General features: G+C 46.8%; 56 protein-coding genes and 1 other annotated feature (2 of these 57 running past the window's edge). Of the genes, 45 read left to right on the forward strand and 11 right to left on the reverse strand.

Annotated features, from left to right (window positions below; all coding sequences use genetic code 11):
• The 3 genes from icd to N7U64_RS00570 form a co-directional block, all read left to right on the forward strand.
• Window positions 1-346 carry the final stretch of an NADP-dependent isocitrate dehydrogenase gene (gene icd, locus N7U64_RS00560; protein WP_012371077.1) on the forward strand. Its footprint begins 929 nt before the window's first position, so the window shows 346 of its 1,275 coding nt (coding positions 930-1,275); its start codon lies beyond the left edge, outside the window; its stop codon occupies window positions 344-346.
• Between the two features lie 22 nt (window positions 347-368).
• A complete protein-coding gene (gene mdh / locus N7U64_RS00565) occupies window positions 369-1,301 on the forward strand; it encodes a malate dehydrogenase (protein ID WP_318927867.1) in 933 nt (310 codons plus the stop codon).
• Window positions 1,302-1,462: 161 nt separating this feature from the next.
• A complete protein-coding gene (locus N7U64_RS00570) occupies window positions 1,463-2,602 on the forward strand; it encodes a zinc-dependent alcohol dehydrogenase (protein ID WP_290827348.1) in 1,140 nt (379 codons plus the stop codon).
• Between the two features lie 88 nt (window positions 2,603-2,690).
• On the opposite strand, the gene N7U64_RS00575 is transcribed toward N7U64_RS00570, so the two are convergent.
• Window positions 2,691-3,122, reverse strand: a complete 432-nt coding sequence (locus tag N7U64_RS00575) for a divergent PAP2 family protein (protein ID WP_413230419.1) — start codon at window positions 3,120-3,122, stop codon at window positions 2,691-2,693.
• 215 nt (window positions 3,123-3,337) lie between these two features.
• Between N7U64_RS00575 and N7U64_RS00580 the strand changes: the two genes are divergently transcribed.
• From N7U64_RS00580 to N7U64_RS00640, 13 genes are all read left to right on the forward strand, one after another.
• The gene (locus N7U64_RS00580; RefSeq protein ID WP_012371073.1) at window positions 3,338-4,045 is read left to right on the forward strand and encodes a response regulator transcription factor; all 708 of its coding nucleotides are present in this window, start codon (window positions 3,338-3,340) and stop codon (window positions 4,043-4,045) included.
• On the forward strand, window positions 4,042-5,775 hold the full coding sequence (pnpS, locus tag N7U64_RS00585) for a two-component system histidine kinase PnpS (RefSeq protein WP_318927870.1): 1,734 nt from the start codon (window positions 4,042-4,044) through the stop codon (window positions 5,773-5,775). The genes N7U64_RS00580 and pnpS overlap by 4 nt, the downstream gene beginning before the upstream one ends.
• A gap of 202 nt (window positions 5,776-5,977) precedes the next feature.
• On the forward strand, window positions 5,978-8,575 hold the full coding sequence (gene polA, locus N7U64_RS00590; RefSeq protein ID WP_318927871.1) for a DNA polymerase I: 2,598 nt from the start codon (window positions 5,978-5,980) through the stop codon (window positions 8,573-8,575).
• A gap of 24 nt (window positions 8,576-8,599) precedes the next feature.
• Window positions 8,600-9,430, forward strand: coding sequence for a DNA-formamidopyrimidine glycosylase (gene mutM / locus N7U64_RS00595; RefSeq protein WP_290827340.1), 831 nt, complete (start codon window positions 8,600-8,602; stop codon window positions 9,428-9,430).
• Window positions 9,427-10,014 carry a dephospho-CoA kinase gene (gene coaE, locus N7U64_RS00600; protein ID WP_290827339.1) on the forward strand — a complete coding sequence of 196 codons (588 nt, stop codon included), beginning with the start codon at window positions 9,427-9,429 and terminating at the stop codon, window positions 10,012-10,014. Before mutM ends, coaE begins: the two co-directional genes overlap by 4 nt.
• Before the next feature lie 175 nt (window positions 10,015-10,189).
• Complete coding sequence (locus N7U64_RS00605) at window positions 10,190-11,233, forward strand: glyceraldehyde-3-phosphate dehydrogenase (protein WP_012371068.1); 1,044 nt, start codon at window positions 10,190-10,192, stop codon at window positions 11,231-11,233.
• Between the two features lie 258 nt (window positions 11,234-11,491).
• On the forward strand, window positions 11,492-11,878 hold the full coding sequence (speD, locus tag N7U64_RS00610) for an adenosylmethionine decarboxylase (RefSeq protein ID WP_012371067.1): 387 nt from the start codon (window positions 11,492-11,494) through the stop codon (window positions 11,876-11,878).
• A 106-nt stretch (window positions 11,879-11,984) separates the two neighbouring features.
• Window positions 11,985-12,353 carry a hypothetical protein gene (locus N7U64_RS00615; RefSeq protein WP_290827334.1) on the forward strand — a complete coding sequence of 123 codons (369 nt, stop codon included), beginning with the start codon at window positions 11,985-11,987 and terminating at the stop codon, window positions 12,351-12,353.
• Window positions 12,354-12,366: 13 nt separating this feature from the next.
• The gene (nrdR, locus tag N7U64_RS00620; protein ID WP_114595266.1) at window positions 12,367-12,849 is read left to right on the forward strand and encodes a transcriptional regulator NrdR; all 483 of its coding nucleotides are present in this window, start codon (window positions 12,367-12,369) and stop codon (window positions 12,847-12,849) included.
• Window positions 12,850-12,916: 67 nt separating this feature from the next.
• Window positions 12,917-14,272 (forward strand): replication initiation and membrane attachment family protein, encoded by a 1,356-nt coding sequence (locus N7U64_RS00625; RefSeq protein WP_012371064.1) that lies wholly within the window; start codon window positions 12,917-12,919, stop codon window positions 14,270-14,272.
• 12 nt (window positions 14,273-14,284) lie between these two features.
• The gene (gene dnaI, locus N7U64_RS00630; RefSeq protein WP_318927877.1) at window positions 14,285-15,202 is read left to right on the forward strand and encodes a primosomal protein DnaI; all 918 of its coding nucleotides are present in this window, start codon (window positions 14,285-14,287) and stop codon (window positions 15,200-15,202) included.
• A 320-nt stretch (window positions 15,203-15,522) separates the two neighbouring features.
• Complete coding sequence (gene thrS / locus N7U64_RS00635) at window positions 15,523-17,463, forward strand: threonine--tRNA ligase (RefSeq protein WP_318927879.1); 1,941 nt, start codon at window positions 15,523-15,525, stop codon at window positions 17,461-17,463.
• A gap of 110 nt (window positions 17,464-17,573) precedes the next feature.
• Window positions 17,574-18,770: a hypothetical protein gene (locus N7U64_RS00640; RefSeq protein ID WP_012371061.1), complete on the forward strand. Its 1,197-nt coding sequence runs from the start codon at window positions 17,574-17,576 to the stop codon at window positions 18,768-18,770.
• A gap of 45 nt (window positions 18,771-18,815) precedes the next feature.
• Here N7U64_RS00640 and N7U64_RS00645 read toward each other — a convergent pair whose 3' ends face one another.
• Complete coding sequence (locus N7U64_RS00645; protein WP_318927882.1) at window positions 18,816-20,285, reverse strand: catalase; 1,470 nt, start codon at window positions 20,283-20,285, stop codon at window positions 18,816-18,818.
• A gap of 254 nt (window positions 20,286-20,539) precedes the next feature.
• Window positions 20,540-20,685, forward strand: a sequence feature (ribosomal protein L20 leader region).
• A 33-nt stretch (window positions 20,686-20,718) separates the two neighbouring features.
• Here N7U64_RS00645 and infC point away from each other — a divergent pair.
• The 10 genes from infC to N7U64_RS00695 all read left to right on the forward strand — a co-directional run bounded on the left by infC (window position 20,719) and on the right by N7U64_RS00695 (window position 30,370).
• Window positions 20,719-21,249 carry a translation initiation factor IF-3 gene (gene infC, locus N7U64_RS00650; protein ID WP_012371059.1) on the forward strand — a complete coding sequence of 177 codons (531 nt, stop codon included), beginning with the start codon at window positions 20,719-20,721 and terminating at the stop codon, window positions 21,247-21,249.
• Window positions 21,250-21,276: 27 nt separating this feature from the next.
• Window positions 21,277-21,471: a 50S ribosomal protein L35 gene (rpmI, locus tag N7U64_RS00655; protein WP_012371058.1), complete on the forward strand. Its 195-nt coding sequence runs from the start codon at window positions 21,277-21,279 to the stop codon at window positions 21,469-21,471.
• 37 nt (window positions 21,472-21,508) lie between these two features.
• Window positions 21,509-21,868, forward strand: coding sequence for a 50S ribosomal protein L20 (rplT, locus tag N7U64_RS00660; protein ID WP_012371057.1), 360 nt, complete (start codon window positions 21,509-21,511; stop codon window positions 21,866-21,868).
• Between the two features lie 117 nt (window positions 21,869-21,985).
• On the forward strand, window positions 21,986-22,468 hold the full coding sequence (locus tag N7U64_RS00665) for a dUTP diphosphatase (RefSeq protein ID WP_012371056.1): 483 nt from the start codon (window positions 21,986-21,988) through the stop codon (window positions 22,466-22,468).
• Between the two features lie 12 nt (window positions 22,469-22,480).
• Window positions 22,481-23,563, forward strand: coding sequence for a M42 family metallopeptidase (locus tag N7U64_RS00670; protein WP_214850161.1), 1,083 nt, complete (start codon window positions 22,481-22,483; stop codon window positions 23,561-23,563).
• 3 nt (window positions 23,564-23,566) lie between these two features.
• Entirely contained in the window at window positions 23,567-24,322 is a 756-nt protein-coding gene (locus N7U64_RS00675) for a TrmH family RNA methyltransferase (protein WP_290827322.1), read from the forward strand.
• Between the two features lie 308 nt (window positions 24,323-24,630).
• The gene (pheS, locus tag N7U64_RS00680) at window positions 24,631-25,653 is read left to right on the forward strand and encodes a phenylalanine--tRNA ligase subunit alpha (RefSeq protein WP_012371053.1); all 1,023 of its coding nucleotides are present in this window, start codon (window positions 24,631-24,633) and stop codon (window positions 25,651-25,653) included.
• A gap of 12 nt (window positions 25,654-25,665) precedes the next feature.
• A complete protein-coding gene (gene pheT / locus N7U64_RS00685; protein WP_318927893.1) occupies window positions 25,666-28,062 on the forward strand; it encodes a phenylalanine--tRNA ligase subunit beta in 2,397 nt (798 codons plus the stop codon).
• A gap of 183 nt (window positions 28,063-28,245) precedes the next feature.
• The gene (locus N7U64_RS00690) at window positions 28,246-29,673 is read left to right on the forward strand and encodes an ABC transporter permease (RefSeq protein WP_318927894.1); all 1,428 of its coding nucleotides are present in this window, start codon (window positions 28,246-28,248) and stop codon (window positions 29,671-29,673) included.
• Between the two features lie 4 nt (window positions 29,674-29,677).
• The gene (locus N7U64_RS00695) at window positions 29,678-30,370 is read left to right on the forward strand and encodes an ABC transporter ATP-binding protein (protein ID WP_318927895.1); all 693 of its coding nucleotides are present in this window, start codon (window positions 29,678-29,680) and stop codon (window positions 30,368-30,370) included.
• A gap of 171 nt (window positions 30,371-30,541) precedes the next feature.
• On the opposite strand, the gene N7U64_RS00700 is transcribed toward N7U64_RS00695, so the two are convergent.
• The 4 genes from N7U64_RS00700 to N7U64_RS00715 form a co-directional block, all read right to left on the reverse strand.
• Window positions 30,542-31,726: an MFS transporter gene (locus N7U64_RS00700; RefSeq protein WP_214763386.1), complete on the reverse strand. Its 1,185-nt coding sequence runs from the start codon at window positions 31,724-31,726 to the stop codon at window positions 30,542-30,544.
• Window positions 31,723-32,160, reverse strand: coding sequence for a MarR family winged helix-turn-helix transcriptional regulator (locus N7U64_RS00705; RefSeq protein ID WP_012371048.1), 438 nt, complete (start codon window positions 32,158-32,160; stop codon window positions 31,723-31,725). The genes N7U64_RS00700 and N7U64_RS00705 overlap by 4 nt, the downstream gene beginning before the upstream one ends.
• Before the next feature lie 68 nt (window positions 32,161-32,228).
• The gene (locus N7U64_RS00710) at window positions 32,229-33,632 is read right to left on the reverse strand and encodes a HAMP domain-containing sensor histidine kinase (protein ID WP_318927896.1); all 1,404 of its coding nucleotides are present in this window, start codon (window positions 33,630-33,632) and stop codon (window positions 32,229-32,231) included.
• The gene (locus tag N7U64_RS00715) at window positions 33,616-34,278 is read right to left on the reverse strand and encodes a response regulator transcription factor (protein WP_012371046.1); all 663 of its coding nucleotides are present in this window, start codon (window positions 34,276-34,278) and stop codon (window positions 33,616-33,618) included. Before N7U64_RS00715 ends, N7U64_RS00710 begins: the two co-directional genes overlap by 17 nt.
• Before the next feature lie 276 nt (window positions 34,279-34,554).
• On the opposite strand from N7U64_RS00715, the gene N7U64_RS00720 reads away from it, so the two are divergent.
• The gene (locus N7U64_RS00720; protein WP_318927897.1) at window positions 34,555-36,024 is read left to right on the forward strand and encodes a UDP-N-acetylmuramoyl-L-alanyl-D-glutamate--2,6-diaminopimelate ligase; all 1,470 of its coding nucleotides are present in this window, start codon (window positions 34,555-34,557) and stop codon (window positions 36,022-36,024) included.
• 18 nt (window positions 36,025-36,042) lie between these two features.
• Here N7U64_RS00720 and rnhC read toward each other — a convergent pair whose 3' ends face one another.
• Window positions 36,043-36,963, reverse strand: a complete 921-nt coding sequence (gene rnhC, locus N7U64_RS00725) for a ribonuclease HIII (protein WP_012371044.1) — start codon at window positions 36,961-36,963, stop codon at window positions 36,043-36,045.
• A 119-nt stretch (window positions 36,964-37,082) separates the two neighbouring features.
• On the opposite strand from rnhC, the gene zapA reads away from it, so the two are divergent.
• The 11 genes from zapA to trxA all read left to right on the forward strand — a co-directional run bounded on the left by zapA (window position 37,083) and on the right by trxA (window position 48,299).
• A complete protein-coding gene (zapA, locus tag N7U64_RS00730; protein WP_012371043.1) occupies window positions 37,083-37,319 on the forward strand; it encodes a cell division protein ZapA in 237 nt (78 codons plus the stop codon).
• Window positions 37,320-37,321: 2 nt separating this feature from the next.
• Entirely contained in the window at window positions 37,322-37,870 is a 549-nt protein-coding gene (locus N7U64_RS00735; RefSeq protein ID WP_214763391.1) for a CvpA family protein, read from the forward strand.
• Window positions 37,871-37,915: 45 nt separating this feature from the next.
• A complete protein-coding gene (gene polX, locus N7U64_RS00740) occupies window positions 37,916-39,631 on the forward strand; it encodes a DNA polymerase/3'-5' exonuclease PolX (protein WP_318927902.1) in 1,716 nt (571 codons plus the stop codon).
• A complete protein-coding gene (locus N7U64_RS00745) occupies window positions 39,632-41,998 on the forward strand; it encodes an endonuclease MutS2 (RefSeq protein ID WP_214763397.1) in 2,367 nt (788 codons plus the stop codon).
• A gap of 11 nt (window positions 41,999-42,009) precedes the next feature.
• A complete protein-coding gene (locus N7U64_RS00750) occupies window positions 42,010-42,417 on the forward strand; it encodes a DUF350 domain-containing protein (protein WP_012371039.1) in 408 nt (135 codons plus the stop codon).
• Between the two features lie 184 nt (window positions 42,418-42,601).
• Window positions 42,602-43,495 (forward strand): YitT family protein, encoded by an 894-nt coding sequence (locus N7U64_RS00755; RefSeq protein ID WP_147510646.1) that lies wholly within the window; start codon window positions 42,602-42,604, stop codon window positions 43,493-43,495.
• A gap of 169 nt (window positions 43,496-43,664) precedes the next feature.
• Window positions 43,665-45,338, forward strand: a complete 1,674-nt coding sequence (locus tag N7U64_RS00760) for an AMP-binding protein (protein WP_318927910.1) — start codon at window positions 43,665-43,667, stop codon at window positions 45,336-45,338.
• A 71-nt stretch (window positions 45,339-45,409) separates the two neighbouring features.
• Window positions 45,410-45,988, forward strand: coding sequence for a TetR/AcrR family transcriptional regulator (locus tag N7U64_RS00765; protein WP_214763401.1), 579 nt, complete (start codon window positions 45,410-45,412; stop codon window positions 45,986-45,988).
• Between the two features lie 81 nt (window positions 45,989-46,069).
• Entirely contained in the window at window positions 46,070-46,843 is a 774-nt protein-coding gene (locus N7U64_RS00770; protein WP_012371035.1) for an electron transfer flavoprotein subunit beta/FixA family protein, read from the forward strand.
• 15 nt (window positions 46,844-46,858) lie between these two features.
• Window positions 46,859-47,821 carry an electron transfer flavoprotein subunit alpha/FixB family protein gene (locus N7U64_RS00775; protein ID WP_012371034.1) on the forward strand — a complete coding sequence of 321 codons (963 nt, stop codon included), beginning with the start codon at window positions 46,859-46,861 and terminating at the stop codon, window positions 47,819-47,821.
• 166 nt (window positions 47,822-47,987) lie between these two features.
• Window positions 47,988-48,299, forward strand: a complete 312-nt coding sequence (gene trxA, locus N7U64_RS00780; RefSeq protein ID WP_012371033.1) for a thioredoxin — start codon at window positions 47,988-47,990, stop codon at window positions 48,297-48,299.
• A 59-nt stretch (window positions 48,300-48,358) separates the two neighbouring features.
• On the opposite strand, the gene N7U64_RS00785 is transcribed toward trxA, so the two are convergent.
• The gene (locus N7U64_RS00785; protein ID WP_318927912.1) at window positions 48,359-48,736 is read right to left on the reverse strand and encodes a VOC family protein; all 378 of its coding nucleotides are present in this window, start codon (window positions 48,734-48,736) and stop codon (window positions 48,359-48,361) included.
• Between the two features lie 22 nt (window positions 48,737-48,758).
• The gene (locus N7U64_RS00790; protein ID WP_318927914.1) at window positions 48,759-50,081 is read right to left on the reverse strand and encodes a dihydrolipoyl dehydrogenase family protein; all 1,323 of its coding nucleotides are present in this window, start codon (window positions 50,079-50,081) and stop codon (window positions 48,759-48,761) included.
• A gap of 82 nt (window positions 50,082-50,163) precedes the next feature.
• Here N7U64_RS00790 and uvrC point away from each other — a divergent pair, with 82 nt between their 5' ends.
• Complete coding sequence (gene uvrC, locus N7U64_RS00795) at window positions 50,164-51,948, forward strand: excinuclease ABC subunit UvrC (RefSeq protein WP_318927916.1); 1,785 nt, start codon at window positions 50,164-50,166, stop codon at window positions 51,946-51,948.
• A 92-nt stretch (window positions 51,949-52,040) separates the two neighbouring features.
• Here the strand turns inward: uvrC and N7U64_RS00800 are convergent, their stop codons facing one another.
• Window positions 52,041-52,655 (reverse strand): PH domain-containing protein, encoded by a 615-nt coding sequence (locus N7U64_RS00800; protein ID WP_012371029.1) that lies wholly within the window; start codon window positions 52,653-52,655, stop codon window positions 52,041-52,043.
• 107 nt (window positions 52,656-52,762) lie between these two features.
• A complete protein-coding gene (locus N7U64_RS00805) occupies window positions 52,763-53,182 on the reverse strand; it encodes a YslB family protein (protein WP_318927919.1) in 420 nt (139 codons plus the stop codon).
• A 224-nt stretch (window positions 53,183-53,406) separates the two neighbouring features.
• Here N7U64_RS00805 and N7U64_RS00810 point away from each other — a divergent pair, with 224 nt between their 5' ends.
• From N7U64_RS00810 to racE, 6 genes are all read left to right on the forward strand, one after another.
• Window positions 53,407-54,024 (forward strand): succinate dehydrogenase cytochrome b558 subunit, encoded by a 618-nt coding sequence (locus N7U64_RS00810; protein WP_012371027.1) that lies wholly within the window; start codon window positions 53,407-53,409, stop codon window positions 54,022-54,024.
• Window positions 54,025-54,043: 19 nt separating this feature from the next.
• Window positions 54,044-55,807 (forward strand): succinate dehydrogenase flavoprotein subunit, encoded by a 1,764-nt coding sequence (sdhA, locus tag N7U64_RS00815; protein WP_012371026.1) that lies wholly within the window; start codon window positions 54,044-54,046, stop codon window positions 55,805-55,807.
• Window positions 55,807-56,613, forward strand: a complete 807-nt coding sequence (gene sdhB, locus N7U64_RS00820) for a succinate dehydrogenase iron-sulfur subunit (protein ID WP_012371025.1) — start codon at window positions 55,807-55,809, stop codon at window positions 56,611-56,613. Before sdhA ends, sdhB begins: the two co-directional genes overlap by 1 nt.
• A gap of 60 nt (window positions 56,614-56,673) precedes the next feature.
• Entirely contained in the window at window positions 56,674-57,135 is a 462-nt protein-coding gene (locus tag N7U64_RS00825; RefSeq protein ID WP_051525124.1) for an acyl-CoA thioesterase, read from the forward strand.
• A gap of 65 nt (window positions 57,136-57,200) precedes the next feature.
• Window positions 57,201-57,464, forward strand: coding sequence for a phosphocarrier protein HPr (locus N7U64_RS00830; RefSeq protein WP_012371023.1), 264 nt, complete (start codon window positions 57,201-57,203; stop codon window positions 57,462-57,464).
• Between the two features lie 87 nt (window positions 57,465-57,551).
• Window positions 57,552-57,671, forward strand: partial view of a glutamate racemase gene (racE, locus tag N7U64_RS00835; RefSeq protein ID WP_214763419.1) — the start only. It continues 696 nt past the right edge of the window; the window shows 120 of its 816 coding nt (coding positions 1-120); the start codon lies at window positions 57,552-57,554; its stop codon lies beyond the right edge, outside the window.

Raw genomic sequence — 57,671 nt, forward strand, 5'->3', positions numbered from 1 at the left:
AAACGGAGACTACATTTCAGATGCGCTTGCAGCACAAGTCGGCGGAATCGGGATTGCACCGGGTGCCAACATCAACTACATGACGGGCCACGCAATCTTTGAAGCGACTCACGGTACAGCACCGAAGTATGCAGGACTTGATAAAGTAAACCCATCTTCTGTCATTCTTTCAGGAGAAATGATGTTCCGTCACCTCGGATGGAATGAAGTCGCAGACTTAATCATTCAGTCAATGGAAAAATCAATTGAAGGCAAAGTCGTCACATATGATTTCGCACGTCTCATGGATGGCGCAACAGAAGTGAAATGTTCTGAATTCGCAGATGAACTCATCAAGAATATGTAATCTTGCATAGGGGGACGGGACAATGAATCGACGGAAAAAGATTTCGGTGATTGGTAGCGGATTTACTGGAGCGACGACGGCACTGTATCTCGCTCAAAAAGAGTTAGGGGATATCGTGCTCGTCGATATGCCGCAACAGGAAAACGCGACTAAAGGAAAAGCACTTGATATGCAGGAAACAGCACCGATTCAAGGTTTTGACGCCTGGATTACGGGCACGTCCGATTATCAAGACATTAAAGGATCTGACATTGTCGTCATTACGGCGGGGATTGCCAGAAAACCTGGAATGAGTCGTGAAGATCTGGTCAGCACGAATGCAAACGTCATGAAAGCCGTCACGAAAGAAATCGTGACCCATGCACCGGAATCCATCATCATCGTCTTGACGAACCCTGTCGATGCGATGACGTACACCGTCTTTCAAGCATCCGGTTTTCCGAAAGAACGGGTCATCGGTCAGTCCGGTGTACTCGATACGGCGCGCTTCCGGGCGTTCGTCGCAATGGAACTCAATGTCTCCGTTAAGGATATCTCCGGTTTCGTGCTCGGCGGACACGGGGATGATATGGTTCCCTTGTTACGCTATTCCTATGCCGGCGGGATTCCGCTTGAAAAACTGATTTCACCGGAGCGACTGTCAGCCATCGTTGAGCGGACACGCAAAGGCGGCGGTGAGATCGTTCAGTTGCTCGGAAACGGTTCAGCGTACTATGCGCCGGCAGCCGCCATCGTCGAGATGGTGGAAGCGATCCTAAAAGATCAACGGCGGATTTTACCGGCGATTGCTTATCTCGAAGGAGAGTACGGCTATCAGGATCTGTATCTGGGTGTTCCGACCATTCTTGGTGGGAACGGCGTGGAACAGGTGCTTGAACTGGACTTGACTTCGGAAGAGAAGCAGGCACTCGATCAGTCGGTTTCGACCGTCCGTTCTGTTCTTGAAATATTGTAACTAGCGCAACGAAAAGGCACTCCGTCATTTGGCGGGGTGCCTTTTTGATCAATACACCGATAGATTCCTTCTTTTGTAAGAAACATGTAACATGAATACCTGTTCTTTAGGGTAAACCTTTACAGTACACCTGTTTTTAAAATTCTAAAGGGGGAATCTTCATGCGCGCCGTTACGTACCAAGGGACAAAAAAAATTGAAGTAAAAGATGTCCAAGATCCGTCGATTGAAAAAAATGACGATATCATCGTCAAAATCACATCAACTGCTATCTGTGGGTCAGATTTGCACATTTATCAAGGGAACATGCCGGCGAAAAAGGATTATGTCATTGGACATGAACCGATGGGAATCGTTGAAGAAGTAGGGCCGGATGTAACGAAGGTGAAACGGGGAGACCGCGTCGTCCTGCCGTTTAACGTCGCGTGTGGACATTGTTTCTTTTGCGAACATGATATGGAGAGCCAGTGCGATAATTCAAACGGCAATCCGCACGTCGATACGGGCGGATACTTCGGATTTACGGAAGAATTCGGCGGTCATCCGGGCGGTCAGGCAGAGTACTTAAAGGTACCATTCGGCAATTTCATGCCGCTAGTTATTCCCGAATCGTGTGAGCTCGAAGACGAAGCGTTACTGTTTCTGTCCGATGTCATCCCGACAGCGTACTGGAGCGTTATCAATTCAGGGGTCAAGAAAGGGGATACCGTCGTGGTTCTCGGATCCGGTCCGGTCGGATTGATGACACAGAAGTTCGCCTGGATGCAAGGGGCAAAACGGGTCATTGCCGTCGATCAACAAGTCTACCGGTTAAATCATGCGAAAATGACGAACCGGGTCGAAACGGTCAATTTGCAGGATCACAAGGAGACCGGACAGTACATCAAGGAATTGACACAAGGCGGTGCAGATGTCGTTATTGATTGTGTGGGTCTCGACGGGAAAATGTCGGCCGTTGAAAAAGTGGAACAAAAAATTGGCTTACAAGGCGGCACGTTGAGTGCCATCAATATCGCAAAAGATGCCGTCCGAAAATTCGGGACGGTTCAATTGACCGGCGTTTATGCTGAAAAGTATAACCAGTTCCCGCTCGGTGATTTCTTTACCCGAAACATCACATTGAAGATGGGACAGGCTCCGGTCGTTCATCTGATGCCCGAATTGTTTCAAAAAATCATCAATCAAGAGTTTGATCCAACCGATATCATCACCCATAAAATTGATTTGGAACAAGCTGCCCATGCTTATCAAACGTTTAATGATCATGAGGACGGGTGTATCAAAGTCATTTTAAAACCATAATGAAATCAACAAAAGACCGCTTCAGACATCTGAAGCGGTCTTTTGTATGAAGAAAATTTATCAAATTTATCCGCTTGAGCATAACGGACTAGAAGAATAAGACGGGCCATAGAAAACCGACCGCTAAACCAAGTAACAGACCAACGAAGACTTGAAACTCGGTGTGTCCGACCAGCTCATTGAGCAGAGGCGTTTTATGCCGGATTCCTTTAAAATAATCATTTAACAGCTTGGCTTGAAGCCCGACAGCCTGACGGACACCCGTCGCATCATACATGATGATGACGGCGAAAATCGTAGCGAGTGCGAACAGAGAAGAGCCGAAGCCTTCTTGAAAACCGATTACGACAGCCAGTGCGACGACAGTCGAACTATGTGAACTCGGCATGCCGCCTGAAGCAAACATGATTTCAAGATCAAATTTCTTTGTTTTGATTAAACCGGTGACGAGTTTGGCGGCTTGTGCGATAAACCAGGCCGTAATCGCCGCAAATAACGGGTGATTCCATTCCATATCCATTCCTCCACATGATCACGATATGTAACTGTTTCCCCAATTCCGTTGTTTCAACACGGGAAACTACTGGAAGAAAGTGTCCGACCTTAAAGATTATGTAAAGAAAGACCAGAAAGATTTGTGGTTTAGTAGCGAAAGTCGGTAAGATGAAGACAGAAGAAGCGGATTCCACGGAATTCCTCATTCAAAGATGAAATGTGCTGAGGAGGCTAACTGTCTTGAAAGATAAAATAATCGTTGTCGATGATGAACTCTCGATTGCCACACTCTTAAAGTTTAATTTAGAACAAGCCGGTTTTGTTGTTGAAACGGCCCATGACGGAATGACAGGATTGAAGTTAGCAGAGAAACAAGATGCAGCTTTGATTGTCCTGGATCTTATGTTACCGGAACTCGATGGACTGGAAGTCTGTAAACGACTGCGTCAACAAAAAATCAATACTCCGATTTTAATGCTGACGGCAAAAGATGATGAGTTCGATAAAGTGCTTGGACTGGAACTCGGAGCAGATGATTATTTGACGAAGCCGTTCAGTCCCCGTGAGGTCGTCGCCCGTGTCAAAGCCATCCTGCGGCGGATGAACCAGCAAACTGTCGCGGAAGAAGTGACGGACGGAACGATCTTGATTGGAGACGTCAAAATCGTACCGGATAACTACGAAGCCTTCAAGGCGGAAGAACGACTTGAATTAACACCGAAGGAATTTGAACTGTTGGTGTATCTCGCAAAAAACAAGGGACGTGTCTTGACGCGGGATCAACTGTTGTCTGCAATTTGGAATTACGACTTTGTCGGGGATACACGAATCGTTGACGTCCATATCAGTCATGTCCGGGAAAAAATTGAACCGAATACGAAAAAGCCGATCTACATCAAAACGATTCGAGGATTAGGTTACAAGATGGAGGAGCCGAAAGCGGAATGAGCAAATACCGCAAACGATTCATTCTGAAAATGTTGTCTTTCATCAGCCTGGTCTTAATCGCACTGGGCTTTTTGCTTGGACAATCATTTAAAGATTTTTATATCAATAATGAAAAAGAAAAATTGGTGGACGAGACGTCACTGGTAGAGACGATTTTACGGGAACGGACGGTTCCGGATATGGCGGCATACGTCGACAAAATGTATGCCGAATCTAATTTCGATATGATTTTATTTAACGGACGCGGTGAAATCATTGCCGGAACTCCGGTCGATGTCACGAAGTTAAACGTTCGGGCGATTAATTTTTCCGCCATTCCGAATGATGGAACGTTCGAATCGAAAGTGGATGAGACGAGTCTGCAATACACAAAACCCGTCCAGACAGCTGACGGCAGAGAAGTTTATATCAGTTTCATCCGTTATACCAAAGATTTGAATCTGATTTATTCGCGGATTTGGACCGTTATCATCTTATCGCTGCTGATTTCGTTTTGTATTATTTTCTTTGCTGTCTACAGTTCGACAAAACGTTTTCTGCGTCCGATTGCGGAAGCGACAGAAGTCTTACACGAATTGTCACACGGGAACTATAAATCCCGTGTCTATGAATTGACGGCACCGGACGAGTCGCGTGATCTCGGGAAATCAATCAATCTGTTAGCCCGGAATTTAGAAAATGCGTCTTCCGGCGAAGCGATGCAACGGGCACGGCTCGAGTCATTGATTGAATACATGGGTGCCGGCTTGATGCTGATTGATGAGAAAGGGTATGTTCTTCTGGTTAACCGGACATACCGGGAAATGTTTAATATCTACGGTCAGTCGAATGGACAATTGTACTACCGGGTTTTACCGAATGAAAAGATGAGTCAGGTCATCGAAGATGTCTATCTGACGGAAAAACCGAACCGGAAACAATCGAGTGTCCGGTTTGGATTGAACAGTCGGACTTTCATGGTCAGTGCGGCACCGATTTTTGGGAAAAACGGACGCGTTCAGGGGACGACAGTCGTATTTAACGATATTACGGAAATCAAAAAGCTTGAACAGATGCGGAAGGACTTCGTCGCCAATGTCAGCCATGAGCTGAAGACACCGCTGACGTCAATCAAAGGATTTGCCGAAACGCTGCTCGATGGTGCCCAGGACGTCCCGGAAATCAGGGAGCAGTTCCTGAACATCATTCATGATGAATCCGAGCGGATGCAGACGCTGGTCGAAGATTTACTCGAATTATCCCGTCTTGAACAGGATAATTACCAACTGGAGACGACAATTGTCGATGTCACGAGTTTACTCCACGAAACAGCCACGCTGCTCCAGCGAAAAGCAACGGAAAAACAGATGACGATTCACCTTGAAACGGAAGAGGAAGTCTTCATCCGGGCAGATTTAAATCGTCTGAAGCAAGTCGTCGTCAATCTGGTGGCGAACGCTTTGAATTATACTCCGAACGGCGGAAATGTCTGGATTAGTCTTGAGGACGGAGAAGAGGCCGTCATGCTGCGGATTAAAGATGACGGAATCGGAATTCATCCGAAAGAGATGCAACGGATTTTTGAACGTTTTTACCGGGTCGACAAAGCCCGGAGCCGGAACTCGGGCGGGACAGGTCTTGGTCTCGCAATCGTCAAACATATCATCGATCTGCATCACGGAACGATTGACGTGGAATCCGAAGAAAATCAAGGAACGACTTTTACGATACGTTTACCGAAAAAGGGATAAGACTTCATATTTCCTTTACAGAAGAATCGTATGCTTAAAGTACCTTCTTCATCATCTGTGCCTCGACTGGTTCAGCTCCCATGTCGGGATACACAGGGACGACTGGCTTTTTAGCCGGTCGTCTTTTTTTGTATGCTTTTTTAGCGAACAAATGTGTGTAGAGTGATACAATAAGAACAGAAAATCTTCCAAAGGGGCGTAGATGATGGAAAACAAACTTTTATTGATTGATGGAAACTCACTGACGTATCGTGCTTTTTTTGCGTTACCACCAATGACGGATGCGCAAGGACGCAATACGAACGCAGCTTACGGTTTCACGATGATGCTGCTCAAACTGCTTGAAGAGGAACAGCCGACACACATGCTTGTCGCATTTGATGCCTCGAGCGAAACGTTCCGGCATGACGTCTATCAGGAATATAAAGGCAGTCGTGAAAAGACACCTTCCGAGCTTCGGGAACAGTTTCCGATTGTGCGGGACATCTGTGAAGCGTTAGGCATTCAAATGATGGAACTGCACCGTTATGAAGCAGATGATTTGATTGGGACATTGGCACAAACGATACCGGCGGATCGAATCCGGATCGTGACGGGAGATAAGGATTTACTTCAACTCGTGACGAATCAGGTCGAAGTGTTGATTACAAAACGCGGCATCACCGATGTCCTCTGTATGACAGAAGAACTGTTTGCCGAGACATACGGCGGATTAAAACCGATTCAAATGATTGACCTTAAAGGATTGATGGGTGATAAATCCGATAACATTCCAGGGGTTCCGGGAATCGGTGAAAAAACAGCAATCAAATTGATTTCTGCTTACGGGTCTGTCGAAGGTTTGTATGAGCATGTCGAAGACTTAAAAGGGAAACAAAAAGAAAAAGTGATTGCGAATGAAGAATTGGCACGGTTGTCAAAGGAACTGGCGACCATCAAACTCGATGTCCCGCTTGATGTCACGCTCGACGACTTACAGATCAGCGACGTCGATACACAAGTTCCGTATTCGTTATTCCAGTCGCTTGGTTTTAAGTCTTTGACGAACCGGTTTGCACCTGTCGTTGAAGAAGCGGATAAAGAACAGTTGAATGTCCAAACGATTACTTCGCTTCCGGATGATGTGACCAATGCCGTTCTCGTTGTGGAACAACTTCGGGAAGACTATATGGAAGAAGATATCATCGGATTTGGTATCGCGACACCCGATCAAATTTACGTCGCTTCATCTGAACTCGTCGAGGATCCGGCATTTCGTGACTGGATTGAATCGGACCATCAGAAAATCTGTCTGGATGCGAAACAAGCTGCGTTTGCTTTGCGGAAACACGGTTTGAAATTAACGGCATTCGATGATTTACTGCTCGCCGGTTATTTATTGAATCTGAGCGGCGGGACGACTCTCGCGTCGATTGCCGGTCATTATATGCTGATGGCACCGAACGAAGAAGCCGTCTTAGGTAAAGGTGCGAAACGTCTTGCTCCGGCAGACGATGTGCTGCATCCATACTTGGCGGAAAAAGCCCGCATGATTGAGCTGTTGTTCCCGAAGGTCAAAGAAGAACTGAAAGCCAACCAACAGTTTGAGTTATATGAAACACTTGAACGTCCGTTGTCGGGTGTTCTGGCTGAAATGGAATGGACCGGCATCCGTGTCGATGTCGAAACGCTCCAGGAGATGCAACACGATTTAGCCGGACGTCTGCACGATTTGGAACAATTGATTTACGGGGAAGTCGGCGAGGAATTCAATATCAACTCACCGAAACAGCTGGGGGTCATCCTGTTCGAGAAAATGGAACTGCCTGCCTTTAAGAAAACGAAGACCGGTTATTCGACGGCCGCCGACGTATTGGAAAAACTCCGTCCGCTGCATCCGGTCATCGACCATATCATGTTGTACCGGGAGCTTCAAAAACTGCAATCCACGTATGTTGAAGGCTTGCAGAAGGTTATTAAAGAAGACGGGAAAATCCATACCCGATTTGCGCAGACCATTGCCCAAACAGGCCGGCTCAGTTCCGTTAACCCGAACTTGCAAAACATTCCGGTCCGGATCGAGGAAGGACGAAAAATCCGGAAGGCGTTTGTTCCGAGCGAACCGGGCTGGTCGTTATACGCTGCCGATTATTCACAAATCGAATTGCGGGTCATGGCCCATATGTCGGAAGACAAGACGCTTGTCCAGGCGTTCTTGGATGATGCCGATATCCACACGCAGACAGCCAGCAGCGTGTTTGGTGTCGCACCAAATGATGTGACCGGCAATATGCGCCGTCAGGCCAAAGCGGTCAACTTCGGAATCATTTACGGCATCAGTGACTACGGTTTGTCACAGAACCTAAATATCTCCCGCAAAGAGGCACAGGACTTCATTGATCGTTACTTTGAATTGTTCCCGCAAATCAAGTTGTTTATGGATGCTGCCATCGAGAAGGCGCGGATGAACGGTTTTGTCGAGACGTTAATGAACCGTCGCCGGAACATCCCGGATATCAATTCGAAAAACTTTAACTTACGTGGTTTTGCAGAACGGACGGCCATCAATACACCGATCCAAGGCTCGGCAGCTGACATCATCAAAAAAGCCATGCTTGATGTCCATGCGGCGCTTGAACAGTCACCGTTGCGTGCCCGCCTGTTGCTCCAAGTACACGATGAACTGATTTTCGAAGCGCCGGATGAAGAATTGGATGCCCTCAAGACGCTGGTCAAACAAGCGATGGAACAGACGGTTCAATTATCCGTTCCGCTTCGTGTCGACGGCGATGCCGGTCATTCGTGGTATGAAACCAAATAACAAGTTGTCAGAGGAGGAAAACAGTTGCCTGAATTACCTGAAGTCGAGACCGTCAGACGAAGCTTGGAACGGACGGTCTCTGGAAAAACGATTTCTTCCGTTAAAGTATTTCATCCGAAGATGATTCGGGGAATGGAAGTCGCACCATTTGTTGATGCCTTGAAACAGGAGCGGATTGAACGAGTGGAGCGTCGGGGGAAATTTTTATTGTTCACATTTGACCGATTTTATCTCGTCAGTCATTTGCGGATGGAAGGAAAGTATTTCCCTTATCCGCAGGCGATTGAAAAAGATAAACACACCCATGTCATCTTCCGCTTTACAGATGGCTCGGAACTGCATTACAACGATGTCCGGAAATTCGGGACGATGGAGTTGCGTGAGAAGGAGACGGCGATGTCGGTTCCTCCACTGGCCCAGCTTGAACGTGAGCCGTTTGATCCGACGTTTACGGCTGAAGTCTTGGCTGAGAACCTGATCCGGAAAAAGCGCAGTCCAATCAAAACGGCTCTGCTAGATCAATCGATTTTTTTGGGGTTGGGGAATATTTATGTCGATGAGACATTGTTTACCGCCCGGGTCCATCCGTTAACGAAAGCCGGGGCACTGACGCTTGATGATATCTCCCGGATTCATGCGGCAGGTGTTGATGTACTCGCCAAAGCCGTTGAAAGCGGCGGAAGTACGATTCGCAGTTATGTCTCTCCGACCGGAAAAGGGGAGTTTCAATTACAGCTTGCTGTATACGGTCAAACCGGGGCACCTTGCCCGAGATGCGGGACGGCAATCGAAAAAATTAAAGTCGGCGGACGAGGAACGCACTTCTGCCCAACCTGTCAACAGGTGGCTTTATGAGAATCGGACTGACCGGAGGGATTGCAACCGGAAAAAGTACGGTATCCGCCTATTTACAACATCAAGGGATTGACGTCATCGATGCGGATCTGGTCGCCCGGCAGGTCATCGAACCGGGTGGATTGGCATACGAGGAAGTCAAAGCGGCTTTTCCGACTGCTTTTTCCGACGGTGCGCTCGTCCGGTCAAAGCTTGGCGATATCATTTTTTACGATAATGAAAAGCGGACTGTCCTGAATGAATTAATGCATCCGAAAATTCGGCAACAGATGTTAGAAATGGCAAGTCGACAGGAACAGGCCGGACAATCGATCATCGTTTTTGATATCCCTTTATTGTTAGAAGGAGACTGGAAACAACTCGTCGATCAAGTCGTAGTCGTCTATTGTCCTGCCGAATTGCAAAAGCAGCGTCTGATGGAACGAAATCATCTGACTGCGGAAGAGGCACAGGCCCGTATGAATTCGCAACTCGATATCGAACAGAAAAAGCAATTGGCAGACTACGTTCTGACCAATGAAAGTACACGGGAAGCATTATACCGGCAAATTGATAGCTGGTTAAAAACGCTTCGTTCAGTCTAACGCCGTTTTCTTATGACCGTTTTCTGTCGGCAAAAGTATTTTCGGAATCAAAGTGGGAAAAAGTTACCAACTTCTCTCACTTTTTTTAGATTACGTAATGAAATCGCTTACATTTCATGATATAGTTCTATCTGTAAACGGAGCATTATCCGTCACATTGAAGGGGGATCCGCAAATGGGAGTCAAGGTGGCAGTTAACGGGTTTGGTCGAATTGGTCGAATGGTATTTCGACGTCTGATCGCTGAAGGGAAAAGTGAGGTCGTCGCGATTAATGCAAGTTATCCGGTGGAAACATTGGCACACCTCATCAAATATGACACGGTTCACGGGAAATTTGCATATCCAGTCGACATCATTGATGGGGCATTGATGGTGAATGGACGACAAATTCAAATCGTCAGCGAACGTGATCCGGAACAATTGCCGTGGGGACAACTGGGGATTGATATCGTCGTTGAAGCAACGGGGAAATTTAATTCGAAAACGGGTGCTGAAAAACACTTGACGGCCGGTGCAAAAAAAGTCGTCATTACAGCTCCGGCAAAAGGTGATTTACGTACAATCGTCATGGGGGTCAATGACGAGATGTATGACCATGAGACGGATGCGATTGTCTCGAACGCTTCATGTACGACAAACTGTCTTGCACCTGTCGTCCAGGTCATCGACCGGGCATTCGGGATTGAGTCAGGTCTTGTGACGACGATTCATGCTTTTACGAATGACCAGAACAATATCGATAATCCGCATAAGGATTTACGACGGGCGCGGGCATGCGGATCGTCCATCATTCCGACTTCGACCGGAGCAGCCAAAGCGATTTCACTCGTCTTGCCGCATCTCGAAGGAAAACTCAATGGACTGGCACTGCGTGTTCCGACACCAAACGTCTCACTGGTCGATCTCGTCGTCGAGGTCAGTCGTGATACGACGGTCGCTGAAGTCAATGAAGCGTTCGTCAAGGCAGCGGACGGAGCGCTTGACGGCATCCTCGGCTTAACGATGGAACCGCTCGTCTCGATTGACTTTAACGGGGAAGAGAAGTCGACTGTTGTCGATGGCCTATCGACGATGGTCATGGGAGGACGGCAAGTCAAAGTCCTCGCCTGGTACGACAACGAGTGGGGTTACTCTTGCCGTGTCGTCGATCTTGTTCATCTCGTCGGAGCACACATTGAAGCGACTGGAAATGAAGCGAAACAACTGGAGTTAAAATAAAATAATGTCAAAGAATCGCTCTACATCAACGTGTAGAGCGTTTTCTTCAAGAAAATATAATAAAATTCGAAATTTATCCTTGTGTATCTTTTTGATACTCGCTATAATTCAAATCGTGAACTTCAATCGGTCTGGCAATCGCAGCTTAAAGGGTTAGGACCTCTCTGGACTAACTTTCCCCCGTGGGTGCGAACGACTCAGGCGCAAAGTAAGTGATCAACTACTTTGAAGACCATTGAATGTAGGGGGGATCCACAAATGGATACTATGGGAAGACACATTATTGCAGAACTTTGGGATTGTAATCCTGAAAAATTGAACGACATGGAATACGTAGAACGACTTTTTGTTGATGCAGCACTTCAAGCAGGTGCGGAAGTACGCGAAGTCGCATTCCACAAGTTTGCTCCACACGGCGTCAGCGGCGTCGTCATTATTTCTGAATCGCACTTAACGATTCACAGTTTCCCAGAGCATGGTTATGCATCGGTTGATGTATTTACATGTGGCGATCGAATCGATCCAGCCATCGCAGCGCATTATATCGCTGACGGACTCGATGCGAAAATCCGTGAAAATGTCGAAATTCCACGTGGTATGGGACCTGTTGAAGTTCCAGCTGCTACGGTTCAGCACGTTAACTGACAAAAACACGAATGAACAAGCTCTCGTCTTATGGCGAGGGCTTTTTAATATGTCTGACGTCTGTTATTCTTAATAGTAGAAGAAAACAGAAAAAGGTGATGACGGAATGGGACTGAAAGAACGATTACAAAAGCAAATGGAAACGTCGGATACACATAAAAATGAAAAGTTACGGACCCATTACTATGCAGCAACGGTAGAGATGCTGTTTACGGGTTTAGAGGCGACGGTAACGAAGCAACAAGGAACGGTCAAGCGAATCGATCAGGGGCGCGGAGAACTTGCGTTTAGTGCGCCTGGCTTAGACGGTCTTGCGACGGTCATCATGGTCGGATCCGGTCGCACGGCGGTGGATCTGTTCCTGCACCGGGACGGCCTGCTCGGTCCGGACTTAGAAAAGTGGATTGAATTGATTTATCAGGATCTTGATTCGACATACCGTTTAAAAATGATCGGCACTAAAGAAATTACGTGAATGGAGGTACGACATGCGTTGTCCAGCCTGCAACTATAACGGGACAAAAGTATTAGATTCGAGACCCGTGCAAGATTTTGGTTCGATTCGCAGACGTCGGGAATGTGAATCATGTGGCTACCGGTTTACGACATTTGAGATGGTCGAACAAACCCCGCTCATCATCGTCAAAAAAGATGGGACCCGTGATGAATTCAATCGGGACAAAATCTTGCGCGGATTAGTCCGGGCATGTGAAAAACGCCCGATTTCCATCGAACAATTGGAAACAGTCGTCAGCCGGGTCGAAAAAACATTGCGGGCGACGGCGCAACATGAAATTCCGAGCGAACAGGTCGGACGGCTCGTGCTGAATGAACTGGCGTCTGTCGATGAAGTGGCATATGTCCGGTTCGCCAGTGTCTACAAACAATTTAAAGACATCAATGTCTTTTTCCAAGAATTATCCGAATTGATGGAACGTCATCAAGACACCGAACGGGAAAATCAAACCTAATGAAGGAGAGGTCGTCTGACTGTTCAGAGCGCCCTCTCTTTTTCTCACGAAAGAAGGGATGAAGCAAATGATGGAACGTGAATTGTCAGGGACCGATCTCTGCTTGATCATGAGTAATGGTGTCGTCGACCGGGAAGCGTATCAATCGCTTTATTATCTGTATCAACCAATCATCGGTGTAAAGGCCCTTGGGCTGTATCAAACGTTTTGGAGTGAGATGATTCCGGGGAAGACGAAATCACAATACATCTCGCATGCAGAACTCGGAACGCTGCTCGGATTTTCAGTCGATGAATTTAAAGAAGAACTGTTTAAGCTCGAAGGAATCGGTTTGATTCGGACGTTTGAAGCAAAACAGGCCGCTTACCGCTATGTCTATCAAATCCGTGTACCGTTAGCACCGAATACATTTTTAAATGACGGGGTGTTGTCGAGCTTACTCTTCTACCGCGTCGGGGAGATTCGTTTCCGGGCTTTACAGAATCGGTTCCGGACCGACCCGTTACCGAAAAACGTCGTCGACCGGACCGTCCGGTTTGATCAAGTATTTGACGTCAAGGCGGGACTCGCCTCCGCCCATCAGCCGAAATCATATGCGAAACAAGAACGGGCAGCTTATGAATTTGATTATTCGTTTGACCTTGAAGAAATGAAACGTCAAACCGATCGATTCCTGCCGCGGAGCTTTTATACGAAATCGATTGATCATCTGCTGTTGAAACTCGCTTACGTCACACAATCAAATGAAGCACTCATGGCAGAACTCCTGAACGCCCGTTTCCGTCATGAAGCCTACCTGCCGATGACAGACAGTGAAAAGCAGGAACGATGTAAACAGATGATGTTATCGGCGAAGCAAAAGCTCAGTCGGGAAAAGAAAGCCAAAGTTGCGGTTCTCGAAGAGGTGGAAGTCGGGGAACTCAGTGAAACCGAGACGATGGAAGGAACCCATCCGAAGCATTACGTCGCGAAGTTAAGAAAAGTTAAAGCGTTGTCGGAACGTGATGAAGAGTTGATTCAGCAATTGATTATCGACTATGAAATGTCGTCCGGAATCGTCAACGCCGCTTATTATTATGCGTTGGTCATTAAAAAGGATAACCGTTTCAGTAAAAACTTCCTGTTGTCGATCGTCGATGACTGGAAACAAAAAGGATACGTAACGGCAGCCGAAGCGTTGGCCAAAACGAAAGAGCAGGACGAACTGATTTCAAAAAAACAGGATCAAAAACAGGAACGTTCGCGGCAGACCGTCGGAGGACGAAGAGGCCGTTCCAATGCGACCGGACCAAATCCGAAATGGTTGCAGGAAGAAAAAGAAAAACAGCAGCAATATGAAGCGACAAAAAAAGCCGATTTTGAAGCTGAGGTGCCGGATGATGAAGAAATGGAACGGATTCTGCGGGAACTCAAAGGCAAATAAAGGAGTAGTGAGATGGAACATATCCAATCATCGATTGAAAAGATTTTAAACCGGCCGGACGTGGCAGAATCAGTTCGGGCCATTCATCAGCGTGTCTTGTCACACCCGGGAGTCATCATGTTTTTGCGGACACATCCTGAAATCGATCAACGGATGATTGAACGCGGCATGCTGAAACTAAACGAGTATGCGGAACAGATGAACGGAAATCAAATCATTGAAAAGAAAGCCGTCATCGAAGGTTATCAGCCTGTCCTGCACTTAGAAAAAGGCCAGATCATGGTCGCTTATGAAAAAACCCAAGCGTTACGGGACCGTGAGAACGAGCGGGCTCTCGAAAAGAAATTTAAAAGTCTCTTCTTACCGGATGAAGTCCGGGATGCGAACTTCAGTGACTTTGATTTAACGACGACGGACCGAAAGCTCGCTTTACGTGCCGCTTCACAGTTTTTAAATACAGTCCGTTCCAAACAACAAGTCAAAGGATTGTACCTGCACGGCAGTTTTGGTGTCGGGAAAACGTATCTGCTCGCAGCGATCGGTAATGCGTTGAAAAAAGAACGGGTTGCGACGATTTTGGTTCACGCACCCGGTTTCGTCTCGGAAGCGAAGCGGCGGATCCGGTCGGATAGTTTCGATACGTTTTTGGAAAGTTTTCAGACCGTCCCGATTTTGTTGATTGACGACATCGGAGCAGAGTCGATCAGTCCATGGGTCCGTGACGAATTATTCGGCATCATCCTGCAGTACCGGATGATGCATCGTTTGCCGACCCTGTTCAGTTCCAACCTGTCGTACGACGAACTGGAGCTGCATTTCGGGATTACGAATGACCAGGGAGACAAACTGAAAGCCATGCGTCTGATGGAGCGGATTCGGACGACGACGAATCCGGTTGAGTTTTTAGGCGAAAACCGACGCCGGTATTAATTTCTCTTGTCAAAGAAGTTCGACTTTCGCTATACTAAGGACACAATCTGTATAGATGTCAGCTACGATTGAGGATATGAAAAATGAACAGGGACCAGACAAGCGAGAGAAGGATGGTGAAAGCTTCTCATGGAATTCCGTCATTTCTTTACTCCCTCATAGCCCAGGCGGGGATAATCCGCTTGCGTGTCACGCCCGTTAGCGCGTGTTCGAGCCGGTGCATGGAAACATGTTCGGGAACGAGGGTGGTACCACGAGATTGAGACTCGTCCCTTTTTGAGGGATGGGTCTTTTTATTTTAATTTGAGGGGGAAGCAGTCATGTCAAACATTGCTCTTACATTTCCAGATGGCGCAGTAAAAGAATTTGCAGCCGGAACAACAGCTGAGGAAGTTGCCGCTTCAATCAGTCCGGGATTACGGAAAAAAGCATTTGCCGCAAAATTAAACGGTCAAGTCATCGATTATCGTCGTCCGATTGAGGAAGACGGTTCAATTGAACTCGTCATGCCGGATTCGGAAGAAGGACTGGATTTAATCCGTCACTCATCTGCCCACTTGATGGCACAAGCGATTAAACGTCTGTACCCGGACGAGACGATTCATCTCGGAATCGGACCGACGATCGAAAACGGGTTTTACTACGACATTGATATGGAGCGTCGTCTGACAGAGGAAGACCTGCCGGAAATCGAAAAGATGATGAATAAGATTGCCGGTGAAAACTTACCGATCGAACGGGAAGTCGTTTCACGCGATGAAGCATTAGCTGTTTATCAGGAATTAAACGATCCGCTCAAAATCGAATTGATTGAATCGATTCCTGCCGATCAGGATTTAACGTTCTACCGTCAAGGCGAGTTCTTCGACTTATGCCGCGGACCGCACGTACCGGCGACAGCGAAACTCCAAGTCTTTAAACTGATGAGCATCGCCGGTGCTTACTGGCGCGGTGATTCAAAAAACAAGATGTTGCAACGGATTTACGGAACAGCATGGGCAAACAAAGATCAGTTAAAACAACACCTGCACTTCTTGGCGGAAGCCAAAGAGCGCGATCACCGGAAACTCGGGAAAGAACTCGACTTGTTCTTCACATCCCAAGATGTCGGACAAGGTCTGCCGATGTGGTTACCAAAAGGAGCGGCCATCCGCCGGACGGTCGAGCGTTATATCGTCGATAAAGAGCTTGAACTCGGATACGAGCACGTCTATACGCCGGTTCTTGGTTCTGTTGAACTGTACAAAACATCAGGACACTGGGATCACTATCAAGATGATATGTTCCCGAAAATGGAAATGGACAATGAAGAGTTGGTTCTCCGTCCGATGAACTGTCCGCACCATATGATGATTTATAAAAATGAACCGCGGTCGTACCGTGACTTACCGCTCCGTGTCGCAGAACTCGGTGGTATGCACCGGTATGAGATGTCGGGTGCGTTAACAGGTCTTCAGCGTGTCCGTTACATGGTCTTAAACGACGGTCATACGTTTGTTCGTCCGGATCAGATGAAGGAAGAATTTAAAGCCATCGTTCACTTGATTCAAGAAGTGTATGCCGACTTTGGTATCACGGACTATAAATTCCGTCTTTCGTATCGTGATCCGGCGGATAAAGAAAAATACTTCGACAACGATGCGATTTGGGAAATGGCGCAACGTGAGTTGAAAGAGACAATGGATGAGCTCGAGCTGCCGTACTTTGAAGCGGAAGGCGAAGCTGCATTCTACGGACCAAAGCTTGACGTACAAGTCCGCACAGCGCTTGGTAAAGATGAAACGCTGTCGACCGTTCAACTCGACTTCCTCTTGCCTGAACGCTTTGAGCTGACATACAAAGGAAACGACGGACAAGATCACCGTCCTGTTGTCTTACACCGTGGTGTCGTCTCGACAATGGAACGATTTGTCGCTTACTTGATCGAAGAGTACAAAGGAGCGTTCCCGACGTGGCTCGCACCGGTTCAAGTCAAGTTGATTCCGGTCTCAAGCGTACATGAAGACTACGCACGTGAAATCAAAACGATGCTTTTGAAAAAAGGAATTCGTGTCGAAACGGACTTCCGTGATGAAAAACTCGGTTACCGGATCCGTGAAGCACAAGTCAATAAAGTACCGGTCATGTTGGTCCTCGGCGACAAAGAAATTGAAGCGCGCGAAGTCAATATCCGCCGTTACGGTTCAAAAGATTCAAGTAACGCATCACTCGAACAGTTCGTCAGCGATTTGGAACAAGAAATCGCGAACCGTTCAAAATAAGCATGTCTTACCAGTAAAAAGAGGATGGCTGACAGCCATCCTCTTTTTGTGTCTTCTACAGATTTTGTATGGAAGTACCGATAATAGGAACAGAGAAGGGAGACGAAAGAATGAAAACAAGAATGATGCTTGCAGTATGTCTGATTGTTGCTTTTCTGCTCCTGCCTGATACGGAACATGCAGTCAGTATGAAAAGTTACCGGATTACGCCGCAGACAGAACCGATCGATCCTGTACTTCGCGCTTACTCCACATATAATGCCCAAACTAGAAATCATTACACACTCCGGTCATATCTTGAAAAAATTGAAGCGGAAGGCGGAGGAACATTGGTCTTGTCGAAAGGGATGTATCAATCTCCGTTACGTGTCGGCGTTCCTTCCAATACAACCATCATTTTAGAGGATGGCGTCATCATCAAAAAGACGAATGAGACCGGCACACCAAAACTTCAAGCGACGACGAGTATCTTTGATTTGGTACCGCCATCCGTTTTACGATTGAATAAAACAGTCGGGACATACAGCGGGTCCAAAAATATTAAAATCATCGGGCAGGGAAATGCTCAAATCGATTTAAATTATTTTCCGCGTGGTTCGGCTTTCGCCATCGCACATAATGAAAATCTGTATCTTGGAGGAATTACGATTCGTCATCAGCAAGGATCACATGCGATTGAACTGGATGCGACCAAAACAGCTCTCATTGAAAACATGCATTTTGTCGATGCCAAGATGATTGCCGGGACAGGACCAAATGAATCGATTAACCTTGATACGCCGGATCCGGTCACAAAGGGATTCCAGTGGAAATGGTCAGCCCAAGACCGGACACCAAACCATGATATTACGATTCGAAACAATGACTTCACTAATATCAATGTCGCAATCGGAACACATCAATACTCTCAAGATCGTCCGCATACGGCTGTGCGCATTTTGAATAATGTAATTGACGGGACAAAAGACTATGCGATTTCAATGATGAACTGGAACCAACCCGTCATTCAATACAATACGATTCGAAACGTACATCGGGCAGACGGGAAAGCGATTGCTATTTTAGGACGTGGAGTAGTCGGTGGGAGCATTAAACATAATCGACTGGAAAAGGTCGACCGGGCAATTCAATTCCAGCCTCACGTCAACTATGGATTCAAGCCGCTCTACAATCGATTCACAGATAAAGAAAAACTGAGCTTCCGTCAGAATGAAGTAAATCAAGCAACGGTAAATCAAGTCGTATTGTTTTCCAAGCTAGGTGTCTACTCGGCGGAAACATCAGAACGCTTTAATTTTATTCCTTAAAAAAAGCCTATTCCTTTGCGGAATAGACTTTTTTTATAGAAAAGATTATTTTTGCATCTGTTGCAAGAACGGTTGGATATCGACTTGTAACGCTTCTGATAATTTCTTGCCGAGCGATTCGTCCGCACGGTAGAAGTTGCAGATGGCAAGCAAGACAGTGTTTTCATGGCGGACTTGTTTTAAGTCATCCACTAAGTTGTTCAGGAGTGCCGTTTGTTCTTCTTCTGTCATACGACGGTATACTTCACCGGCTTGACCGAAGTTATTTGTTTTTTCGATTTCAAGACGACCGTGAATGTCATCATACAACGGCTGGTTTTCTTCCGTGTATTCCGGCGTTTGTTTCGGCTCGTCCTGGTAACGGTTTGGTTCGTAGTTGACCGGGCTTGTTTGTTGTCCGACCGGCATTGCACCGTCACGTTGATAGTTGTTGACCTGAGCGAACGGGCAGTTAATCGGCAACTGTTGATAGTTCGTTCCGATACGGTAACGCTGTGTATCGGAATACGAGAAGAGACGCCCTTGGAGCAATTTATCTTCTGACGGCAACATGCCTGGGATCAGTACACCCGGGTTAAAGCCGACCGATTCCGTTTCAGCAAAGTAGTTGTCGACGTTTTTGTTTAATACCATCGTTCCGACGTGTTGGAACGGGATGACATCTTCAAACCAATCTTTTGTTGCATCGAGTGGATCGAAGTCGAAGTTGTCGACATCAGCCGGATCAAGAACTTGGACGAACAAATCCCACTCCGGGAATTCTCCGTCTTCAATCGCCTGATACGTATCGTTTGATGCATGGTTAAAGTCTTTTCCTTGAATCTCTGTCGCTTCATCTGCTGACAGGTTATGAACACCGACTTTTGGCACCCAACGTAACTTGATATAAACCGTATTGCCGTGAGCGTTCACCCATTTAAAAGCATGGACGGACGAACCGCGCATTTTACGGTAGCTTGCCGGAATTCCCTCATCCGTAAAGAGGTGCATCAACATATTTGTCGATTCCGGGCGTAATGTCATGAAGTCCCAGTAGCGGTCAGGGTCTTGAATATTCGTGCGTGGATCCGGTTTCAGCGAGTGGACCATATCCGGGAACTTCATCGCATCGCGAATAAAGAAGACCGGTAAGTTATTTCCGACGAAATCCCAGTTTCCTTCTTCTGTATAGAACTTAACCGAGAAGCCACGTGGATCACGTAACGTTTCAGGAGAATGTGTACCGTGAATAACGGTTGAGAAACGGGCGAATACAGGAACCTCGGTCCCTTCGTTTTGAAGGAATGCCGCTTTTGTATATTTCTTCATCGAATTTTTTACCGTGAAGACGCCGTGTGCACCAAAACCACGGGCGTGTACAACACGCTCAGGAACACGTTCCCGGTCGAAATGGGCCATTTTCTCAATCAGTTGATAGTCTTCAAGCAGTGTTGGACCGCGACGACCGGCCGTACGCGAATTCTGATTGTCACCAATCGGGACACCCTGGTTTGTGGTTAATCGTTTTTCACTCATTAATAACTCCCCCTTATGTATAAGATTACATTGATTATAAAACAATAATTATTCTAAATAAAGAATAATGCTCTGCAAATTCTGAAAACTTGTTTTGACTTTTTTTATTTACCCAGACGAACAAACTTAGAAACTTCTTGCTAAACGGACAGAGGATTGCTATTATAATCAAGTATCTGAGCAACGTTCTAACCGAACAGATATAGCGGCTTGACATCGAGGGAAAACAAGTGCTATGATAGCAAAGTGAAATGACAACAAAGCAGAAGCATCCCGCTTCTCACCACGTATAGCAAGCTATGCTGGTCCATCATGATGATATGTGATAGTAGAGTGTTCTCTGACTATTGTATACTTTATGAGTGTGGGCGGGAAAAACTGCCGACGCTTTTTTTATAGCGTTTTATATCATTCATTTTTCGTGCTCTGCACGATGGAGGTGCTAACCATTAGCAAAGATCTGTTAATCAATGAAGGCATTCGCGCTCGAGAAGTTCGTCTTATCGGAGCGGATGGCGCTCAACTTGGAGTCCAATCACGTACGGAAGCGTTACGTCTTGCTGAGGAAGCTGACCTTGACCTCGTCATGGTCGCACCACAAGCGACACCGCCTGTATGTAAAATCATGGACTACGGTAAATACCGTTTTGAGTTGCAAAAAAAGGACAAAGAAACTCGGAAGAATCAGAAAGTGATTCAGATGAAAGAAGTCCGTCTCAGCCCGACGATCGAGGAGAATGACTTCCAAACGAAATTCCGTAATGCGAAGAAATTCTTGGAGAACGGCAACAAAGTGAAAGCGAGTATTCGTTTCCGCGGACGTGCCATCACTCACTCAGAAATCGGTAGACGTGTCCTAGAACGTCTCGCTACAGAATTAAGCGAGTTCGGTGTCATTGAACAGAGACCGAAGATGGAAGGACGCAGCATGTTCCTAGTGCTTGCTCCAAAGAAAGAAGACTAATCGAATCGAAGTAGGAGGGAATCTCTCATGCCTAAAATGAAATCGCACCGCGGTGCTTCTAAGCGTTTCAAACGTACTGCTTCTGGTAAATTGAAACGTGGTCGTGCTTACACAAGCCACTTATTCGGTAACAAATCAACTAAAGCGAAACGTAAATTACGTAAAGCTAGCATGGTATCATCGGGTGACTTTAAACGTATCCGTCACATGATCGCTAAGTAATTTACCCAATCGTACACAGATTTAGGAGGGAATTTATATGCCACGCGTAAAAGGCGGATATACGACTCGTCAACGTCGTAAAAAACAACTCAAATTAGCTAAGGGCTACTACGGCTCGAAACATACACTCTTCAAGGTTGCAAAACAGCAGGTCATGAAATCTCTCATGTATGCTTACCGTGACCGTCGTCAAAAGAAACGTGACTTCCGTCGCCTCTGGATCACTCGGATCAATGCGGCTGCACGTATCAACGGTCTTTCTTACAGCCGCATGATGCATGGTCTTAAATTAGCAGGTATCGACGTTAACCGTAAGATGCTCGCTGACCTCGCAGTTACAGATGCAACTGCATTTGCTTCACTTGCTGATACAGCAAAAGCAAAATTGAACGCTTAAGTTCTACAATTCGTCGGGGAATTTAATTCTCCGACGTTTTTTTTGGATTCATGGTAAAATAAAAAAGCGCATTTTTATGGGCTGGGGCAATTTTTTTAGATTAAAAGGAGAATTAAGATGGACTGGTTGACACTTTTTGAAATGCAGGAACAATTGGATAAACGGATTCAGTCAGAACATAATTTGACGGGAAATCAATTTGATGAACGTTTGCTGGCGCTATTAGTGGAGCTTGGTGAACTTGCGAACGAAACGCGTTGTTTTAAATTCTGGTCGACAAAAGGACCATCGGCGCAAGTCACGATTCTTGAAGAGTATGTCGACGGTGTCCATTTTCTACTTTCTTTAGGACTTTCTTTAGACTATCGTAAAAACGACTTTGTCGAAGGGGATTACTATCTGACAGCGACAGATGCGTTTTTGGATGTCTATAATAAGACAAACGTGTTTGCGATTTCGCGGACCGAACAAAGTTATGACGTTCTAATTGGTGCTTATCTCGCATTAGGTGCTACACTTGGTTTTACACAAGAAATGATTTTCAAAGCTTATGTCGCAAAAAACGAGGCGAATCACGTTCGCCAAGACAACGGTTACTGAGGAGGAAATCAGATGAATGAACAATTACATATGCTGAAACGTCTTACGGACGCAACGGGTGTTCCCGGAAATGAGAAAGAAGTACGTCAATTAATGCGCGAATATCTTGAACCGCATGCAGAAAACTTCCATCAAGATGGATTAGGCAGTTTATTTGCCGAACGTCAAGGAGCGGGAGAAGATGCACCACGGATTTTGATTGCCGGGCATATGGACGAGGTCGGATTCATGGTCACGAAGATTGATGAGAAAGGATTCCTTCGCTTCCAGCCACTCGGTGGATGGTGGGGACAGGTTCTTCTTGCACAGCGTATGAATATTGTCACATCATCTGGTGAAGTCATTCCAGGTGTCATCGGTGCGAAACCGCCTCATGTTTTACCACCGGAAGCGCGCAATAAACCAGTCGATATCAAAGAGATGTTCATCGATATCGGTGCCACTTCGAAAGAAGAAGTGGAAGGGTGGGGAATCCGACCGGGAGATACGGTTGTTCCGCATTGCGAATTTACTGTGATGAAAAATGATAATTTCCTGATGGCAAAAGCGTGGGATAACCGTATCGGTTGCGCCATTGCAATCGAAGCGATCAAACGCTTAAAAGAAGAGGGTCACCCGAATACGATTTTTGCCGGTGCTACGGTACAGGAAGAAGTCGGTTTACGTGGTGCTCAAACGATTGCGAATCTGCTTCGTCCGACGATTGCTTTTGCAGTCGATACAGGAATTCCGGGTGATACACCAGGTATGACGGATCGTGAAGCCTTATCCAAACTTGGAGAAGGCGTTCAAGTCATCCTGTTTGATGCGACGATGATTGCGCATCGCGGATTGATTGATTTTGTAACAACGGTTGCTAAAGAAGAAAACATTAAATATCAATTGGATCTGACACCGGGTGGCGGAACAGATGCAGCGAAGTTCCACCTGTCTCATACGGGTGTTCCTTCACTTGCCTTGACTGTTCCGATCCGCTACCTGCATACAAACGTTTCAATCATGCATAAAGCAGATTTCGAAGCTGCCGTCGACTTGATTGTCGCGGTGACAAAACGTTTAGATGCAGAGACGGTCCAAGCGATTTACGAGGGGTAAACCATGAAACACATTTCATCTCCAAAAAACGAAATCGTTAAACAATGGAAGAAATTACTGACTAAAAAAGGACGCTTGCAAACAAAACGTTTCCTGATTGAAGGGGAACATTTAGTGGAAGAAGCCGTTCGTGCCGGAATCATTAAAGAATTGATCGTGCGCGAGGACGTTCAAGTACCGGGTTCTTGGAAAAAGAATGCCGCTGATTTGATCACGATTGATGAATCCGTCGCAAAAGTACTTTCTGAGACAGAAACGACACAAGGTATTTTTGCTGTCTGTGAAATGAAACAGCAGACAGAACGTTTGGAACGCGGGCGTTATCTTTTACTCGATCGTCTCCAGGATCCGGGAAATGTCGGAACGATGATTCGGACAGCGGATGCTGCCGGTTTTGACGGTGTCATCATTGGTCATGGGACAGTGGATGTCTATAACAGTAAAGTCCTTCGGGCGACACAAGGTTCGATTTTCCACTTACCTGTCATCATGATGTCACTTGACGAAGCCATTCAAGACTTACATGAGCTTGGAGTCTTCATTTTAGGGACTGCCTTACGTGGCGCTCAACCGTACACAGACGTTGAGAACCTTGGGGCAATCGGTCTGATTATCGGAAATGAAGCACAAGGTGTTGCTCCGGAGTTACTCGACCAATGTGATGGTCGGGCATACATCCCGATTCGCGGAAAAGCAGAATCTTTAAATGCGGCAGTTGCTGCCGGAATTTTACTGTATCATTTTGCTCCGGCTGATTGAATCCAAGGAAAGTTCGTGCTAAAGTGAGTTACAGCATCATATTTAACTAGACAAAGATGGAACAGAGTAGGTTAGAAAACGATTCGATCAGGGAGAAAAAGCCTTAGACTGAGAGCTTTTTTACGAATCTGCTAGCTGAATTCACTCCGGAGTCGCACGAGAAATCGTGACGGGAGGCGCCCGTTACCGCGCCGCTTGAGGACTTGAGAATTTCAAGTTGAACAAGGGTGGTACCACGATTATATTAAATCGTCCCTTCGGCATTTGCCGGAGGGACGATTTTTTTATTTGGAAAAGGAGTGAGGAACATGCGGGAACAATTAGAAGCTTTACGTGATGAAGCGTTGCAACTCGTTAATCAAGCAAGTACACAAAAAGAATTAAACGATGTCCGGGTAAAATACCTTGGGAAAAAGGGACCGATTACAGAAGTGCTTCGGGGAATGGGAAAACTTTCAGCTGAAGAACGACCAGTCGTCGGAGAAATTGCGAATGCCGTCCGCAGTGTCATTCAAACTGAACTCGAACAGCGTCTTGTTGATGTCAAACAACAGGAAATGGACGCAAAATTAGCACTTGAAGCGATTGATGTGACCCTTCCCGGTCGTCCGAAACAGGTCGGTCAAGCCCATTTACTGCAACAAGTGACAGATGAAATCGAAGATATCTTTGTCGGTCTCGGTTATACGATTGCCGAAGGTCCGGAAGTCGAACAGGATCTGTTCAACTTCGAAATGTTGAACTTACCGAAAGATCACCCGGCCCGCGATATGCAGGATTCGTTTTACATCACGGATGAGATTTTGATGCGGACGCATACTTCACCGGTACAAGCCCGGACGATGCTCGCTTCAAAAGGTGAACCGATCCGGATTCTTTGTCCCGGAAAAGTGTACCGCCGAGACGAAGATGATGCGACACACTCGCACCAATTCATGCAGGTGGAAGGACTGGTCGTCGGTGAAGAGATTTCAATGGCAGACTTAAAAGGAACACTTGAAGCATTCGTTAAACAAATGTTCGGTGAAGCACGCGAAATCCGGTTACGTCCGAGCTTCTTCCCGTTCACGGAACCATCGGTCGAAGTCGATGTATCGTGCTTCAAATGTGGTGGTAAAGGATGCAACATCTGTAAACAGACAGGTTGGATTGAAATCTTGGGCGCAGGAATGGTTCACCCGCACGTGCTTGAAATGGCGGAATATGACAGTACGAAAATGTCTGGTTTCGCCTTCGGAATGGGGATTGAACGAATCGCCATGTTGAAATATGGTGTTGATGATATTCGCCACTTCTATACGAATGACGTTCGCTTCAGCGAACAGTTTTAAGGGGGAAAACAGATGTTAGTCTCAAAACAATGGTTGCAGGAATTTGTTGATGTTCGTCATAAGACAGGTCAGGAATTGGCTGACTTGATTACAAAAAGCGGTATTGAAGTCGAAGGTGTCGAGGTTCGGGACGCTGACTTGAACAATATCGTCGTCGGTCGTGTCCTGACGAAAGAAAAACATCCGGAAGCGGATAAATTAAATGTCACGACAGTCGATATCGGACAAGAAGAGCCGGTTCAAATCGTTTGCGGTGCACCGAATGTCGATGCCGGACAAGATGTCATCGTTGCCCGCGTCGGAGCCCGTCTGCCGGGCATTAAAATCAAGCGTGCCAAACTGCGTGGTGTTGTTTCGGAAGGAATGATTTGTTCCCTTGAAGAACTCGGTTTCGAGAAGAAGTACATCCGGGAAGATGAACAGGACGGCATTCATACGTTCCGTGAACCGGTCACACCCGGGCAAGATGTCCTCGAATTGCTTGGACTCCACGATGAAGTACTGGAACTCGGGTTGACGCCAAACCGTTCTGATTGTTTGAGCATGTATGGTGTAGCGCATGAAGTAGCCGGCATCTTGAACACTACACCTGTTTTTCCGTCTGTCGAAGTACCGGAAGCAGCATCGTCGACTGCAGTAACTGTTCAACTGGATTCGGAAGCCTGTACGTTTTATGCGGCCCGTGAAATTCGCGATATTACAATCGGGGAATCGCCGCTTTGGTTAAAAAATCGTCTAATCGCGAACGGAATCCGCCCGATCAACAACGTCGTCGACATCACGAACTTCGTTTTGCTGGAGACGGGACAGCCGTTGCATGCGTTTGATGCCAACAAACTGGGGCAACAAATCGTCGTTCGCCAGGCAAAAGCCGGTGAAACGTTCCAAACTCTTGATGAAGTCGAACGGACACTTGATCCGTCGATGCTCGTCATCACAGACGGTGAACGTCCAGTGGCGCTTGCCGGTGTCATGGGGGGCGCGAATACGGAAGTGGATTCTGCGACGACGTCCATCGTCCTTGAGTCTGCCTATTTTGCACCGACATCGGTTCGGAAAACAAGCCGTGTTCTCGGTCTTCGATCAGATTCGAGCTCGCGTTTTGAAAAAGGTGTCGATCCGCGTCGTGTCGTGTTAGCGCTGGACCGGGCCGCGATGCTGATTGCTGAACTGGCAGGAGGTACAGTATTATTCGGAACGGCTGAAGCCGGTACGCTTCAACTGGAGGATCATCTGATTGAAGGCAGTGTTTCTTACATCAATCACCGCCTTGGTATGGAAATCGAAGGAACGGTCATGAAAGATCTGCTCGAGCGTCTTGGTCTTGAAGTCGAATTGTCGGCAGATGCATTGACAGTCAGTGTCCCGACACGTCGTCAAGACTTGATGATTCCGGCCGATTTAGCGGAAGAGGTTGCCCGTCTTTACGGATATGATGCGCTGACGTCGAGCCTGCCGCGCGAAGCAAGCCGCGGTTTCTTACCAAAACGTAATCAACACCGCCGTAAGATGCGTCACCTTCTTCAAGGTGCTGGTCTGTCACAAGCCATCACATACTCGTTGACGAGTGAGCAACGTGCAATGCAATTCAATGAACAGCAAGATTTGCATCCGGTTAAATTGGCGATGCCGATCAGTGAAGCCCGTTCCACGCTTCGGACATCCTTGATTCCGGGACTGCTGGAAGTCGCACAACATAATGTGGCACGACAACATGCTGATCTTGCCTACTACGAACTCGGAAGTGTTTATCTGCAACGTGATGCCTCACTTGAGACATTACCGCTTGAACAGGAAATGCTCGCAGGCATCATGGTCGGTCTGGCAGAGCAACATCGTGTTCACGGAACGCACGTCAAAACGGACTTCTTTGTCATAAAAGGAATCGTCGAGACGCTGGCTGAGGCGCTTGATGTGCCGTTAACGTATGAAGCGGCAGCAATGCAGTCGATGCACCCGGGCCGGACGGCACGAATTCTCCTTGACGGGGAAGCGATTGGATTTGTCGGACAAGTTCACCCCGGCTTATCGAAAGAAGAATACGGTCTGAAGGAAGTCTATGTCTTCGAACTCGATGCGATGGCACTGCACTCTAAAGCAGCCCGTGTCTATCAGGAAATTTCACGTTTCCCGTCAATGACGCGTGACGTCGCGATTGTTCTCGACCGTTCTGTATCTGCGAGCGAAGTCGAAGCCGTCATCATGCAAGCTGCAGGACCATTATTGAAGCAAGTGGAACTGTTTGATGTCTATACCGGTGATAATGTTGGAGCGGATCAGAAGTCGTTTGCCTTCTCGCTCCGTTATCAAAATAAAGAACGGACACTCGTCGATGAAGAGGTCACGACAGCTCATCAACAAGTCATTGAAGCCCTTCAATCATCGTTTAAAGCCGAATTGCGTTCTTAATCGTTTATACCTTTTTAAAAGTGAATGATTACCCGGAAAAGGGAGCTGGATGAATCAAAATCCAGCTCCCTTTTTGATATGTCTATAAACTATTTTTTTCTTCGCTTGAGATACAGTCGGACTACAGGTTGGCTACAGGTCCGCTCGATAAGATGAAGTCAGAAGAAAAAGGGAGGCTTATATATGAATTTTTTAAAACGGGCAGGAAAAAGTATTATTGCACGAAAAGGAAAGACGCTGATCATGCTGATCATCTTGACAGTGATTGGGTCACTTGTGCTATCCGGATTTGCCATCCAGGCAGCTGCAAAAAATGCAGGGGAAGAAGCACGAAAAGAACTCGGAGCGACCGTCACCCTTCAAGTCGACCGACAAAAACAGATGCAGGAACGACAAGCATCAGGAGAACGGGGACGACCTGAACAACAGGCGATTAGTCTGAAAGAGATTGAAGCGGTTGCTAATCTCAGCGAAGTCAAATCTGTCAATTACTTATCACAAGCAACCGCCACTTCCAGTAGTGTCGATCCAGTAACCAGTGAATCGACGGAAACGTCTGATTCCGAACAAAAAGGTCCTGGTACGATGGAGATGCCGGAAGGGATGACAACACCTGACTTTTCCCTGAACGGTGTCACGAGTATGGAACTGATAAATGCCTACACGGAAGGGACCTTAACAGTAGTCGAGGGGGAAGCGTTGACCACCGATTCACCTGAAAACAGTGTCGTCATTGATGAAAACTTAGCATCAGAAAACGATTTAAAGGTCGGGGATACGATTAAATTAAAAGCAACGACTACAAAACAATCTCAAAAATTGACGATTATCGGTCTGTCGTCATCGACGGAAGCGACATCCGATGCTGGTTTCCAGGCCGCCGGTTTCATGGATCCGATGAACCAGATGTATGTCTCGAATGATACGTTAGCTGATTTTGCGACAGAAGATGGAGAAGTCAGTGTATCGAGTGTTGTGTATACATTAAAAGATCCGGCAACGATTGCGACCTTTAAAAAAGAAGCGCAACTTGCAGCAAGTGATTTGGACTGGGATACGTATATGCTTGATGCCAATGATGCGGCTTATCAAAAGATGGTCGGACCAATCGAACAGGTTGCTTCGTTTTCTAAATCGGTTGTATATCTCGTCAGCATTGCAGGAGGATTGATTTTAGCATTGTTGATTTTATTGTCTGTTCGTGAACGCCGGAAAGAAATGGGGATTTTACTTGCGATGGGTGAAAAACGTTCCAAATTAATGGGACAATTGTTGATTGAGACGTTTGCGGTTGCAGCGTTTGCTTTCCTGATCACATATGCAACAGGCGGCATGACCTCTCAGTTTATGACAGATCAACTGCTCAGCCGAGAAGTGACGGAAGCAACAAGTACGGTTGCGACACAAACCGGATTTGGAGGTCCGGGCGGTCCCGGACAACAAATGCTGAACAGTATCCCGCAAATCACCGAAATGACGACTAATATCGACTGGGTGACACTGATTCAGGTAATGGAAATCGGAAGCTTGATCGTCTTCTTGTCCGTTCTGTTCCCATCAGTCGCCTTACTGCGTATGAATCCAAAAGAAATTTTATTACGGGAGGATTAATCCAATGACTATCTTAAAAATGAATGATGTCTCGTATGCCTATACATCGGGAAGTAAAATTCAACATATCTTAAAAAATGTATCGATTGAATTTAAATCCGGTCACTTTTACGCGGTTCTTGGCGAATCGGGATCTGGGAAAACGACTGCACTCAGTTTGCTGAGTGGTCTCGATTCACCTACTGAAGGACAAATTGAGTATGATGGACGAGACTTGCGAAAAATTGGTTTAACAAGATACCGCTCACGTCATGCTGCAACCGTATTTCAAGCCTTTAATTTACTGACGTATCTGAATGCGATTGACAATATCATCGTGGCGCTGGAATTGAGTGGGAGAAAGGTCAAATCGAAAAGAAGTCACGCTTTAGATCTGCTCGCTCAAGTCGGACTAGATGAAACACATGCCGAGAAAAAAGTGCTTCAACTAAGTGGCGGTCAACAGCAACGTGTAGCTATTGCCCGTGCACTGGCAACGGAGGCGCCGATCATTTTGGCAGATGAGCCGACCGGTGCTCTGGATGAAAAAACAGCTGCCGATATCATTGAACTGTTTAAACGACTTGCACATGAATCGAATCGTTGTATTATTACCGTGACACATTCAGCGGAAGTTGCCCGTGCAGCAGATCATATCATCGAATTGAAACAACAACACTTCCGAATCAGAACAAATGCCGAGCCTCAGACGGTATGACCATTATTCCGGGAGACAGAATACACCGGCCATCTTCTTGTTCTTGACAGAACAGGAAGGCAGCCGGTGCTTTTTTGTATCTACCCCAATTAGGTGAGAGGACTGCCGATTCTAAACGAAAAGAAAGTGGGAGGTGAACCACCGATCTTCTTTCCGGATAAAATCTAAACATCATGAAGCAAGTTCCTGCTCATGCGGTGGTTCGTTTCGACGATTGAAAATGAAGTAGATGAAACCACTTGTAAGAACGATGATACTGCAAAACAAAAACATGTTCGAGTAACCGATTTTGGCAGCAAGGCCCGACAGTAATAATGCGCCAAGACCAAATCCGCTGTCATAAGCCAAGAAAAAGGTAGAAATGGCTTTTCCTTTTTGATGTGGTGCAGCGTAGGTCAGCATGACCGTCTGGAGTCCGGGGAAAATCGAAGCAGATCCGATTCCGATGATGAGTGCAGCCAAAAGTAACCCGGGTAACGAAGGGAAAACGCCTAAGAGAATAAAACCTAGACTATACAGCAGGAAAGAAGGAAATAAAACGAAACCCGGTCCTTTTTGGTCAAACCATCTGCCGGCAAGCGGACGGATTGCTACCATGCCAAGTGCGACGAGGGCATAAAAGTAAGACGCGTAGGAAATGTGACCAATTGAATCCGTATACAATGAAATGAAAGCCGCTGTACTGGAGATGGCGACACCGGCTAAAACAGTGGCAAACAATAATAACGGACGGGATAAGAAAAGTGATTGATGAAGCCGGAAGACACGCGTATTCGGTACATGTTGACTCGTTAACGGTAAGCGAATCATCAGAACGAATGAGACGAATGCGAGCGATGCGACCGTGATGAAATAAAGGAAAAAGGCATCATGTTGAATCAAACTAAGTCCGATGACCGGTCCGAGAACGGAGGCAAGATTCATGGATAAAACAAAATACCCCATCCCTTCACCTTGACGGGTTTTCGGAATAAGTGTCGTTACGGCCAAGCTGATGGATGAAGACAACATTCCGAAGCTAAAACCATGAAAAATACGGACGATGATGAGATACAAAAAAGAATTCAAGGGAAGAACCAACAGATACAAAACACTCATCATCGTGAACAATGATGCAGAAATCAACAGCATCCGTTTGACATCGTGGCGATCAAGCCAATGACCAATCAAGGGTCGGGAACAAACGGTTGCTAAAATAAAGCTGGTGACGACCCAACCCAGTGCAGCCTGTGAAACATCAAATTGTTTAGCGGCAAGTAAAGGAAGTGAAGCATTGAGTAAATAAAACGTAATGAATAACAACAGATTGATCAATAAAGTCAGTACGTAATGACGATGAAATAAACGGTTTTTCAAAGTGAATCCTCCTGTTCATCTGGACGGTGTGTTGCGAGTAACTGTGTCATGACTGCCGCAATGATGCTTTGATCGTCGAATGATACAGATTGCAGAAATGCATGATGAGCCGACTGGACGGCCTGATCGATTTCACGATAAGCGTGACGGGCGGAAGGCGTTAAAGTAATCAGGCGTTTACGTCCAGAACCCGTTCGCGTGATGTAGCCTAACTCTTCAAGACGTGCAACCGTCTTGGTGACGGCGGGTTTTTCAATGACTAAGTATTTGGATAAGGCAACTTGCGAGACGGGTTCGAGAATGGCGACTGCTTTGATTAACCCCCATTGTCCGGTGTGTAACGAAAAAGGCAGAAGCGCCGCATCGATATCCCGCTTTGCGAGGCGTGCTACTTTGGATAACTGTCCTAACAGATCTTCTTGAAACGTGGTCATATAAAAAACTCCTTTAAGTTAACTAGTTAACTTAAAGGAGTATACCGAATCGGTAACACGATGACAAGTTATTTTTCGGAAGGAAGCGGAAAGACGGCTTGAAACGTGACCTGATTGATTGAGCCGTTGATTTGAGTCATGATTTCGAGCCGGTCCATGATTTGACGAACGAGGAACAGACCCAAACCGCTCCCGCCATGAATCCGATTTCTGGATTGCTCCGAACGAACGAGAGGATCAAACCAGTTTGCGGTTTCACTTGTATCTTGAACGGTTGGTTCATTGGTAATCGTCAAGACGACAGCTGTATCCGTTGTGTCTGTCGAAATTTGGATGTTTCCCGTGACAGCGGTGTAAGAGACGGCGTTCATGAGTACATTATGAAGGGCACGACCCAACAAAGAAGGATCACTCTGAATCCAAGCATCATTTCCGGTTACTGTGACGTCCAGTCGACGCTCCGTAATCAGGTTCTCAAGTGGTCGTAGTTGTTGCTGTAGGATTTCATGCAGGGAGATATCATGTTTTTTGACTTCTATTTGTTCGACGCGGGCGACTTCAAGAAGTTCTGCAACCAATCGCTCCATATTTTCAATGACTTGTCCGGCGCGTTCTAAATAATAATCGCGATCCCGGTAAGCTCCTAAATTGAGTGACATCCCTTCAACCTGTCCTTTTATGATTGTTAACGGTGTCTTCAGCTCATGTGAGATGGCTAAAAATAAATTACGCCGTTCCGCATCACGTTGCCGATCTTTTTCAGATTCGAGACGCAAGCGTTCGTTCGAAGTATGCAGCGACTGCATCGTCGATTCCAGTTTTGTTGCCAGACGATTGATGTTTTCTGATAAATCGCCTAATTCATCGGACGAAGTATGGTGTGTCCGTACCGAAAAATTCAAGTGGGCGAGTTCTTTTGTAGCTTGATTGATCGTCAGTAAAGGGCGTGAAATGGTTCGAGAATACAAAAAAGCGGCTAAAGCAGCAAGTAACAGCAACGGAAGAACGATATAGGGGGCAAGATTCAAAATCACACTTTTCACTTCATCAATCGGTTGAATCATTTGATTGGCCTCTAAAATCAAAGTCTGGTCAGTCAGGTCGAGCGTCAAGGATTCTTGAATCATACCTTTTGGCGCATTGTCAGAAACAGGACGCGCTTGCCGGAGAGGACTCCGTTCAAAGCCGGGTGCATAATACAACTGATTGGTTTCCGTCCAAAGAGAAAAACGAATTCCTTGATCCGATAGACGGTCGAGCTCCGTAATCAATTGGGCACTGGATTTTTTTTGAGCGGTCTGTTGGATCGTTAACATCGTTGTATGAAACTGATCTTCCCGGTAGCTTTGATAATAAGACGGTAATGTTGCATATAGAAAGCCGACAGTCGACAGGACGGCAATCATCAGCAAACTAACCGTTAATGAAAACAACTTCCACGTTATCCGATGGCGTTTAATTAGTCGCTTCAAGTTTATATCCGACTCCTTTTACGGTCTGAATGTAGGGAACGTTGATTTTTTTGCGAAGGTTTTTAATGTGTGTATCTAAAAAACGTGTATCCCCAAAAGCGTCAAATCCCCATAATTGTTGAATCAGTTGTTCTCGTTCCAGTACTCGACCTGGATTTTCCAACAATAAATGAAGGATTTGAAACTCTTTTAACGTCAAAATAACAGCGTTACCAGAAATTAAAACGTTATAGCTTGCCGGAAATAGGGTAATTTCACGGAAAGAGAGCTGTTCTTCGTCATTCGTCCGGATTCGTCGAATGACGGCTTCGATTCTGCGCAATAAAATGCGTAAGGAAAAGGGTTTGGCAATATAGTCATCGATCCCAAGGTCAAACCCTTTTACTTGATTGTCTTCATCTTGTAAAGCGGTCAAAAAGATAATCGGCGTTTGAGACGTTTTTCGAACCTGTTGCGCGACTTCAAAACCGTCCAGATAAGGCATCATGATATCCAGTATCATCAAATCGAATGTCGCTGACTGATGCAGCTTAAGTGCCTCCATTCCGTTAGCGGCACTTGTGACATGATAGCCGCTCGATTCAAGCAGTTCAGTTAAGAGTTCGCGGATATCAAATTCATCTTCCGCAATTAAAATATGTGTCATTTTTTTCACCTCATACTTAGTTGTACCATCATTATCTGAAGTTTAACTGAATTTAGCGAGAATTCTCCCACCTCTAAGCGTCTCAGGGCGAAGCCCGGCATAGGTGGGAGATGAATCGCCCTGTTTTTCAAGACTGAGATTGTTGGATACAATCAGTGTAACGAATCAAAAGGAAACTTCAATTTGCGAAGCAAATAAGTGGTGAGTAGTTCACCGGTAAAGCCCGTCAGAATACTGTCGCTGTTCGTTTAAACTCAGGAGGAGAGAACATACATCATGAATCGTTTAGATAAACACCTGTCCGAATTAATTGCGCCATTTCATCTCACATGCGAAGTAAATCCTTCCATCACGGGCATCGCAACAGACTCGCGTGAAGTGACAAAAGGCTGTCTGTTTATTTGTGTCCGCGGCTATACCGTTGATGGACACCAGTACGCTGAAGAGGCCGTTGCAAACGGAGCCGTTGCGATTTTAGCGGAAGAACCCATCGACGGAGTGGAAGTTCCCGTCGTCCTATTACAGGATACAAAACATACTGCCGGAAAAGTGGCGGATTTATTTTACGATCATCCGAGTCACAAGTTGAAGGTTTACGGCATAACAGGTACAAACGGAAAAACGACGACGACCAAACTGACATACGATTTATTTCGTGCTGCCGGACAGAAGGCAGGGATGATCAGCACAATCGGAGCGATGATTGACGGAGAAATGATCGATACACCGAATACAACACCGGAAGCTATCATTTTGCATCGTCTGTTATACCAGATGGTCGAGCAGGGGGTCACCGATTGTGTACTCGAGGTTTCTTCGCACGCTTTAATGGAAGGTCGCGTGGAAGGGGTAAAGTTTCATGCCGCAGCGTTTACGAACCTGACACACGATCACCTTGATTACCATGCCTCGATGGAAGAATACGCGCAGGCAAAAGCCTTGTTGTTCAAACAAGTGGCAACGAGCGGAGGGCAAGCGGTCATTCTAAATGAGGCTGATCCGAAGAGTCGAGTCATGGAAAAAGCGGCAGAAGGCGTGCCTGTCATCTGGTACGCAACAAAAGCGCTGTCTGAAGCACCAATCACAGTGGAGTGGAAAGAGGAGACTGTCAGTGTCCGGATTGACGGGACAGTGACGGAAGTTCCTGTCTTTCTTCTCGGCGATTTCAATGCTGCGAATCTTGCGGCAGCCATCGGACTGATGCAGGCAGGTAACGTTAATATGTATCAGCTGATCCGCCATATACCGGAACTTCGTCTTCCGAAAGGACGTTTGGAACAGATTCCGTTTGAAGGGTGCGAAGTATACATTGATTATGCGCACACACCGGACGGATTGGAGAAGTGTTTGAAAGCATTGTCTGTTCCGGGCGAACCTTTATATATGGTGCTGAGTGCAGCAGGGGAACGAGATCGTTCCAAACGAGCGGTGATGGGACGGATTGCCGGTCAGTATTGCGAGGGAATCATCGTGACGGTACATGATCCGAGGCGGGAACAGCCGCAACAAATCATTAAAGAGCTTCTGGTAGAGATACCGCCTCGAAAAATCATCACCTGTCATGAGTCGCGAAAAGAAGCACTCCAGATTGCAGCAAAGGTTGCATTGACCGGGAAGCGGATGGTCATTGTCGGGAAAGGGCATGAACGGTTCGAACAGATTGGGACGGAGCACGTGCCGTTCGATGAAGTCAAGATTTTAACCGATGAACTGATTCGGTTATCCGGTCAGGAGACGGCCATGTAAAAAACCGACCATTTTTCATTATGGTCGGTTTCTTTTCTTAGCTAAAGCTTCCGCTTTTTTAGTATTGGCGAAATGATATTTTGTCCATTCCTGTAAACGTTCAGGACCGTATCTTAATAAGAGCGAAGCAGCGACCTGATCGACTTTTGCACCGGCACCTTTCGGGATCTCCGTCCCGGTCTGGCGGCTCAACTGATCCATCTCTTTTAAGAAGATGGCCCGTGCCAAAATTGAGGCGGCGGCGACGGCGACGTGGATTCCTTCCGCCTTCGTCGAAAAGTAGACGTTGTCCTTGACCTGGTTTGTCTCTCCGGAAAGATGTTTGTAGTAGACAGCTTTTTCAGCGAATTGATCAATCAGGATGGCTTGCGGCGGTTCATCCAGTCGAGTGAGTAATCCATTGAGCGCCGAATTATGAAGCAGGGCGGTCATCTTGCCCTGTGTCATCGTCCGTTGCATTCGATTGTAATCCGGATTGTGCAGGATCCGGTATTCATAAGGAATCACAGCATGCAAATCACGAGCAATCGTTCGGATTTCCGGATCGGAGACGTTTTTAGAGTCGCGGACTCCGAGCTCCCGGACCAGTTCGATTTTCGTTTTGTCGACGTAAGCGGCAACGACGACTAAAGGACCAAAAAAGTCACCTTTTCCGACTTCGTCACTGCCGACGACCGACCAGTTGGCAAATCCTTCTGGTAAAGAGCCGCTTGCCGGAGAAACGGTTTTTTTTGCTATCGGCGAACCGTAACGTACAGCGACAGTTTCAGCTTCCTGTCCTTGAAACATGACTTTTCCCGAGTTATAGACGGTCACGATACATCCGGCCGTTCGTGCGGCGAATCGTGCATAAGGCGGAGGAGAAACTTGATGGCGCGTGAAATCGGAAATGACGGTTTCCTGTTTTTCTTTTGTTAGCTTTAAAACGACTGTTCCCATGACATGATCACCCTTTCGAAAATAAGCATACCATCCTTAAGTCGGATGGTGGACTTCTTTTCCTATTTCAAAAATGATGGTACTATATGAAAGAAGCAAAGTATGAGGAGGACAGGAAAATGGCTGATTCAGAAGGGTTGAACCGGACGACGATTCATATTGCAGGAAATGATTATACGATTGTCGGAACGGAGTCACCTGAACATGTTCGCGAAGTGGGTCTCCTCGTGGATACAAAAATTCGTGAAATCAGAGACCAGGCACCACAACTCGACGTGCGACAAATTGCTGTTCTAGCAGCTCTCAATATCGGTAGTGACTATGTCAAAATCAAAAAGAATTTGGGTGAACTTTAAACATGATTTCTCTTGTTATCTTACTGTTTTTAGCTTTAGGCACGATGACGGGTGTCCGTCGGGGTGTTGTGTTACAGGCAGGTCATTTATTAAGCCTGATCATCTCGTTTATTGTAGCTTTGTCGTTTTACGATGAGTTGGCCGAGAAGTTCAAGTTATGGATTCCCTACCCATCAACGCTGGATGATGCTGGAATTGATTTAACGATGTTCTCCATCCCGAGTTCGGTTGGTTTGGATGAAGTGTTTTATAAAGCCTTTTGGTTCATCGTCTTGTTTTTTGCGACGAAAATCGTGTTATCGATTATCATCGCAATGTTTGATTCACTGACGAACATTCCGGTTCTCAAGCAGGTCAAAGGTCTCTTGGGAGGTATCTTCGGATTCATCGAGATGTATATCTTCATCTTCTTGGTTTTGTTCCTGGCAGCCTTTGCACCGGTTCAGTCCATTCAAGATGCCATTGCAGATTCAAGTTTAGCGTCATTTATGATTCAACATACACCGGTCCTCGCAGATTGGTTAATGCAAAAAGTCGGTTTGATAAAATAACGTGCTCCCGTTGAATGGGAGCTTTTTTTGAGGGGAGAATTGAACATGCGGACGACACAAGATGCGATTCGACATTTGGAACGAATTTCAGTTTATCTCGAAGTAAAAGGTGAAAACCCGTTTAAGATCAATGCGTTTCGAAAGGCAGCAAGTCTGCTCGAAGCAGCGGAACTTGATTTCATGGCGATCGAAGACTTTACAGCGATGAAAGGAATCGGAAAAGGAACGGCAACGGTCCTTGAAGAATTCCGTGAAACCGGAACGAGTACCGCATTGACGGAACTTGAGCAACAGGTCCCGGAAGGATTGATTGCCTTACTGAAGATTCCGGGACTTGGTGGAAAGAAACTCGCGAAACTGCATGAAGTCGGTGTCATTGATGCAGATTCCTTCGCTGAGAAACTGGCAGATGGTACAGTGGAAGCAATGCCGGGCTTCGGGAAAAAGACCGTGGAAAAATACAGTAAGGCACTGGAAACATTTGAGACACGGCCGGAACGGTTACCGTACGGTGTCATGCGAAAGAGTGTCAGTGAGCTGGAGCGGACGTTAGCCGGGATCGATCAAATCATCCGTTTTGAAGTCGGGGGCAGTTTCCGGCGCGCGGAAGAGACGTGTAAGGATCTCGATTTCATCATCTCGACGGACCATCCAAAAGAAGTGAAGGCGCAATTACTTGAAATTGAACAAATCGATGAAATCATTGCTGCCGGGGACACCAAAGTCTCAATCGTTTTGAAGCGGGATGATGCTTACATCGCAGTTGATTTCCGATTGGTGGACGACTTGGCATTTGCTTCGACGTTACATCACTTTACGGGATCAAAAGATCATAATGTCCGGATGCGGCAACTGGCGAAAGAACGCGGTGAAAGTATCTCGGAATACGGAGTCGAAACGAAAGACGGACTGTTCCAACCGAAAACGGAACAGGAACTGTTTGCCCGTTATGACCTGCCGTTCATCCCGCCGGAACTGCGGGCAGGACGTCAGGAGTTCGAAGCGGATTTAAATATGTTGATTCAGGAAAAGGACATTCAAGCAGATGTCCATATGCATACAACGTGGTCGGACGGTACGTTATCCGTTGATGAACTGGTTGATGCCTGTGCGGCACGGGGATACTCCTGGATGGCCATTACCGATCACAGTAAATATATGAAGTTCGTCAATGGATTGACGGAAGAACGATTGCGGAAACAGCGCGTCGAAATTGAAGCGGCACGAAAGAAACATCCGGAGATGACGATTTTATGCGGTGTTGAGATGGATATTCTACCGGACGGATCACTCGATTATGAGGATGACTTCTTAAAAGAAATGGATTACGTCATCGCTTCGATCCATTCGAAGTTTGATCAGACGGAAGAGGAAATCATGCAACGTCTTGAAAATGCCTGCCGCAATCCGTATGTCTCTTTGATTGCCCATCCGACCGGACGCATTATCGGACGCCGGGATGGATATGCAGTCAACATCGATCGACTGGTCGAACTGGCGGCTGAAACCGGGACGGCACTGGAAATGAATGCGAATCCCGGACGGTTTGATTTAACCGCCTCGTCACTGGCGAAAGCGAAGGCAGCTGGAGTCAAACTGATGATCAACACCGATACCCATCGTCCGGAAATGTTGGAAGATATGAAACTTGGGGTCCTTCATGCACGTAAAGCATATTTGGAACCATCTGATGTCATCAATACGTGGACTGCCAAAGAAGCACGTGCCTTTTTTGACCGAAAACGTTTAGGAGTGAAGTAAATGAATGCCAATGCACTACGTGTATTAGAATACGATAAATTAAAAGAACTACTCGCCAAACAAACCGCCAGTTCACTGGGGGCTCAGTTCGTGCGGAAAATGGAGCCGGCGGAAGATTTTGAGCAGGTGAAAGCGTTACTCGCTTTGACGACAGAAGCGACGACCGTTTACCGATTGCGCGACCGTTATCCATTTGGCGGACTGACGGATGTCCGCAGTGAAGTCAAGCGGGCGGAAATCGGATCTGTTCTCTCAACCAGTGAGTTACTTGCAGTGGCAGACGTCGTCTATTCCGGACGTCAAGTCAAGGCTTTCCAGGAACGTCTGCATGAAGATCATCCGGATCTCCGCTTACCGGCGCTTGACAGCCGGATTGAGCAGATTACAAAGCTGGTGGAAATCGAACAGGGTATTCGTCATGCGATTGATGACCAGGGAACGGTTCAAGACTCGGCAAGCGACAAACTTCGGGCTTTACGGAGTCAGCTTCGCTCACTCGAAGGTCAAGTCCGGTCGAAAATCGACGGCGTCTTACGCAGTAAGTCGAAGATGTTGTCCGATGCCATCGTCACGATGCGAAATGACCGTTACTGTGTGCCGGTCAAGCAGGAGTACCGTCAAGCCTTTGGCGGAATCGTCCATGACCAATCGGCATCCGGTGCGACACTGTTCATCGAACCGCAAGCCGTCGTTGCGGCCAACAATGAAATCCAGGAAGCACGCCTCAAAGAGCGGGCGGAAATCGAACGGATTTTAGCTCAACTTTCAGCGCTTGTCGGCTCAGTCGGCGATTCGCTCCGCATCAACGTCGACGTCCTGGCGGAGCTCGATTTCATCATGGCAAAAGCGTTATACGGACACACGATTCGTGCCGTCGAACCACGTTTAAATGAAAACCGCCACATCGTCTTGAAAGAAGCGCGTCATCCGTTCATTCCGGATGATGAGGTCGTTCCGATTACCGTGTCGCTTGGCGGGGAATTCACCTCACTCGTCATCACCGGACCGAACACCGGCGGGAAAACCGTCACGTTGAAAACGATTGGACTACTGCAATTGATGGTTCAATCCGGTTTATACGTTCCGGCAGCGGACGAGACGGAGTTGAGTGTCTTTGATGCGATTTATGCCGACATCGGAGATGAACAGTCCATTGAACAAAACTTGTCGACGTTTAGTTCTCATATGACGAACATCGTTTCAATGATGGGGAAAATTGATTTCATGAGTCTTGTCCTGTTTGATGAACTCGGTGCGGGAACGGATCCGACAGAAGGGGCGGCGCTTGCGATTGCCATCTTGGATGAAGTGAAACGACGCGGCGCACGTGTCGCTGCGACGACTCACTATTCGGAGCTGAAAGCATACGGCTACAACCGGGAAGGTGTCGTGAACGCCTCGATGGAGTTTGATGTCGAGTCGCTTAGTCCAACGTACCGGTTACTGATTGGTGTACCTGGACGTTCCAATGCCTTTGAAATTTCGAAACGGCTTGGGCTAGAGGATCGTGTCATCGATGCGGCCCGTGATCAAGTTGGAACGGATGCGCAGTCCGTCGAAACGATGATCGGACGGCTGGAAGAAGCGAAACAACGTGCTGAATCCTTGGAACGGGAATTGCTGCAGGAACAACAACGATTGGTGGAAGAACGGGAAGAGTTCGAGCGGGAACAGGCGGAGATTCATCAAGAGAAAAATGAAATTCTCGCCAAAGCAGAAGAAAAAGCAACGCGTGCCGTCGAACGGGCACAAAAAGAAGCAGAAGCTGTCATTAAGCGTCTGAAAGAATTACGGGACGCGGGAGCTGTCAAAGAGCACGAACTGATTGAAGCCCGGAAACAGCTCGAGCAAGCGAAACCTTCGTTACAAGATCAACGGATTGCCAAGGTCAAAGCAAAAACCAATCAGGCTCCGGTCTTTGCCAAAGGCGAAGAAGTAAAAGTAACGACCTTTAACCAAAAAGGATATATCATCAATCAAAATTCAAATGGTGAATATACAGTACAGGTTGGAATCATGAAAGTAAACGTCAAGCCGAGTGATTTAGCCAAGGTCGGGGAAGTCAAATCGGCTTCGAAAACCAAAAAACGATCCGGCGGAACAAGTATCACGAAGCAGTCTGCTGCTTCAGCCGAGTTGGATTTACGCGGTGTCCGGGTCGAGGAAGGACTGGCAAAACTCGATCGGTTCATGGATCAGGCACTGCTGTCCAACTACGAACAGATTCGTGTCATCCATGGTCTTGGAACAGGAGCGATGCGTCAAGGAGTACAAGAATACCTTCGTGGAAACCGTCATGTCAAAACCCATCGCTTAGGCGGTCAGGGTGAAGGTGGACATGGTGTAACGATCATCGAATTGAAATGAGGCGCGGATAGGTGAATATTTTTGAAAACGTCTATGTCTACACGACCGCTTTATATTCGGTTGCGGGACTGTTGATCATCATGGGGTTGGCACTTTTTGAGTTGACAACCCGGTACCGGAACTGGGAACATATCAAGAGTGGAAACATTGCTGTTGCTCTCGCGACCGGCGGGAAAATCATCGGTTTGGCAAATATCGTCCATTTTGCCGTCCAAAGTGAACAGCGTGTCGGGGCGATTTTTTTAGAAAGTGCCTTCGGATTTTTACTGTTGATTTCGACCTATTGGATTTTTGAATTTTTAACTCCGAATCTTCCGGTCGACCGGGAGATCGAAAAAGGAAATATCGCTGTCGGCATCATCTCCTGTTCGTTATCGATCGGGATGTCTTATGTGATCGGTTCAGCGTTAGTGGGGTGAACAGGTGTTAGAACGATTAGCGAAAATCATGTTTGGCGTATCGATTGCCTTTTTGGTCGTCGGTCTGCTGTGGGTTTTTATGAATTAAAAGAACTGGCTCTGCTAAGTGATTATTCCGTACTGAGATCGATTCAGTACGGAATTTTTATTGGCAGGACACAAAAAAATGAAGGAGGAGACGACTATGAACGTCAAAAAAACCAATACCAATGAAATACGGCGCCGCGCCTTTGAAGCGATGCAATTGATTTCCTGGAAAGATATTTTTTGGGTGATCATCGGCTCAGCTATCTTGGCGTTCGGCATCAACTACTTTACGATTCCGAATGATTTGTCAGAAGGAGGATTGATCGGGATTACGGTCATCTTCTACTACCTGTACGGATGGGATACCGGCTTAGTCTCGTTAATTGCCAATGCACTGCTGTTTGTCGTCGGCTACCGTTTCTTAAGTCGGAAAACGATGATCTATTCCGTCATTTCCGTCGCAACGACATCCTTTGTCCTGTCGTCGACAGCGTCGCTCGCGACGACTTCCGACAGCCGGCTGATCGGGACGGTGTATGCCGGAATCTTGATCGGTCTTGGAATCGGTCTTGTCATCCGGGCAGGCGGGACGACCGGCGGTGGTGTCATCATCGCCCGGTTAATGAACAAATACCTGAACTTAGGGATTGCCGTGTCGATGTTCATCATCGACGTGACAGTCGTCGGAGCCTCCGGATTTTTGTTTGGGGAAGAAACGATGCTTTATACGCTGATTGCAATCATCATTGGTTCGTATTTAATTGATTTGGTCAGCGAAGGATTGAATGTCCGTGAAGCCGTGACGATCATCAGTCATCGCCAGGAAGAAATCGCTACGATTTTGACCGAAACACTCGGACGCAGTGCGACCGTCATCCACAGCCACGGTCATTTCACAAAACAGAAAAACGATATGTTATATATGATTGTCGATAAGCGCCAGCTCGCGCCATTGAAACAAATCGTCGAAGCGGCGGATCCGCGTGCCTTTGTCGTCATTCATAAAGTACGGGAAGTCATCGGGGAAGGGTTTACCTATCCATCCCGTTAAACCGATTCAAAAGACCACTTGTGAAACAGCGCAAGTGGTCTTTTTGATGAGTTTCAAATATCTATTATTTGGAAAAAATGAAATTTATTTTAACAGAAGACTAGCCGTGTTAGCTGAAATACACGTATAATAAAAATGAATAGTAATTCAGTTACAGGGAGGGAATGGAATGGATTCAGCATGGTTAAAGGATTATCCAGAACAAGTACCTGCATCGATCAACTATCGTGAAGTACCGCTTTATCAAGCACTTGAAGAGGCGGCAAATGAATTTCCGGAGCGGAGAGCGCTTAGTTTTCTCGGGAAACGAATGACGTTCCAGGAAGTGCGCCATGAAGCGCGGAGCTTTGCAAAAGTCCTGCAGGATGCCGGTCTTGAGAAGGGCGACCGGGTCGGTTTGATGTTGCCGAACTGTCCACAGTATATGATCAGTTACTACGCGGTGTTGTACGCCGGTGGAATCGTCGTTCAGGTCAATCCGTTGTATACCGACCGCGAACTGGAACAGATTTTGGACGATTCGGGGGCGAAGATGCTCGTCACACTCGATTTGCTGTATCCGAAAGCATCGCGTGTCAAAGCAAAGACGTCTTTAAAAACCGTTGTCACGACAAGCATTGCTGACTACCTTTCATTTCCTAAAAATAAACTGTATCCGATCAAGTCCCGTAAAGACAATAACATCATCATTGATACGACGGGATCCATTCCGTTTCTTTCTCATCGCGGAAGTACGATGATTGAACCGGTGAACATCAACCCAAAAGAAGATATCGCAGTGTTACAATATACAGGTGGAACGACCGGTGCGCCTAAAGGTGTTATGTTGACGCACTTTAATCTCAGTGCCAATGTCGAGCAGATCAGTCATTGGTTCTATAAATATTCTCGGGGAGACGGGCGGAAATTGTTGGCAGTCGTCCCATACTTCCATGTCTACGGTATGACATGTAACTTGAACTTCGGTATGTTCAATGCGTACGAACAAATTATTTTGCCGAAATTCGACTTGGAACAGGTCCTGAAGACGATTGATAAAGAAAAACCGAGTCTGTTTCCCGGCGCTCCGACGATGTATGTCGGACTGTTAAATCATCCGAAACTAAAGAAATATGATTTATCCTCGATCGAAGCATGTATTTCCGGATCAGCACCGCTTCCGGTCGAAGTACAAGAGAAGTTTGAACAGGTGACAGGCGGACGGATCGTCGAAGGGTATGGCTTGTCGGAAACAAGTCCCGTGACGCATACGAACTGTATCTGGGATAAACGTGTTCCGGGAACAGTCGGGATTCCGGTTCCGGATACAATCGCTAAAATCGTTCAACCGGACGGAGAGACGCCTGCTGCACCTGGAGAGATCGGAGAGATTCTTGTCCGTGGCCCGCAAGTTATGAAAGGATATTGGAAACGTCCTGAAGATACACAGGCTGTTCTGCGTGACGGATGGTTGCATACGGGAGATCTTGGATATGTCGGCGAGGATCATTATTTCCGGATTGTCGATCGGAAAAAAGATTTAATTATCGCATCGGGATTCAATATCTATCCACGGGAAGTCGAAGAGATTTTGTACGAACATCCGGCGGTCAAAGAAGCGGTCGTCATCGGTGTACCGGATGCTTACCGGGGTGAAACCGTCAAAGCCTTCATCGTTCTGAAAGATGACGTGCAGACGACGGAAGAGGAACTGGATCAGTTTTGCCGGAAAAGTTTAGCATCATTCAAAGTGCCGAAACAATATGAGTTCAGACAAGAGTTGCCGAAAACGTTTGTCGGGAAAATCCTGCGTCGTGTCTTAGTCGAGGAAGAACGGGCAAAACAACTGGAAGAAAGCAGTTGACAGCTCAAAATGACATGTTAGAATAAATATGAATGAACCATCATTCATTTTATGTGTTAGGAGATAGCCTTATGAAAAGAACGATGTCTAAGAGTGATCGCATCATTGATGCGGCAGTAAAGGTGATTGCGAAAAACGGCTACCACGGTGCCAAAGTGACAGCTATCGCAAAAGAAGCAGGCGTAGCGGATGGAACGATTTATCTTTACTTTAAGAACAAGGAGCACTTATTAATTTCTTTGTTCCAAGCCAAGATGGGCAGTTTCATCGAGTATTCGGAAGCACAGATCGCACATCATCAGTCAGCGACACAACAACTGGCAGGGCTCATCGAAGCACACCTTGAACAGTTATCGGTTGATTATGATTTGGCCGTCGTCACGCAAATCGAGTTACGCCAATCGAATCAAGAGATGCGGCATAATATCGCAACGGTTTTAAAACCGTATCTTCATCTGATTGATCGTGTGATTCGAAACGGGATGGAATCGGGAGAGTTCTCAAACGAGCTGGATTATCGTTTGGCGCGGCAAATGGTGTTCGGCACGATTGACGAGGTCGTGACGAGCTGGATGGCGAGCGGATTTAAATACGAGTTGCTCGAAACGCGTCACGGGATTCATCGCATGTTAATTAAAGGGCTGAGTTAAGCCCTTTTCATGAAAAATTTTTTGTAAGCGGATACAAAAATGATGGTGGTCAATAGAAGTTGATACGAGGGGGAACGAAGAATGGAAATCTACGTCTTGTTAAAACGAACATTTGATACGGAAGAAGCAATTCAGCTCGAAAATGGTCAAATCGAAGAGGATGGTGCAGAATTCATCATCAATCCTTATGATGAATATGCAGTCGAAGAAGCGATCCGTGTACGGGATGCCCAATCTGGAACCGTGACGGTCGTAACGGTCGGACCGGAAGATGCAGACAAAGAACTCCGGACAGCGCTCGCGATGGGAGCCGATCAAGCAGTCCGAATCTCAATTGAAGACGATATTGAGGAAGCCGATCATTATTCGATTTCAGAAGTATTGGCCGGATATCTCAAGGAACAGACAGTCGATTTAATCATCGCCGGAAACGTCGCCGTTGACGGCGGAAGCGGACAAGTCGCTCCGCGTGTCGCAGAACTGCTTGATATTCCGTACGTCACAACAATCACGAAGCTTGAGTTGAACGGAACGGATGCCGTCGTGACACGTGACTCGGAAGGGGATACGGAAGTCATTAAAACATCGTTGCCGTTGCTCGTCACAGCCCAACAAGGATTAAATGAACCTCGTTATCCAAGCCTGCCGGGTATCATGAAGGCGAAAAAGAAACCACTCGAGGAACTTGAATTATCGGATCTGGAATTAGACGAGGATGAGTTGGCACCGCGTCTTGAGACGATTGAACGCTTTTTGCCGCCAAATAAAGCAGCCGGTAAAATTCTAGAAGGTGATTTGTCGACACAAGTCCAGGAACTCGCTTCATTATTACGCAACGAAGCAAAAGTTGTTTAAGGGGGAAGAAACGATATGTCAAAAGCACTTGTACTTGCAGAATCACGGGACGGGAATTTACGAAATGTGTCATTTGAAGCCATCGCAGCGGCAAATCTCGTTGCAGATGAAGTCGTAGTTGCCTTAATCGGACAAAATGTGGCGGCAGATGCCGCACAACTCGCGACACGAGGAGCACATCAGGTTCTTGTCGTTGAAGACGAACGATTGCAGCATTATACACCGGACGGATACGGACAAGTCTTCATGCAGTTGTTGGAACGTGTCGCGCCGGACGTCATCGTCTTTGGTCATACGTCACTCGGTAAAGATCTATCACCGAAAATCGCAGCGAAACTGCAGGCAGGATTAATCAGTGATGTGACGTCGATCGAAGGCAGCGGAGCAGATGCTTCTTTCATCCGACCGATCTATTCCGGAAAAGCCTTTGAAAAAGTAAAAGTTTCAGAAGGAAAAACGCTCTTCACCGTCCGCCCGAACAATATCGAGCCGTTGGCGGAAGGAACTTCAGAAGGAACGGTTGAATCCGTAACCGTTGAGTTGAAGGATCTGCGTACTATCGTTTCAGAAGTCGTCCGAAAAGCAACGGGTGGTGTCGATCTGTCGGAAGCGAAAGTCATTGTCGCAGGCGGTCGTGGTGTCAAGAGTTCAGACGGTTTTGCACCCCTTCAAGAGTTGGCGGATTTGCTCGGTGGTGCAGTAGGTGCATCACGTGGAGCGTGTGACGCAGACTATTGCGATTACGCGTTGCAAATCGGTCAGACGGGGAAAGTGGTCACACCGGACTTATACATCGCTTGCGGTATTTCCGGTGCGATTCAACATTTAGCCGGGATGTCGAATGCGAAAGTCATCGTCGCCATCAACAAAGATCCGGAAGCGAACATCTTCTCGGTCGCAGATTACGGAATCGTCGGCGATTTGTTTGATGTCGTGCCGTTACTAACGGCAGAATTCAAAAAAATGCTTGTCCATTAAGAAGCGGGGGAAGAAGCAAAGAGCAACTTCTTTGCTTCTTTTTTTGCGTATAACTTGTCTGAGCAGTTTCGTTTGCTGTAAGGTAGGGCTGTGCTATACTCAAGTCAGTAAAAAGATGGGTTGGATTCACAAGTCGATCCCGTCTAAAAATAGGAGGTTTTTCTCAATGGCAATCGTACACGCAACTAGCCAATCGTTTAAAGAAGATACACAAGAAGGTCTCGTTCTCGTTGATTTCTGGGCAACATGGTGCGGACCTTGTCGCATGCTTGCTCCGGTTCTCGAAGAACTTGATGCAGACATGGAAAACGTTAAAATCGTTAAAGTCGACGTTGACGCTAACCCGGAAGTCGCTGGAGCTTTCCAAGTCCAAAGCATTCCGACACTCGTCTTATTCAAAGACGGTCAACCGGTCAACAAAACAATGGGCTTCATGCCTAAAGATGCTTTAAAAGAATTCGTTGAAACATCTAACTAATTCTAAACGCTATTCAAAAGGCATTCCGTCAATCGACGGAATGCCTTTTTTGTATTGAATCAATCTATCGGTGAACAAAGTTCAATCAAGTGACCGTCCGGGTCAAGCACATAGGCGACTGTTTGCCCCCATGGTTTTTCAGTCGGAGGCAAAACGGTCTGGTGACCGGCATTTTTGATCTGCTCATACAAATGAGCGACATCTTCCGTCACAAAACCGAGTTCGATCGATTGTTGAACGGTTTTATCCGGGATTTCATAGGGAATCATGGAACGAACGTCTTCTTTTGTGTTGAAGGCAAGAATTGTCGATCCGGTATCAAACTCCGTATAACTTCCGTGCTCCGCTTTAATCGGCAACCCGAGCAGACCGTTGTAAAACCGACGGGTCTTCACGGGATCCGTAATATAAAGAATCGTATAGCCGTAGTGAACCATGTCGAAACCTCACTTTCCTTAATCAGTCTTCAAGTAATGAAGCAATGTCGGATGCCGGTGTCGGGTAGGCAAAACTTGTTTTTTGCAGGGCGGAGCTTGGAATCCGGTGTTGCATCGCGAACGAAAAGTAATTGGCCAATTCTGCGGCATGGACGCCGATGAAGTGCGCCCCGAGAATCTGATCGTCTTCGCCGATCAATACTTTGGCCCGGGCAAACGGATCTTTAATCCGGACATTTGTTTGCCAACCCGAAGTATCAATTAATTTTCCGCGGTATTTTGTATTGTTTTGTTTTAGACTGGCTTCCGTCTGTCCGACTTTTGCAAGATTCGGCGTCGTAAAGACGATGCTCGGCACAGGCAATAACTCGAGTCGTCGTGTATTACCCTCCAACATATTACAAGCCGCAAGACGTCCTTCCGTCCCCGCAAAAGGAGTCAAGGCAGGGTTTCCGCTGACGGCGACGTCGCCCGCTGCATAAATGTTCGGAGCGGAAGACTGCAGATAGTCATTCACATGGATTCCTTTTTCTTCGTAAACAACGCCTGCTTTTTCAAGTTGCAAATGTTTGATGCTTGCGATACGGCCTGTCGCATTCAAGACGACATCGGCTTCCAGGCGTGTCCCGTCGGAAAGCGTCAATGTCGTATCCGAGTAGGAAACCGCTTCTGTTTCATGAAGAATCTCAATGCCGAGTGCTTGTGTCGCTTCAAGCAAGACAGAAACCAGTTCCTGCTCAAATTGTTTCAGGGCATTGGAACGAAGAAGAATCGTCACTTCAGCACCGGCGATTCGTGCCAGGTGAGCGAATTCAAAAGAAATATAGCCTCCACCGATACAGACCAAACGACGGGGCACATCACGCAATTCCAAAAATTCATTGCTGTTGAGGAAACGTTCGCTTCCGGGAACAGATAACTCGCGTGGACGAAGTCCTGTCGCAATTAAAAATTGTTCGGCTTCCAGTTCGATGTCGTCGACCACAAGTCTTTTATTGGATAGGAAACGGGGTTCCCCATGGTAATAGTCAATCCCCAACTCATCGTACCGATTTCGGGTTTGTTCCGGAATCGCCCGCGTATATTCATTTTTCCGTTCCATCAGTTGACGCCAGTCGATGGAGACAAGCCCTTTCAGCCCGTAACCGAGTAAACGTTCAACGGCATCCTTCGCTTCGCTGCCGGTCAACAGAATCTTTTTGGCATCACAACCGCGCTGAGCGCATGTTCCGCCCGGCGTGAAATTTTCGATAATGGCAACGTTCAGTCCTTTTTCAGCAAATTTATAAGCCGCTTGGTTACCGGCTGACCCTGTACCTATTACAATGCAATCGTATGTACGCATTTTTTATCCCCCATGTGTCATAATCAATGTATGATATTTACCCTATAACGTAAAACTAGAAACGGTGGAAGGAGACATTTTTGTGAGTCATCAAGAACATATTAAGGCGAAATTATCCCTTTTACCTGACGAACCAGGTTGTTATCTGCATAAAAATCAATTCGACGAGGTCATTTATGTCGGAAAAGCTAAAAATTTAAAGAACCGTGTCCGGTCTTATTTTACCGGGGCACACGATTTAAAGACAGAACGACTTGTCGCCGATATTCGGGACTTTGAATACATCATCACCGGAAGTGAGCTCGAAGCACTGCTTCTTGAGATGACCCTCATTAAAAAACATGATCCGAAATACAACATCATGCTCAAGGATGACAAATCCTATCCGTATCTCAAAATTACGAATGAGACGTATCCGCGTCTGATTACGACACGGAAATTAAAAAAAGACGGCGGACATTACTTCGGTCCTTATCCGAACGCTTATGCTGCCAATGAAACCAAACGTCTACTCGACCGGCTGTATCCGCTCCGGAAATGCCAGCCGATGCCGAAGAAACTGTGTTTGTACTACCACATCGGCCAGTGTCTCGGACCTTGTGAAATCCCCAATCTCGAAGGGGACCAAAAAGAGATTGTCTCGGAAATCCGTCGTTTCTTATCGGGGGAAACCAAAGACTTGATCCAGTCGTTGCAACACAAGATGAGTGGTGCAGCGGAAGCGATGGAATTCGAACGGGCAGGGGAACTGCGCGATCAAATTCGGGCGATTGAATCGATCATGAACAAACAGAATATGATTACGGCAGATCTGACCTCGCGGGATGTCTTCGGAATTTATGTCGACAAGGGATGGATGTGTGTGCAGGTCTTTTTCCTGCGCGGCGGAAAAATGATTGAGCGTGATGTCTCGCTGTTTCCGATTTACGGGACGCCGGCCGAAGAACTCGAGAGTTTTATCGTCCAGTTCTATGAAAAAAATATCAAGCCAAGCGAGATTTATGTACCGCCCCTCGTCAATCAGATGCTGCTCAAAGAGGCGCTTAATGTACGTGTCCATGTGCCGGTACGCGGATCAAAACGCAAGTTGCTCGATCTTGCGACGAAAAATGCCGAAAATGCAATCGGGGAACGTTTCGAATTGATCGCCCGGGATGAAAAGAAAACCGTTCAAGCCGTTCAGGAACTCGCTGATGCGATTGACGTTCATCCGCTATCGCGGATCGAAATCATTGATAATGCCAACATTCAAGGAGCGGATGCCGTCTCGGCCCTTGTCGTGTTCGAAGACGGGAAACCGCTCAAAAAAGAATACCGGAAATTTAAAATCAAAACCGTCAAAGGGCCGGACGACTATGAATCGATGCGGGAAATCGTCAGACGGCGCTACCGGCGTTTATTGCTCGAAGGCGCACGATTGCCGGATCTTGTCCTGATTGACGGCGGGCTCGGTCAATTAAATGCGGCACTTGAAGTCATTCAAGATGAATTAGGGTTATCCCTGCCGGTCGGTTCACTGAAAAAAGACGATAAACACCGGACAAGTCAACTCTTATTCGGGGAAGGCGGGCAGTTGATTGAGCTCCATCCGCGTTCGAGTGCATTTTATTTGCTGCAACGTATGCAGGACGAGGTCCACCGGTTTGCCATCACGTTCCACCGTTCACTGCGCTCAAAAGGAATGACCCGCTCGCTGCTTGACGACATTCCTGGAGTGGGACCGAAACGTCGTCAACAACTGATCCGTCATTTCGGATCGATGCGGAGCTTAAAAAAAGCGAACATCGAACAGCTGACGGAGGCCGGTTTACCGGTCAAATTGGCAGAAACCGTGGCGGAATATCTCAGTCAGACAAATGAAGAATAAAAAAACGCGTCGTTCTCTCGATTTTCTAATAGAAACCGAGAGGACAACGCATTTTTTATAGTAATTTTTTAGAATAGGTGAATACCTTAGTTTTAGTTATTGATATATTTTTCGTAGAACGAACCAAAGTCTTTTTGATTCCATTTGTAATAATGACCTTGTAACCAGTCGAATGACTCTTGGGACAAATCTTTGAACGTTTGCGGGACGTTCATATCGCCTTGGCGCAAACCACCGAGAATCGTGACGGAATGATTCAGGGAACTGTTGGCGAACTCAAGCATTTTTTGTCCTTCATATTGCTTTTCGGCAATGGCAAGAAGTGCTTTGTAGAGATCCTTCACATGCTCGAGCTGTTTTTTATCGACATCAATCGAATAATGTTTCCCGCCGATTTCGAACTTGATTTCGACATCAAGATCGACGGTGCCGGCTGTTTCAAACATGACATGACGAATCGGATAATGTGCATATGGATAACGGTAGAGAACACGTTTTGAACTGACCGCACTTTCGCCGTCCAGGTGAACGAGCGCCAGATTCGTAAAGCAGTACTCATCTGTTTTCGATTTGATTAAAAAATAAATTTTTTCGCCGTCTTCGTGTAACACGTAGTCATCCGCGGCGGCCTTGTCAAAATCGTCCGGGTGAATCACTTGCCCAATATCACTGAATCCTGTTAAATCGGCTGCTAGTTTCTTGAACATAAAAATTCCTCCTTTGGTAGATGCGACTGAATACTGATACGGCAATCAAACGAAAAGGTTTCATGTTTCAAGAATTCGAGGTCTGTCTTAAAACTCCTGTATGGATTTCAAATGGAGCGTTCAATCGGATCTTTCGGATCGATCTCAATCAAAATCTGGACATGAGTTTTATTCAATTCCGCGTATCCTTCAGCGACACAACCGTTCAGTCTGGAGAATTGTTCCGCTAAAAACCCGGCTTCTAACTGGAAGTAGCCTGCCGGTCGGTCGAGACGCGTTGATTCAGGTGGGGTTAATAAAAAACTCAAAGAGTTCCCTTTTTGTTTTTTTAGTTCGAGATGTCCCCAACCAGCTTCATGGAAAAAGGGAGGTGCTTCTTCGGCACTCAAGACCGGAAATTCACGTGCCAGTCGCTTTCCTGCCCAATAGATGACATGGCGGTAATCTGTTCCTAATAAATCCATCAGCACATAGTCACGAATCAGTTCGATTCCGAATGTGGAAGAGGGGGTTGGTACTGAATCCATCAACAATCACTCCTATCTCTGAAACTATTATAGCGGGGTAATTCTCCTCGGTCATTGTTTTCCTAAAAAAATTTGCAGTTATTTGCAGTTAAATGCAACAGCTCGGGTTGTCTTATAAAAAGGACAGGAGTAGAATAAGTGATGAAAAGACGAATTTCCTTATGAAAGCGCTTTTCTACCAAAATGCGCCAACGTTTGATTGGCAAACAAAAGGGGGGATTTGGATGGCGAATCATCGTGATTTCGTGGGGCGTAAAATACACTCACTGCTCGGCGTCATTCCAATCGGGTTATTTTTACTTTCTCATTTTACGACGAACTATTTCATCGTTCGTGGGGAGGAAGACTTTAATAAGGCTGCGGAAGTCGTGGGGAGCGTTCCGTATCGGTTGTTCTTGGAAGTGTTTGTCATCTTCATTCCAATCATCCTACACGGTATCTACGGTGTTTACATCGCGTTTACAGGTTCCGCGAACACAGGTCGTTATACATACTTCCGGAACTGGATGTATGTGCTACAACGCTTCTCAGGTATTTTCCTTGTCGTGTTCATCACATGGCACGTTTGGGAAACACGGATTGCCGCAGCAATGGGTACGGAAGTTGATGCGAGCATGATGCAAAATATCGTCGATAACGGATTCATGCTTGCCTTCTACATCGTCGGGATCCTGGCGACGACGTTCCACTTGGCAAACGGACTCTGGACGTTCTGCATCACATGGGGAATCACACAGTCACCCGCTTCTCAAAAAGCGATGTCTTATGTGGCAGCCCTCGTATTCATCGGATTATCGTTTGTAGGCGTACGCTCGATCTTGACGTTTGCAGGCGTGTTGTAAGGAAAGGGGAACTAACAACATGGCGAATAAGAATCTTGTCATCATCGGCGGAGGACTTGCCGGTTTGATGGCTACGATAAAAGCAGCAGAACAAGGTGTACCCGTCAAATTATTTTCTCTCGTGCCAGTCAAACGTTCACACTCCGTTTGTGCACAAGGGGGAATCAACGGGGCCGTCAATACAAAAGGAGAAGGTGACTCACCTTACCAGCATTTGGACGATACGGTGTATGGCGGCGATTTCTTAGCCAACCAGCCACCGGTTCAAAAAATGACGGAAGCGGCACCTAAAATCATCCACATGTTCGACCGGATGGGCGTCATGTTTAACCGGACACCGGAAGGATTACTTGATTTCCGTCGTTTCGGAGGAACATTGCATCACCGGACGGCTTATGCCGGTGCAACGACAGGACAACAATTGTTGTATGCACTTGATGAACAGGTCCGTAAATTTGAAGCGCAAGGTTTGGTAGAAAAATATGAAGGATGGGAATTCCTTCGTGCGATCATTGATGAAGAAGGGATTTGTCGTGGTGCGGTATGTCAAAACTTACGTTCGATGGAAATCGAAGCGTTTGCAGCTGACTCAGTCATTTTAGCAACAGGCGGTCCGGGTGTTATTTTCGGAAAATCAACCAACTCGGTCATCAACACAGGACAGGCAGCAGCAGCGGTTTACCGCCAAGGTGCCATTTACGCGAACGGGGAGTTCATTCAGATTCACCCGACAGCGATTCCGGGAGACGATAAACTCCGTCTCATGAGTGAATCGGCCCGCGGTGAAGGTGGACGTGTCTGGACGTATAAAGACGGTAAACCATGGTACTTCCTCGAAGAAAAATATCCGGCTTACGGAAATCTTGTGCCACGTGATATCGCGACGCGCGAAATCTTTGATGTTTGTGTCAATCAGAAGCTTGGTGTCAACGGGGAAAACATGGTCTATCTTGACCTTTCTCACAAAGATGCGAAAGAACTGGACGTCAAACTTGGCGGTATTCTTGAAATTTACGAGAAATTCGTCGGAGACGATCCACGAAAAGTACCGATGAAAATCTTCCCGGCAGTTCATTACTCAATGGGTGGACTATGGGTCGATTATGATCAAATGACGAATATCCCGGGATTATTTGCATCCGGCGAATGTGACTACTCGATGCACGGCGGGAACCGTCTGGGAGCGAACTCGTTGCTGTCTGCCGTCTACGGCGGAATGGTCGCAGGACCGGCAGCGATCGCCTACATGAACGATCTCGATCAATCCGTTCATGAGATGCCGGAAGAAGTCGTGGAAGCACACAAAATTGCTGAGATCAACCGTTTCAACGACATCCTCGCAATGGAAGGTACAGAAAATGCGTATCAAATCCACCGCGAACTCGGTGAAGTCATGACGGATAACGTCACAGTCGTTCGTTACAACGATAAACTCGAGCAGACGCTTGAGAAAATCAAGGAACTCCGCGACCGCTTCACACGCATTTCAGCGACGGACACAGCGCGTTGGAGCAACCAGGGTGCATCATTCATCCGTCAGCTCGATCATATGCTGGATCTTGCGGAAGCGATCACACTTGGAGCCTTGAAACGCGACGAGAGCCGTGGCGCCCATTACAAACCGGACTTCCCGGAACGTGATGACGAACGATTCTTGAAAACAACGATGGCCCGCTATACGAACGGTCATCCGGAAATCTATTACGAAGAAGTCGATACATCATTGATTCCACCGCGTAAGCGCGACTACAGCAAGAAGTCGAAGAAAGAGGTGAAGGCATAATGGCGACACCACTCGAACAGAAAACGAATCAAAAACCGGTTCAGTTCATCGTGCAACGTCAGGATGGACCGGACGGTAAAGCCTATGATGAAGCATTTGAAGTCCCTTACCGCCCGAATATGAACGTCATCTCGGCCTTGATGGAGATTCGTCGTAACCCGGTCAATGCAGCCGGAGAAAAAACGACGCCGATCAACTGGGACATGGGATGTCTCGAGGAAGTCTGCGGGGCGTGTTCAATGGTCATCAACGGAACACCCCGTCAGTCGTGTACGGCACTTGTCGACAAGCTCGAGCAACCGATTCGTCTGCAACCGATGCAAACGTTCCCTATTGTCCGTGACCTTCAAGTGGACCGTCAACGCATGTTTGACGCCTTGAAGAAAGTCAAAGCCTGGGTACCGATCGATGGTACGTACGACTTAGGCCCGGGACCGCGGATGCCGGAAAATAAACGCCAATGGGCATACGAGCTTTCAAAATGTATGACATGCGGTGTCTGTCTCGAAGCATGTCCGAACGTCAACGACCGGTCGAACTTCATCGGACCGGCATCGATTTCGCAAGTCCGTCTCTTCAATTCGCATCCGACCGGTGCGTTCCACAAGGAAGAGCGTCTTGAAGCCTTGATGGAAGACGGTGGAATCATGCAGTGCGGAAACGCACAAAACTGTGTGGAAGTATGTCCGAAAGGCATTCCATTGACGACATCCATCGCAGCGATGAACCGTCAGACGACATTGCATTCCTTTAAGAAATTCTTCGGCAGTGACGAAGGACGTACGGGAGAAGCAGTCAGTCGTTAAGACGAAAACGTAAAATTAAAGAAGGGGCGATGCTCCTTCTTTTTATATTTTAAGGAGGCAATGGTTGTGCGTGTACCCAGTTATATCAATGATTTAGACCAGTGGTTGGAACAGATGAAGCACGGCACGCGGCTGGATGTCGCGGTCCGCTTCGCTGAAACCGATGCTTACGGTCATATGAATAATCGAGTCCCGTTCGTTTATTTTGAAGATGTCCGGACGCTGATGCTCGAAGAAACAGGCTATTCGCTTGCTGACGACGGAATCGTCGTCGTAGCAGATGCGCAATGTAACTACATCCGCCAAGTCTATCCGCGGGCCCGTCTTGCCGTCTATGCGTATCCGGTGCAGGTCGGAACGGCTTCGTGTGATGTCCATTACGCGGCGTTCAGCGAACAAGAGGAATTGATGTTTACAGGTCGGACCTCGATGGTCCAAATCGATCGTTCCGGAAATGCGTTTCCGTGGAATGAAGCCTATAAAAATTCCTTGCAGAATCGATTCGAATCCGTTATCATTTGATAATGAGTTCACATATTCGAAAACGACTCACTAGTACGTTATTAGTGGAGGGAGATTTCTTAATCATGGAAAAAACATTCAAAGTCATCGCGGATTCAGGCATTCATGCTCGTCCGGCAACACAACTCGTCAACACAGCTTCTAAATTCCAATCAGACATCAACTTGGAATACAACGGAAAGACTGTAAACCTCAAGTCGATCATGGGTGTTCTTTCACTCGGAATCGCAAAAGACTCAGACATCAAAATCGTTGCAAACGGTGACGATGCTTCTGAAGCTATCACGACTCTTTCAGATATGCTGACAAGCGAAGGTCTTGCTCAGTAATCCTTTATCGTACATTCTTGGACGCCGGTCTTGCACCGTCGTCCTTTTTTGTTACCATATTAGATGAGAGGAAAGTGAGGGGAAATCGTGAATAGATCAATTGGAGTATTAGATTCTGGGGTTGGTGGATTGACGGTCGCGCGTGAATTGATGCGTCAGCTGCCCCATGAACAAATCATATATGTCGGAGATACGTTACGGTGTCCG

This window comes from Exiguobacterium sp. K1, from assembly GCF_033721435.1.
Classification (GTDB): Bacteria; Bacillota; Bacilli; order Exiguobacteriales; family Exiguobacteriaceae; genus Exiguobacterium_A; species Exiguobacterium_A artemiae.

What these genes read in the sequence shown, in the direction of transcription:
- mdh (WP_318927867.1), top strand. Translation starts at nt 369, where the DNA reads ATGAATCGACGGAAAAAGATTTCGGTGATTGGTAGCGGATTTACTGGA.
- N7U64_RS00570 (WP_290827348.1), top strand. Translation starts at nt 1,463, where the DNA reads ATGCGCGCCGTTACGTACCAAGGGACAAAAAAAATTGAAGTAAAAGAT.
- N7U64_RS00575 (WP_413230419.1), bottom strand. Translation starts at nt 3,122, where the DNA reads ATGGATATGGAATGGAATCACCCGTTATTTGCGGCGATTACGGCCTGG.
- pnpS (WP_318927870.1), top strand. Translation starts at nt 4,042, where the DNA reads ATGAGCAAATACCGCAAACGATTCATTCTGAAAATGTTGTCTTTCATC.
- polA (WP_318927871.1), top strand. Translation starts at nt 5,978, where the DNA reads ATGATGGAAAACAAACTTTTATTGATTGATGGAAACTCACTGACGTAT.
- coaE (WP_290827339.1), top strand. Translation starts at nt 9,427, where the DNA reads ATGAGAATCGGACTGACCGGAGGGATTGCAACCGGAAAAAGTACGGTA.
- N7U64_RS00605 (WP_012371068.1), top strand. Translation starts at nt 10,190, where the DNA reads ATGGGAGTCAAGGTGGCAGTTAACGGGTTTGGTCGAATTGGTCGAATG.
- speD (WP_012371067.1), top strand. Translation starts at nt 11,492, where the DNA reads ATGGATACTATGGGAAGACACATTATTGCAGAACTTTGGGATTGTAAT.
- N7U64_RS00615 (WP_290827334.1), top strand. Translation starts at nt 11,985, where the DNA reads ATGGGACTGAAAGAACGATTACAAAAGCAAATGGAAACGTCGGATACA.
- nrdR (WP_114595266.1), top strand. Translation starts at nt 12,367, where the DNA reads ATGCGTTGTCCAGCCTGCAACTATAACGGGACAAAAGTATTAGATTCG.
- N7U64_RS00625 (WP_012371064.1), top strand. Translation starts at nt 12,917, where the DNA reads ATGATGGAACGTGAATTGTCAGGGACCGATCTCTGCTTGATCATGAGT.
- dnaI (WP_318927877.1), top strand. Translation starts at nt 14,285, where the DNA reads ATGGAACATATCCAATCATCGATTGAAAAGATTTTAAACCGGCCGGAC.
- thrS (WP_318927879.1), top strand. Translation starts at nt 15,523, where the DNA reads ATGTCAAACATTGCTCTTACATTTCCAGATGGCGCAGTAAAAGAATTT.
- N7U64_RS00640 (WP_012371061.1), top strand. Translation starts at nt 17,574, where the DNA reads ATGAAAACAAGAATGATGCTTGCAGTATGTCTGATTGTTGCTTTTCTG.
- N7U64_RS00645 (WP_318927882.1), bottom strand. Translation starts at nt 20,285, where the DNA reads ATGAGTGAAAAACGATTAACCACAAACCAGGGTGTCCCGATTGGTGAC.
- infC (WP_012371059.1), top strand. Translation starts at nt 20,719, where the DNA reads ATGGAGGTGCTAACCATTAGCAAAGATCTGTTAATCAATGAAGGCATT.
- rpmI (WP_012371058.1), top strand. Translation starts at nt 21,277, where the DNA reads ATGCCTAAAATGAAATCGCACCGCGGTGCTTCTAAGCGTTTCAAACGT.
- rplT (WP_012371057.1), top strand. Translation starts at nt 21,509, where the DNA reads ATGCCACGCGTAAAAGGCGGATATACGACTCGTCAACGTCGTAAAAAA.
- N7U64_RS00665 (WP_012371056.1), top strand. Translation starts at nt 21,986, where the DNA reads ATGGACTGGTTGACACTTTTTGAAATGCAGGAACAATTGGATAAACGG.
- N7U64_RS00670 (WP_214850161.1), top strand. Translation starts at nt 22,481, where the DNA reads ATGAATGAACAATTACATATGCTGAAACGTCTTACGGACGCAACGGGT.
- N7U64_RS00675 (WP_290827322.1), top strand. Translation starts at nt 23,567, where the DNA reads ATGAAACACATTTCATCTCCAAAAAACGAAATCGTTAAACAATGGAAG.
- pheS (WP_012371053.1), top strand. Translation starts at nt 24,631, where the DNA reads ATGCGGGAACAATTAGAAGCTTTACGTGATGAAGCGTTGCAACTCGTT.
- pheT (WP_318927893.1), top strand. Translation starts at nt 25,666, where the DNA reads ATGTTAGTCTCAAAACAATGGTTGCAGGAATTTGTTGATGTTCGTCAT.
- N7U64_RS00690 (WP_318927894.1), top strand. Translation starts at nt 28,246, where the DNA reads ATGAATTTTTTAAAACGGGCAGGAAAAAGTATTATTGCACGAAAAGGA.
- N7U64_RS00695 (WP_318927895.1), top strand. Translation starts at nt 29,678, where the DNA reads ATGACTATCTTAAAAATGAATGATGTCTCGTATGCCTATACATCGGGA.
- N7U64_RS00705 (WP_012371048.1), bottom strand. Translation starts at nt 32,160, where the DNA reads ATGACCACGTTTCAAGAAGATCTGTTAGGACAGTTATCCAAAGTAGCA.
- N7U64_RS00715 (WP_012371046.1), bottom strand. Translation starts at nt 34,278, where the DNA reads ATGACACATATTTTAATTGCGGAAGATGAATTTGATATCCGCGAACTC.
- N7U64_RS00720 (WP_318927897.1), top strand. Translation starts at nt 34,555, where the DNA reads ATGAATCGTTTAGATAAACACCTGTCCGAATTAATTGCGCCATTTCAT.
- rnhC (WP_012371044.1), bottom strand. Translation starts at nt 36,963, where the DNA reads ATGGGAACAGTCGTTTTAAAGCTAACAAAAGAAAAACAGGAAACCGTC.
- zapA (WP_012371043.1), top strand. Translation starts at nt 37,083, where the DNA reads ATGGCTGATTCAGAAGGGTTGAACCGGACGACGATTCATATTGCAGGA.
- N7U64_RS00735 (WP_214763391.1), top strand. Translation starts at nt 37,322, where the DNA reads ATGATTTCTCTTGTTATCTTACTGTTTTTAGCTTTAGGCACGATGACG.
- polX (WP_318927902.1), top strand. Translation starts at nt 37,916, where the DNA reads ATGCGGACGACACAAGATGCGATTCGACATTTGGAACGAATTTCAGTT.
- N7U64_RS00745 (WP_214763397.1), top strand. Translation starts at nt 39,632, where the DNA reads ATGAATGCCAATGCACTACGTGTATTAGAATACGATAAATTAAAAGAA.
- N7U64_RS00755 (WP_147510646.1), top strand. Translation starts at nt 42,602, where the DNA reads ATGAACGTCAAAAAAACCAATACCAATGAAATACGGCGCCGCGCCTTT.
- N7U64_RS00760 (WP_318927910.1), top strand. Translation starts at nt 43,665, where the DNA reads ATGGATTCAGCATGGTTAAAGGATTATCCAGAACAAGTACCTGCATCG.
- N7U64_RS00765 (WP_214763401.1), top strand. Translation starts at nt 45,410, where the DNA reads ATGAAAAGAACGATGTCTAAGAGTGATCGCATCATTGATGCGGCAGTA.
- N7U64_RS00770 (WP_012371035.1), top strand. Translation starts at nt 46,070, where the DNA reads ATGGAAATCTACGTCTTGTTAAAACGAACATTTGATACGGAAGAAGCA.
- N7U64_RS00775 (WP_012371034.1), top strand. Translation starts at nt 46,859, where the DNA reads ATGTCAAAAGCACTTGTACTTGCAGAATCACGGGACGGGAATTTACGA.
- trxA (WP_012371033.1), top strand. Translation starts at nt 47,988, where the DNA reads ATGGCAATCGTACACGCAACTAGCCAATCGTTTAAAGAAGATACACAA.
- N7U64_RS00785 (WP_318927912.1), bottom strand. Translation starts at nt 48,736, where the DNA reads ATGGTTCACTACGGCTATACGATTCTTTATATTACGGATCCCGTGAAG.
- N7U64_RS00790 (WP_318927914.1), bottom strand. Translation starts at nt 50,081, where the DNA reads ATGCGTACATACGATTGCATTGTAATAGGTACAGGGTCAGCCGGTAAC.
- N7U64_RS00800 (WP_012371029.1), bottom strand. Translation starts at nt 52,655, where the DNA reads ATGTTCAAGAAACTAGCAGCCGATTTAACAGGATTCAGTGATATTGGG.
- N7U64_RS00805 (WP_318927919.1), bottom strand. Translation starts at nt 53,182, where the DNA reads ATGGATTCAGTACCAACCCCCTCTTCCACATTCGGAATCGAACTGATT.
- N7U64_RS00810 (WP_012371027.1), top strand. Translation starts at nt 53,407, where the DNA reads ATGGCGAATCATCGTGATTTCGTGGGGCGTAAAATACACTCACTGCTC.
- sdhA (WP_012371026.1), top strand. Translation starts at nt 54,044, where the DNA reads ATGGCGAATAAGAATCTTGTCATCATCGGCGGAGGACTTGCCGGTTTG.
- sdhB (WP_012371025.1), top strand. Translation starts at nt 55,807, where the DNA reads ATGGCGACACCACTCGAACAGAAAACGAATCAAAAACCGGTTCAGTTC.
- N7U64_RS00825 (WP_051525124.1), top strand. Translation starts at nt 56,674, where the DNA reads ATGGTTGTGCGTGTACCCAGTTATATCAATGATTTAGACCAGTGGTTG.
- N7U64_RS00830 (WP_012371023.1), top strand. Translation starts at nt 57,201, where the DNA reads ATGGAAAAAACATTCAAAGTCATCGCGGATTCAGGCATTCATGCTCGT.